We start from the raw sequence: 55,593 nt of genomic DNA on the forward strand, positions 1-55,593 counted from the left end.
TCACGCTGGGCGGCTGCAGGAAGTAGGCCTCGGCAATTTTCAGTACAGGTTTGATCTGCGATTCGATCCCGGCTTCGCGGGCGACCGCGTGGGCGGCCTCCAGCAGTTCCGGAACCTGATCGATGTAGGCGCTGACGAAGCGCGCCAAAGTACCCTGGGCGTCCTGCTCAGGCAGTTGGATCGAGGGGTGCAGATGGGGCAGTTGCAGCTCGAGACGCTGTTTCAATTGGCCGGTCTGGCCTTCATGTTGATGGGCTTGGCTTACCTGCTCGCGTACAGCAGCGATGTTCATGACAACTCCAGGGACATTACGTTTCAAACGGAAGACACTAAATTAGCTCGGTATACAGAATACCTAAGACGCATTTGTTATAAGCGGCGAAAACGTGTGCGCTCTCAGGCATATGGGAGTGCCATTATTGCGCCACACCCTATCAAGCGCGCGGTTTTCAGACCATTCAGTCATTTCGTGAAGTTCATTTCACAGGCTTCATTGCGTGCCATTGGTCGCTGTCTATACTCCCGTTGAACGTGATTCGTTGATGAGGCCCGACTGCTTTTGCAGGGGCTCGGTCGTCGAAGCCAGGCAGTCTTGACCGCCGTTCCCTCTTGCCGCAGGCCACGCCTCCGGGACAACAAGAATTAGAAGGGGAACCCGCAATGATGCGACATCCACATGTCTGGATGGGCCTCCTGTTGTGGTCGGTTTTTGGTCAGGCCAACGCCGCCTGGACCGTGAACATGCACCCGGGGGCGACGGAGGTTTCCAACGCCGTCTTCGACCTGCACATGACCATCTTCTGGATCTGCGTGATCATCGGCGTAGTTGTATTCGGCGCGATGTTCTGGTCCATGGTCGTCCACCGCCGCTCCACTGGCCAGCAGGCCGCGCATTTCCACGAGCATACCTGGGTGGAAATCATGTGGACCGTGGTGCCCTTCCTGATTCTGGTGGTGATGGCCATCCCGGCCACCAAGACCCTGATCGACATCTACGACGCCAGCGAGTCGGACATCGACATCCAGGTCACTGGCTACCAGTGGAAGTGGCACTACAAATACCTGGGCCAGGATGTGGAGTTCTTCAGCAACCTGGCCACCCCCACCGATCAGATTCACAACAAGGCCCCCAAGGACGAGCATTACCTGCTCGAAGTCGACCAGCCGCTGGTGCTGCCGGTGGGCGCCAAGGTGCGCTTCCTGGTGACTGCCGCCGACGTCATCCACTCCTGGTGGGTGCCGGCCTTCGCGGTCAAGCGCGACGCCATCCCCGGCTTTGTCAACGAAGCCTGGACCCGTATCGAAAAGCCCGGCATCTACCGCGGCCAGTGCACCGAGCTGTGCGGCAAGGACCACGGCTTCATGCCGGTGGTGGTGGAGGTCAAGTCCAAGGCCGACTACGACACCTGGCTGGGCGAGCGCAAGGCTGAAGCCGCCAAGCTCAAGGAACTGACCAGCAAGGAGTGGACCCTGGAAGAGCTGGTGGAACGTGGAGACAAGGTCTACCACACCACCTGCGTGGCCTGTCACCAGGCCGAAGGCCAAGGCCTGCCGCCGATGTTCCCGGCGCTCAAGGGCTCGAAGATCGCCACCGGGCCGAAGGAAGGCCACCTGAGCATTGTCTTCCACGGCAAGCCCGGCACCGCCATGGCGGCGTTCGGCAAGCAGCTCTCGGAAGTCGACATTGCCGCCGTTGTCACCTACGAACGCAACGCCTGGGGTAACAACAAGGGCGACATGGTCACGCCGAAGGACGTGCTGGCGCTGAAGCAGGCAGAAGCCAAGTGAACCGGGTTACTCGCGGCAATCAATGGGTTGCAGGAGACAGGACATGAGCACAGTGATCGACGACCACGCCCACGGCCATGAGCACGCCCACGGCCCGGCCAAGGGCCTGATGCGCTGGGTACTGACCACCAACCATAAAGACATCGGCACGATGTACCTGTGGTTCAGCTTCATCATGTTCCTGCTTGGCGGCTCGTTCGCCATGGTGATCCGCGCCGAGCTGTTCCAGCCTGGCCTGCAGATCGTGGAGCCAGCCTTCTTCAACCAGATGACCACCATGCACGGCCTGATCATGGTGTTTGGCGCGGTGATGCCGGCCTTCGTCGGCCTGGCCAACTGGATGATCCCGTTGATGATCGGCGCGCCAGACATGGCCCTGCCGCGCATGAACAACTTCAGCTTCTGGCTCCTGCCGGCAGCCTTCCTGCTGTTGGTCTCGACCCTGTTCAGCCCGGGTGGCGGGCCGAACTTCGGCTGGACCTTCTACGCCCCGCTGTCCACCACCTACGCCCCCGCCAGCGTCACCTTCTTCATCTTCGCCATCCACCTGATGGGTATCAGCTCGATCATGGGCGCGATCAACGTGATTGCCACCATCCTCAACCTGCGTGCGCCTGGCATGACCCTGATGAAGATGCCGCTGTTCGTCTGGACCTGGCTGATTACCGCGTTCCTGCTGATTGCGGTGATGCCGGTGCTGGCCGGTGTGGTGACCATGATGCTGATGGACATTCACTTCGGCACCAGTTTCTTCAGCGCGGCCGGTGGCGGTGACCCGGTGCTGTTCCAGCACGTGTTCTGGTTCTTCGGCCACCCCGAGGTGTACATCATGATCCTGCCGGCGTTCGGCGCGGTCAGCTCGATCATCCCGGCGTTCTCGCGCAAGCCGTTGTTCGGCTACACCTCGATGGTGTATGCCACCGGCGCAATTGCCTTCCTGTCGTTCATCGTCTGGGCCCACCACATGTTCGTGGTCGGCATCCCGGTGGTGGGCGAGCTGTTCTTCATGTACGCCACCATGCTGATTGCCGTGCCCACCGGGGTGAAGGTGTTCAACTGGGTCAGCACCATGTGGGAAGGCTCGCTCACCTTTGAAACGCCGATGCTTTTCGCCATCGCCTTCGTCATCCTGTTCACCATCGGCGGCTTCTCCGGGCTGATGCTGGCCATCGCCCCGGCGGACTTCCAGTACCACGACACCTACTTCGTGGTGGCGCACTTCCACTACGTGCTGGTGCCCGGGGCAATCTTCGGCATCTTCGCCTCGGCGTACTACTGGCTACCGAAATGGACCGGCCACATGTACGACGAAACCCTTGGCAAGCTGCACTTCTGGCTGTCGTTCATCGGCATGAACATGGCCTTTTTCCCCATGCACTTCGTGGGGCTGGCAGGCATGCCGCGACGCATCCCCGACTACAACCTGCAGTTCGCCGACTTCAACATGGTGTCGTCGATCGGAGCCTTCATGTTCGGCGCCACGCAGATCTTCTTCCTGTTCATCGTCATCAAGTGCATCCGCGGCGGGGCGCCGGCACCGGCCAAGCCTTGGGATGGCGCTGAGGGCCTGGAATGGTCGGTCCCCTCGCCTGCTCCCTACCACACCTTCCAGACACCACCGGAAGTGAAATAGGAACCCGCCATGAACGGCCTGTCGCTGAAACGCCTGGTAACGCGCCTGCTGATGCTGACGGTAGTGATGTTCGCCTTCGGCTTCGCCCTGGTGCCGATCTATGACGTGATGTGCAAGGCCTTCGGCATCAACGGCAAGACCGGCGGGCAATACGAGGGCAGCCAGGTCAGCGACCCGTCGCGTTCGGTGCGCGTGCAGTTCATGTCGACCAATGCCAGCGACATGGTCTGGGACTTCTACTCCACGGCTGACCAACTGGAGGTCAACCCGGGGGCGGTGAACCAGATGATCTTCGTCGCGCACAACCCGACCGACCGACCCATGAGCGCGCAGGCGATACCCAGCATCACCCCGGCCGAGGCCGCGGCGTACTTCCACAAGACCGAGTGCTTCTGCTTTACCCAGCAGGTGCTGCAGCCCGGCGAACGCATCGAGATGCCGGTGCGCTTCATCGTCGACCGCGACCTGCCGGCCAGCGTGAAGCACCTGACACTGGCCTACACCTTGTTCGACATCACCGCTCGCCACCCGCCGGTCGCGCATGTTGCGGCCCGGGACGTCCAGGGCGCCCGTTAAGGGAAGGAGAACAGCAATGGCAAGTCATCAGCACTACTACGTACCGGCGCAGAGCAAATGGCCGATCATTGCCACCATCGGTATGTTCATCACGGTGTTCGGCCTGGGCACCTGGTTCAACGACATGAAGGCCGGGCACCCAGACTCTCACGGGCCGCTGATCTTCTTCGTGGGTGCGTTGTTTCTGGCCTACATGCTGTTCGGCTGGTTTGGCGCAGTGGTCAAGGAGAGCCGAGCCGGGTTGTACAGCCCGCAGCTGGACCGCTCGTTCCGCTGGGGCATGAGCTGGTTCATCTTCTCTGAAGTCATGTTCTTCCTGGCCTTCTTCGGTGCACTGTTCTACGTGCGCGTGCTTGCGGGGCCGTGGCTGGGGGGGGAAGGGGCTAAAGGTGTTGCGCACATGCTGTGGCCGACTTTCGAATTCACCTGGCCGCTGCTGCACACGCCCGACCCGAAACTGTTCCCGCCGCCCAAGGAAGTGATCGACCCGTGGCACCTGCCACTGATCAACACGATCTTGCTGGTCAGTTCCAGTGTGACCATCACCATTGCCCACCACGCCCTGCGCCGTGATCACCGTGGCCCGCTGAAATTCTGGATGGCGCTGACCATCCTGCTGGGCGTCAGCTTCATTGCATTGCAAGCCTTCGAGTATCACGAAGCCTATACCAAGCTGGGGCTGACGCTGGGGTCGGGGATCTATGGCGCGACGTTCTTCATGCTCACCGGCTTCCACGGCGCCCACGTTACCTTGGGCACGATCATCCTGATCGTGATGTTCGTGCGCATCTTGCGCGGGCATTTCAACCACGAGAAACACTTCGGCTTCGAGGCAGCCAGCTGGTATTGGCACTTCGTCGACGTGGTGTGGGTGGGGTTGTTCATCTTTGTGTATGTGCTGTAGGGCCAATCGCCGGCAAAAAGAGTGCAGTTTCAGAAGGGGGCATGTGAAACCAGCTGACCGCTGAGCAAACCCCAGGCGACCAGGGCAATGGTCAGGGCCGCCAGGGTCACCCGCACGGTCAGAGCCTTCAGCAGACGAGTCGAGTTTTCGTCGTCCTTGACCAGAAACACCAGGCCACTGAACAGGCTGGCAATCGTGGCCAACAGCATCAGGACAATCGCGGCCTTGAGCATGGCGCTACTCCGGGGGGATGCGGTGATGTGGATAAGTATAGCGAGGCGCCCGTGAGGCCGTTTCGCCCAGGCTGGGTACCGACCCTGGTGGTGCTTGCACTGCTGCCGGGGCTGGTTGCGCTCGGCTGCTGGCAACTCGGCCGCGCCGAGGAAAAGCGCGCGCTGCTGGCCACCTATGCCGAGCGGCGCATCGAGGTGCCGATCACCACCGCCCAGCTCGCATCAAGCGACGACAATGCGTTTCGCCGCGTGCACCTGTACGGCCGCTTCGACGCCGAGCACAGCGTATTGCTGGACAACCGCATGCGCGATGGCCAGGCCGGTGTCGAACTCCTGCAACCCTTCCATGACCAGGCCAGTGGCCAGTGGCTGCTGATCAACCGCGGCTGGCTGCCATGGCCAGACCGCCGCGTGCCGGTGCATTTCGATACCCCTGCACAGGCCCTGGCACTGGACGCTTCGGTGTATGTATCGCCCGGCAGCACGTTCCAGCTGCATCCCGACCCTGAAGGCGGCCAATGGCCGCACCTGCTCACTGCCGTTGATGCCGCGCAGCTATGGCCGGCGCTGGGCCGCGAAGGCTTTGCCCATGAGTTGCGCCTGGAGCCCGGCCCGGCGGCCTATCGCCTGGACTGGCCGGTTGTCGCCATGGGCCCGGAAAAACACCTGGGCTATGCCGTGCAGTGGTTTGCCCTGGCGGGTGCACTGGTTCTGCTTTACCTCTATTTCGGCTGGCACCACAACAAGGAGAAACGCCATGGCCACCGCCACTCCACTGGACGTGCCTGAACGTAGCAAACCCAGAGCCCGCGGGCGTTTGCAGCTTTTGCTGATCCTGCTGGTAGTGCTCGGGCCGATGATTTTGGCCACCAGCATGTACAAGCTGAAGTTTTGGGTGCCAGAGGGCCGCAGTTACCACGGAGCCATGATCGGCAATGGTGAAAGCCGCATCGATATCGGCGTGGCAGGCCAGGACCAGCGTTGGCAGTTGCTGGTCAGTGCGCCCGAAGCCTGTACCGAGGACTGCCAGCGCCTGGTGTACCTGGCCCGGCAAATCCAGGTTGGCCTGGGCCGCGATGCCAGCCGCGCAAGCCATGCGCTGGCCACCGCCCAACCGCTGAGCGCCGACTACCAGGCACTCCTTGGTCGCGAGTACCCGCAGCTGCAACGCTACCCGCTGGATACCCCGCGCTACCGGCAGAAGGTAGGCGAGCCTGGCCCGCAACTGTGGATCGTCGACCCGCACGGCAACCTGGTGCTGCGTTACGACAGCAAGGCCAACGGCAAGCATGTGCTGGATGACCTGCGCCACCTGCTCAAGCTGTCCAACATCGGTTAGGAGCCTGACATGGCCAGACCTGGATTCCGCATTGCTGTGTTCGCCACCCTGCTTGCACTGCTGGTCGTCCTGCTCGGTGCCTATACCCGCCTGACCCATGCCGGCCTCGGCTGCCCCGACTGGCCAGGGTGCTATGGCTTCATCAGCGTGCCCAAGAGCGAGGCCCAGCTCGCCCATGCCGAGCTGCACTTCCCCGATCACCCGGTGGAAGAAGCCAAGGGCTGGGCGGAAATGGTCCATCGCTATTTCGCCGGTACCTTGGCCATGGTGATTGCCCTGCTCGCCTTCCAGGCGCTGCGTCGGCATGCCCGCGATGGCCAGCCTTACCGCTTGCCGGTGCTGTTGCTGGGTGTGGTGCTGGCCCAGGCGGCTTTCGGCATGTGGACGGTCACCCTGAAGCTGTGGCCGCAGGTGGTCACGGCGCATTTGCTGGGCGGCTTCACCACCCTGAGCTTGCTATTCCTGTTGTCACTGCGTCTATCCCGGGCCTTTGCGCCCTTGCCGAAACTGCCACTGAGCCTGCGGCGGATCGCTGCGCTGGCGCTGTTGGTGGTGGTCGGCCAGATCGCCCTGGGCGGCTGGGTCAGTGCCAACTATGCAGCGGTCGCCTGCATCGACCTGCCCACCTGTCACGGCCAGTGGTGGCCAGCGGCGGACTTCAGCAATGGCTTCCACCTGACCCAGCACGTCGGCCCCAATTACCTGGGCGGGCAACTGGACAGTGATGCCCGCACGGCCATCCACATCAGCCACCGCCTGGGCGCGCTACTGGTCACCTGCGTGCTGCTGATGCTCAGTTGGAAGCTGTACCGCTGTGGCCTCCCCGGCCTGGCGCGGCTGGTGCTGCTGGCGCTGGCCCTGCAAGTGGGCCTGGGCATCAGCAACGTGGTATTCCACCTGCCGCTGGCGGTGGCTGTTGCGCACAATGCCGGCGGGGCGATGCTGCTGCTGAGCATGGTGCTGGTGAACTACCGCATTCGAGTGGTCGACAAGGTTCGCGTGGGTGTCGGCCAAGGTTGGCGCCTGCGTCCGGTGGCCGGCGTGGGCATTTCCCATCACATGAGGAACGACTCGTGGCGACGCTTCTGAGCGCACGACGGGCCAGCTGGCGCGATTACCTGGAGCTGACCAAGCCCAAGGTGGTGGTACTGATGCTGATCACGTCGCTGGCCGGCATGTTCCTGGCCACACGAGCGGGGGTCGGCTGGAGCGTGCTGCTGTTCGGCAACCTGGGCATCGGCCTGTGCGCTGGCGCTGCGGCGGTGGTGAACCATGTGGTGGACCGGCGCATCGATGCGCTGATGGCCCGCACTCACAAGCGGCCGCTGGCCCAAGGCCGGGTCGAGCCGCTACCGGCCTTGCTGTTTGCACTGGCGTTGGCGCTGCTGGGCATGGCCCTGCTGCTGGCGTTCACCAACGCCCTCACCGCCTGGCTGACCCTGGCTTCGCTGCTGGGTTATGCGGTGCTCTACACCGGCTTTCTCAAGCGTGCCACGCCACAGAACATCGTCATCGGCGGCCTGGCCGGCGCCGCCCCGCCGTTGCTCGGCTGGGTGGCGGTAAGCGGCCATGTCAGCGCCGAACCCTTGCTGCTGGTGCTGATCATTTTCGCCTGGACCCCGCCGCACTTCTGGGCGCTGGCCATCCACCGCAAGGAAGAGTACGCCAAGGCCGATATCCCGATGCTGCCGGTGACCCATGGCGAGCGCTACACCAAGCTGCATATTTTGCTGTACACCCTGATTCTGCTGGCGGTGAGCCTGCTGCCCTATGCCATCCACATGAGCGGCCCGCTGTACCTGGCTTGTGCCCTGGCCTTGGGGCTGCGCTTCCTGCAATGGGCCTGGGTGTTGTACCGTGGCAGCCGGCCGCACGCGGCGATCGGCACCTTCAAGTACTCTATCGGCTACCTGTTCGCGCTGTTCATCGCGTTGCTCCTCGACCACTACCTGTTGCTGAACCTATGACCCGAACCCAGAAAACCGTCTTCATCCTCGTCGCCCTGGTCGCGTTGATCCTGGGCCTTACCGTCAACAAGGTGCTCATTGGCCGCGACCAGCCCAACCCCGCCGAGCTGATCGACGCCGGCATTATCCTGCTGCCGCAGAGCCGCACCGTGGCCGACGTAACCATGACCAACCAGGACGGGCAGCCGGTACAGCTGGATGACCTGAAAGGCAAATGGTCGCTGTTGTTCTTCGGCTACACCTACTGCCCGGACATCTGCCCGACCACCCTGGCCCAGTTGCGCCAGGTGAAGAGCGAGCTGCCCAAGGAAGCCGTCGACCGGCTGCAGGTGGTGCTGGTGAGTGTGGACCCCAACCGCGATACGCCGAACCAGCTGAAGCAGTACCTGGGCTATTTCGACAAGGACTTTGTCGGGGTGGCGGGGTCGATCGAAGATACCCAGAAGCTGGCCAATGCCTTGAGCATTCCGTTCATTCCGGCGGATACCAGCAAACCGGGGTATACCGTGGATCACAGCGGCAACCTGGCGGTAGTCGGGCCGGATGGGCGTCAGCGCGGGTTCATTCGTGCGCCGTTCAACAACCAGAAGCTGGTGGCGCAGTTGCCCGGGCTTGTGAAGCGGGATTGAGATTTCGGGCCTGCTTTGCAGGCCTTTCGCGGCACAAGGCCGCTCCTAAGGGGTACGCGATCCCCTGTAGAAGCGGCCTTGTGCCGCGAAAGGGCCGCAAAGCGGCCCCAGGGGTTTCAGCTTAAAATGCCGGAACCACAGCGCCTTTGTACTTCTCGATGATGAACTGCTTCACCTCTGGCGAGTGCAGTGCAGCCGCCAGTTTCTTCATGTCTTCCGAATCCTTGTTGTCCGGGCGGGCAACAAGGATGTTCACGTAAGGCGAGTCGCTGCCTTCGATGGCCAGCGCGTCTTTTTCCGGGTTCAGCTTGGCTTCCAGCGCGTAGTTGGTGTTGATCAGGGCAGCATCGACCTGGGTCAGCACGCGCGGGATAGTGGCGGCTTCCAGCTCACGGAACTTCACGTTTTTCGGGTTCTCGGCAACATCCTTCACGGTGGACAGGATGTTCTTGTTGTCCTTGAGCTTGATCACGCCTGCCTTGTCCAGCAGCAGCAGGGCGCGGCCGCCGTTGGTGGCGTCGTTGGGGATGACCACGGTGGCGCCGGAGGACAGCTCGTCCAGCTTCTTGATCTTGGTCGAATACACGCCCAGCGGCTCGATGTGCACGCCGGCCACGCTGACCAGGTTGGTGCCCTTGGCCTTGTTGAACTCATCCAGGTACGGCTGGTGCTGGAAGAAGTTGGCGTCCAGGCGCTTTTCGGCAACCTGTACGTTCGGCTGGATGTAGTCGGTGAATTCCTTGACCTTCAGCTCCACGCCTTCTTTGGCCAACTGCGGTTTGACGAAGTTGAGGATTTCGGCGTGCGGCACCGGGGTGGCGGCAACGGTCAGGGTATCGGCGTGGGCCGAGAAGGCCGCAACAGCGGCAGCGACAGCAAGCAGCTTCTTCATTGATCACTCCTTGTGAGGGCCGCGACGGCCCCCGAACGGGTCGGCCAGGCCGACCCCATTGGGGTTACTTACGGGAAAAATGCACGACCAGTTTGTCGCCCACGCTCTGCAGTACTTGAACCAGTACCAGCAGCAGTACCACGGTCACTACCATCACATCGGTCTGGAAACGCTGGTAACCGAAGCGGATAGCCAGGTCGCCCAGACCACCGGCGCCCACCACACCGGCCATGGCGGTGTACGAAACCAGGGTGATGGCGGTGACGGTAATGGCCGCGAAGATACCCGGACGGGCCTCTGGCAGCAGCGCACTGGTGATGATCTGGCGGGTGGTGGCGCCCATCGACTGGGTAGCCTCGATGATGCCGCGGTCCACTTCACGCAGGGCGGTTTCCACCAGGCGGGCGAAGAACGGCGTGGCACCCACCACCAGCGGCGGGATGGCGCCGGCAACGCCCAGCGAGGTGCCGGTGATCAGTACGGTGAACGGGATCATCACGATCAGCAGGATGATGAACGGCAGCGAGCGCAGGATGTTGACCACCAGCGACAGCAACGCGTACACGCCCTTCTGCTCGAACATCTGCTTTGGCCCGCAGAGGAACAGCAGCACACCCAGTGGGAGGCCCAGCAGCACGGTGAAGAACAGCGAGCCGAACAGCATGATCATGGTGTCGATGGTGGCCAGCCAGATTTCGGCCCAGTCGACGTTGGCAAAGAAATTCAGGGCGTCCATCAACGCAGTACCTCCATATGTACGTCAGCTGCCTTGAAGCGGGCGAAGGCCGCTTCCATGTCACCGCCGATCAGGGCGAGGGTGAGCTGGCCATAGGGGACATCCTTGATGCGGTCGATACGCCCGGCGAGGATGCTGTAGTCCACACCGGTTTCGCGGGCCACGGTGCCCAGCAGCGGCGCGTATGTGGCGTCGCCCTGGAAGGTCAGGCGCACGATGCGGCCAGGTACGTGGGCAAAGTCGTCGCGCTGCTCGCCTTCGTCGACCTGCTCGTCTTCCTGGACAAAGCGCTTGGTGGTGGGGTGCTGCGGGTGCAGGAACACCTCGGCCACCGAGCCTTGCTCGACGATCTGGCCGGCGTCCATCACCGCCACACAGTCGCAGACACGGCGGATCACGTCCATTTCATGGGTGATCAGCACGATGGTCAGCTTCAGCTCACGGTTGATTTCGGCCAGCAGTTGCAGGACCGAGGCCGTGGTTTGCGGGTCGAGGGCACTGGTGGCCTCGTCGCACAGCAGGATCTTCGGGTTGGTGGACAGGGCGCGGGCGATGCCGACGCGCTGCTTCTGGCCGCCGGACAACTGCGCCGGGTACTTTTTGGCGTGGTCTTGCAGGCCGACACGGGCCAGTAGCTCGGTGACGCGCTTGTCGATTTCGCTGCGCGACAGCTCGCCGGCCAGGGTCAGTGGCAGGGCGACGTTGTCGGCGACGGTCTTGGAGGCCAGCAGGTTGAAGTGCTGGAAAATCATCCCGACCTGCTGACGGAAGCCGCGCAGCTGGCTGGCGTTGAACGCGGTGACGTCTTCGCCGTCGACGATGATCTTGCCGCCGGAGGGTTCTTCAAGGCGGTTGATCAGGCGCAGCATGGTGCTTTTGCCGGCGCCGGAATGGCCGATCAGGCCGAACACCTGGCCATCTTCGATGGTCAGGCTGGTCGGATTCAGTGCGGGGATTTCCCTACCGGCAACGCGGTAGGTCTTATGTACCTGTTGGAACTCGATCACGTAGCGAACCTTGTGGGGCGCATTGAAATTTGGGTCAGCGGTTAGCTGGGGTCGCGCATTTTAGCCTTTTCCCATAGCTGTTCTTAGCATTTATTTCGTAATGCACCAATCCTTCGGGCATATCGCGACAACCGGTAATCCTGATTGAACGCTCGGCAACGCCCTCCAGTCACTACTTGGACAAGCCCTGAACGGGCAAGCCTTAAGACTGATGAGGAGAGCCGATCATGCCCAGCAAGAAAACGGACGCGCCCAAGCAGAGTGAAGCCGCCGGCACCCAGACCCCTGACCGGGCCAATACCAATGCCAAGCTGCAGAGCCTGGAGGCCGACCGCAGCGATGCGACCGGGCATGCGCTGCGCACCAACCAAGGCGTACGCATCGCTGACAACCAGAACACCTTGAAGGCAGGTGATCGCGGGCCTTCGCTGCTTGAAGACTTCATCATGCGCGAGAAGATCACCCACTTTGACCATGAGCGGATCCCCGAGCGCATCGTGCACGCCCGCGGTACCGGGGCCCACGGGTTCTTCCAGAGCTATGGCAACCACGCGGAGCTGACCAAGGCCGGCTTCCTGCAGGACCCGGAAAAGATCACCCCGGTTTTCGTGCGCTTTTCCACGGTGCAGGGCCCACGCGGTTCTGGCGACACGGTGCGCGATGTGCGGGGCTTTGCCGTCAAGTTTTACACCGACGAAGGCAATTTCGACCTGGTCGGCAACAACATGCCGGTGTTTTTCATCCAGGATGCCATCAAGTTTCCCGATTTTGTCCACGCGGTAAAGCCAGAGCCACACAATGAGATACCTACCGGCGGCTCGGCGCATGACACCTTCTGGGATTTTGTCTCGCTGGTGCCGGAGTCGGCCCACATGGTCATGTGGGCCATGTCTGATCGCGCCATCCCCCGCAGCCTGCGAATGATGGAAGGCTTTGGCGTGCACACCTTCCGCCTGATCAATGCCGAGGGTGTGGCCAGCTTCGTCAAGTTTCACTGGAAGCCGAGCCAGGGCGTGCATTCGCTGCTGTGGGACGAAGCCCAGAAACTGGCGGGCAAGGACACCGACTTCCAGCGCCGTGACCTGTGGGAAGCCATTGAAACCGGCGACTACCCGGAATGGGAACTGGGCGTGCAGATTGTGCCGGAGGCTGACGAACACAAATTCGACTTCGACCTGCTGGACCCGACCAAGATCATTCCCGAAGAACTGGTACCCGTCACCCCGCTGGGCAAGATGGTGCTGAACCGCAACCCGGACAACTTCTTCGCCGAGGTCGAGCAGGTTGCCTTCTGCCCTGGCCATATCGTGCCGGGTATCGACTTCACCAATGACCCCCTCCTGCAGGGCCGGCTGTTCTCCTATACCGACACGCAACTGAGCCGGCTGGGCGGGCCGAACTTCCACCAGATCCCGATCAACCGCCCTGTGGCGCCCAACCACAACAACCAGCGCGACGCGTTGCACCAGCACACCGTGCACAGGGGCCGTGCCTCGTATGAGCCGAACTCCATCGACGGCGGCTGGCCGAAGGAAACGCCACCCGCAGCACTGGATGGCGGCTTCGAGAGCTTCCAGGAGCGCATCGATGCGCACAAGATTCGCCAGCGCAGCGAGTCGTTCGGCGACCATTTCTCGCAAGCGCGGTTGTTCTTCCAGAGCATGAGCCCGACAGAGCAACAACACATCATCAAGGCCTACAGCTTCGAGCTGGGCAAGGTCGAGCGCGAGGCCATTCGTGCCCGTGAGGTGAACGAAATCCTGGCCAACATCGATCTCAAGCTGGCTGCTGCGGTAGCCGCCAACCTGGGGTTGCCGGCACCCAAGGCGGGCACCGTTCAGGTGAAAGGCAGCAAGCTTGCCGAGTCCCCGGCATTGAGCCAGATGAACCACCCAGGGGTTGTGGGCATCAAGGGGCGCAAGATAGCTGTGCTGCTGGCCGATGGCGTGGATGCCGGCAGTGTCGACCGGCTGGTCAAGGCGCTTGAGGCGCACAGCGCGCGCATCATGCTGCTTGGGCCCACCTCGGCACCGGTCAAGGCTGCCGACGGCAAGGCACTGCCCGTGGATGCCTCGATGGAGGGCATGCCTTCGATCATGTTCGACGGGGTGCTGGTACCGGCCGGGAAGGCCGCGCTGGATGCGCTGGGGGCGAGTGGCCTGGCCAAGCATTTCCTGCTCGAGGCCTACAAGCACCTGAAGGCGATCGGCTTTGCCAAGGAGGGCAAGGTGCTGGTGGACGCGCTGGGCCTGAAGGAGGACAAGGGGCTGTTGCTGGGCGATGACCAGAAGACGCTGGACGCTTTCGTCAAAGCGGTCGAGGGGCACCGGGTGTGGGAGCGTGAAGCTGCTGCGGAGGCTGTACCGGCCTAAGGGGCTGCTTCGCACCCCATCGCGGCACAAGGCCGCTCCTACCGGAGATTGCATGCCCTGGTAGGAGCGGCCTTGTGTCGCGAAAAGGGGCGCGCAGCGCCGCCCGTGTTTTCAGCGCTGATGCGGTACCAGAACCACCTGCGCCGGCAGCGAGCGCTGAATCTCATGCTTCTGCTTCAGCTGGAACCCACTGTCGATCTTGCGCACGCGCTTCTCCAGCAAGTTCTTCAGCCACGGCGCATCGTCAGTGCGCGGCACCTGGAACACCACTTCGCAGTCATAGCTCACCACATCGGCGGCAATGTCATCGAGCTGGCGGCGCATGGCGCGGCTGTCAGTGGTCTTCAAGGCCACCACCGTGCTTGGCGCTGTCGGGTCGATGATGCGTGCCTTGGGCTTGGCTTCGGCGGCTTTCAAGGCAGCCTCTGCCTTCTCCAGCTCGGCCTTGCGTGCCTGGGACAGGGGATCGCCACCGGTCACTGCCGGGGCTTGCGGCATCAGTGCCCGGGCACGGGCCAGGGCGGTAGCGGCCGCATTCACATCACCCTTTTGCAGGACGATCTGGCTGCGTTGCAGGTAGGCTTCGGCCAACTGACGCTGGTATTGCTCCAGGCGCGCGTCGTCAGGCGACTGCGCTTGCAGGGCTGCCAGCTGGTCTTCGGCGGTGGCCAGCTCGTTGCTGGCGATGTCTTGTTGCAACTGCTGCCAGGCATCGGCTTGGGCAGGTGCGGGGGCCTGTTCGACCGGCGCGCTGGAGCAGGCAGCCAGGAGCAGGGAAAACGCGGCAACAAGCAGATAACGGGAGGCGAACGGCTTCATTCCTGCGACTCTCTATTTGCGCAAAAAACGAGCAAGTCTACACCCAGGTGCGCACGCTCGAAAACAGGTCTTACAGACCCTTTACCCGGCAAAAGGTTGCAAGGCGTGCCTTCACACGCCCTGCTGTTCAGCGTTTTGGCAGGGCCAGGCTCAGCAAGAATAGCACCGCCGCGCAGACCACGATCGACGGGCCGGCGGGGGTATCCTTGAACCACGACATGGCCAGGCCACAGCAGACCGCAGTCACGCCCAGCAGGCTGGCGCCCACGGCCATCTGCTCGGGGGAGCGGGCGTGACGCTGCGCCGCAGCCGCGGGGATGATCAGCAGCGAGGTGATCAGCAGCACACCGACGATCTTCATGGCCACCGCAATCACCACCGCAATCAGCAGCATCAGTGCCAGGCGCAGGCCGGCAACGGGCAGGCCTTCGACCGTGGCCAGTTCTTCGTGCACGGTGACTGCCAGCAGCGGCCGCCACAGCGCGGCAAGCAGCACCAGCACCAGCGCACTGCCGCCGAGGATCCAGGCCAGGTCGGTGGTGCTGATGGCCAGCAGGTCACCGAACAGGTAGGCCATCAGGTCGATGCGCACATCGTGCATGAAGCTCAGTACCACCAGGCCAAGCGACAGGGTGCTGGGGGCGAGGATGCCGAGCAGGGTATCGGACGCCAGCGGTTGGCGTTGCTGCAAGGTCACCAGCAAAATCGCCAGCAGCAGGCAGCCGATGGTCACTGCCAGTGCCGGGCTGACGTCCAGGGCAAAGCCCATGGCCACACCGAGCAAAGCGGCATGGGACAGGGTGTCGCCAAAATAGGCCATGCGCCGCCATACCACGAAGGAACCCAGCGGGCCGGCGACCAGCGCCAGGGACAAGCCGGCAAGCAAGGCGTAGAGAAGAAAATCAGCCATGCTTGCAGTGCTCTCCGTGAACATGGGTGCCAGGTGCGACCACCGAGCCGTGCAGGTCGTGGCTGTGGTCGTGGTGGTGGTGGTAGATGGCCAGGCTAGGTGCGGTCTGGCCGAACAGTTCGACGAACGCCGGGTCGCCGCTGACTTGCTCGGGGTGGCCCGAGCAGCACACGTGACGGTTCAGGCACACCACCTGGTCGGTGGCGCTCATCACCAGGTGCAGGTCGTGGGACACCATCAGCACGCCGCAGCCATGGCGGTCGCGCAGGCGGGTGATGAGGTTGTACAGCTCGGTCTGGCCGACCACGTCCACACCCTGCACCGGCTCGTCGAGCACCAGCAACTGGGGTTCGCGCAGAAGGGCGCGGGCCAGCAGCACGCGTTGCATCTCGCCGCCGGAAATGGTCTGGATCGGGCTGTCGATGACCTGTTCGGCGCCCACTTCCTGCAGCGCCGACAAGGCTGCGGCGCGGTCTACGCCGGGCACCAGGCGCAGGAAGCGCAGCACCGACAGCGGCAGCGTGGCATCGACCTGAATCTTTTGCGGCATGTAGCCAATGCGCAGCTTCGGCTTGCGCCATACCTTGCCGCGGTGTGGCTTGAGCAGCCCGAGTACGGCGCGCACCAAGGTTGTCTTGCCCGCCCCGTTGGGGCCGATCAGGGTGACGATCTGGCCTGGAGCGACCGACAGGTCGATGCTGTCGAGCACCGCCTCGCCGCCAAAGGTGACGCCGACCTGCTCAAGGCGGATCAGGGCGTCGCTCATGCCGCGCTCCGGCAGCTGCCGCACAGGCCGACCACTTCGACGGTTTGGGTCTCCACCGTGAAGCCGACGCCTTTGGCGCTGCTGATGATGGCCTCGCTGATGCTGCTCTGCTCCAGCTCGATGGCCACATGGCAGGCCCGGCAAATCAGGAACTGGCCTTGGTGCACGTGTTCGGGGTGGCTGCAGCCGATGAAGGCGTTGAGCGAGGCGATGCGGTGCACCAGGCCGTTTTCCAGCAGGAAGTCCAGCGCGCGGTACACCGTGGGCGGCGCGGCGCGGCGGCCGTCCTGCTCGCTGAGCACGGCGAGGATGTCGTAGGCGCCCAGCGGCTTGTGGCTTTGCCACACCAGCTCCAGCACACGGCGGCGCAGCGCGGTCAGGCGCAGGCCCTGGCGGGTGCACAAGGCGTCAGCTTCAGCCAGTGCGCTATGTACGCAATGGGAATGATCGTGAGGACGGTTGGCCAGCGGCGTGATGGACATGGGCAGCGACGGTTCTGGATGGAGACGTTATTATGTTACCTGTTTCTGACGACTCGAGTATCCACCGTGTCCCGATTCCTAGCTCTGTTTGTCGCTTTCATCGCATTTTCCGCCCAGGCCGATGTGCGTGTGCTCACCAGTATCAAGCCCTTGCAGCAGATTGCCGCTGCCGTGCAGGATGGCGTTGGCAGCCCTGACGTAATGCTGCCGCCAGGTGCTTCGCCGCACCACTATGCCTTGCGCCCGTCCGATGTGCGCCGCGTAGGCGATGCCGACCTGCTGTACTGGATCGGCCCGGACATGGAGAGCTTCCTGCCGCGGGTGCTGGGCAGCCGTAGCAAGCCGACGGTGGCCGTGCAGTCGCTGACGGGCATGAAGCTGCGCCATTTTGGCGAGGACAGCCATTCCCATGAGGAAGAAGACCACGACGACCATGACCACGATCACCGTCCAGGCAGCCTGGATGCACATTTGTGGTTATCGTCGGTCAACGCGCGGGTAATCGCGGCCAGAATGGCGGCTGATCTGGCACAGGTCGACCCCGCTAACGCAGCTCGCTACCAGAGCAACCTGAAGGCCTTCGATGAGCGGCTGGATGCACTGGATGGGCGTATCAAGGCGCGGGTGCACGGTATTGCCGACAGGCCGTACTTCGTGTTTCACGAAGCGTTCGATTACTTCGAGGCTGAATATGGCTTGAAGCACACCGGCGTGTTCAGCGTGGCGTCCGAGGTGCAGCCTGGTGCGCAACATGTGGCAGCCATGCGCAAGCGCCTGCAGGAAGTGGGCAAGACGTGCGTGTTCAGCGAGCCGCCACTGCGACCGCGCCTGGCCGAGACCCTGACTGCCGGGCTGCCGGTGCGCCTGGCCGAGCTGGATGCACTGGGCGGCACCGATCCGGTGGATGGCAAGGGTTACGAGCGCTTGCTGGAGAAGCTGGGTGGTGAGCTGGCGGGGTGCCTGGAACAGCTGTAAGCCTGCACCGGCCCCTTCGCGGGCATGCCCGCGAAGAAGCAGACGGGGTCTAGAGGGCGAACGGCAGGTGCAAGGCCACTTGCTGGCGCTGTGCCAGGCGCACTTCGAACTCGCCCGGGTCGTGAATCATCACATCCATCCCGGCAAACGATTCGGCCGCGATCAGGCGCGACAGCCAGAAGCGCACGCAGCCTACCCGCAACATTTCCGGCCACAGCTCGGCTTCGGCGGCAGTGAACGGCCGCAGCGCCGCATAGGCTGCCAGCAATGCCTGGGCACGCGGTACATCCACCGCGCCCTTCTCATCCAGGCACCAGTCGTTCACGGTGATGGCGATGTCATACAGCATCGGCCCGGAGCAGGCGTTGTAGAAGTCGATCACACCGGTCAGGTGGGTGCCTTCGAACATCACGTTGTCGCGGAACAGGTCGGCATGCAGGTTGGCCCGTGGCAACGCCAGAATCTGCGCCTTGTGCGCGGTGATTTCATCCAGCGCCGGCTGCAGCAGTGCGGCCTGTTCGGCAGTCAGGCGCGGCAACAACTCGGCACCCGAGGCCAGCATCCAGTCCAGGCCACGGTCGGTGCGGCGCTCGATGATGTGCTCGCGGGTGGCCAGGTGAATGTGTGCCAGCAGCTCGCCGACCTGGGCGCAGTGCTGGTTGTTCGGCGCCTTGATGTGCTTGCCCGACAGCCGTGGCTGCAGCAGTGCCGGCTTGCCGCACAACTCGCGCAGGCCATTGCCGTCGCGGTCACGAATGGCATAGGGCACCGGCATGTCGGCGTCGTGCAGGGTGTCGAGCAGTTCGATGAAGAACGGCATGTCCTCGCTGGGCCCGCGCTCGATCAGCGTCAGGACGAACTCCCCCTGTTCGAGGCTGACGAAGAAATTGCTGTTCTCGGTGCCGGCGGCAATGCCCTGGAAGTCGAGCAGACGGCCCAGCTCGTACGGCGCCAGAAAGGTTTCCAGCTCAGGCCGGGTCACGGGGGTGAAGACTGACATGATGAAAAAATGCCCATACGGGCACTTCCGCCGGGAAGTGCCGGGTTGATGTGAACGGTGCGCGTCAGATTACCACTCGAAGATCTTCCAGGACGGAATCAGCATGTCCGGCTGGTCGGATCGAATGAAATTGGCATCAGTGCCATCAGCGCGTACCAGAAAATAAGGCTTGCCGTTTTTCGGCGTGATCTTGATCGCATACAGGAAGCCGTTCTGCCGGTACTCCTGGATGGTTTTGTCGCCTTCCGTGCGAATGGTCACCTCGGGATCGGCCGAGGGGGCGTCGTCCGCCGCCAGGGTGACGACTGGCGTGGTTGCCAACAGGCCGAGCAGTAACAGGCGATTGAGTGTACGCATGATAACCTAGTCCCTTTGTCGTCAATGATTCTGGCTATTCTAGCGCCGGACCCGTCGAAAAGGTTGATTCTGCTCATGAGCCAAGCCCCCCTCGTCCTGGTGGACGGTTCCTCCTACCTGTACCGCGCCTTTCACGCGCTGCCGCCGCTGACCACGTCCAAGGGCATGCCGACCGGTGCGGTGAAGGGTGTGTTGAACATGCTCAAGAGCCTGCGAAAACAGTACCCCGACAGCCTCTTCGCGGTGGTGTTCGACGCCAAGGGCGGCACCTTCCGCGATGCCATGTTTGCCGAGTACAAGGCCAACCGCCCGAGCATGCCTGACGACCTGCGGGTGCAGGTCGAGCCGCTGCATGCCAGCGTGAGGGCACTTGGCTACCCGCTGCTGTGCGTTGAGGGTGTCGAAGCCGACGACGTGATCGGCACCCTGGCGCGCAGCAGCGCCGCCCAGGGCCGCCCGGTGATCATCTCGACGGGCGACAAGGACATGGCCCAACTGGTGGACGGGCACATTACCCTGGTCAACACCATGACCGGTAGCGTGCTGGACGTGGCTGGCGTGCACGAGAAATTTGGCGTCGGCCCGGAACATATCATCGACTTCCTGGCACTGATGGGTGACAAGGTCGACAACATCCCAGGCGTACCCGGCGTTGGCGAAAAAACCGCGGTGGGCCTGCTGACCGGTATCGGCGGTGGCCTCAGCGACCTTTACGCCAACCTGGACAAGGTGCCCGCGCTGGCCATTCGCGGCGCCAAGACCCTGCCGGCCAAGCTGGAGGAGCACCGCGATGCGGCGTTCCTGTCCTACGAACTGGCCACCATCAAGGTCGATGTGCCGCTGGATGTCGAGGTCGAGGGACTGGTGTGTGGCGAGCCCGACCGCGATGCGCTGTTGGCGCTGTACACCGAGATGGAGTTCAAGAGCTGGGTTGCCGAGGTGCAGCGCGACGCGGCAAGGGCTGGTACTGAGGTTGCGCCGGTCGCAGAGCCGACGGCCAAGGTCGAGCCGCAGTACGAAACCATTCTGGACCAGGCCCGTTTCGACGCATGGCTGGAAAAGCTGCGCCAGGCGCCGCTGTTCGCCTTTGATACCGAAACAACCGGCCTGGATGCCCAGAAGGCGCGGCTGGTTGGCCTGTCTTTCGCTGTCGCGCCCCATGAGGCGGCTTATGTGCCGTTGGCGCACGACTATGAAGGTGCGCCGGCCCAGTTGGACCGCGAGGCTGTATTGCTGGCACTGAAACCACTGCTGGAAGACCCGGCCAAGGCCAAGGTCGGGCAGAACGCCAAGTACGACATCAATATCCTCGCCAACGGTTCGCCCGCCATCGAAATGCGCGGCGTGGCCTACGACACCATGCTCGAGTCGTACGTGCTGAATTCCACCGCTACCCGTCACGACATGGACAGCCTGGCGCAAAAGTACCTCGACCACACCACCATTGCCTTCGAGGACATCGCCGGCAAAGGCGCCAAGCAACTGACCTTCAACCAGATCCACCTGGACAAGGCCGGCCCTTACGCTGCCGAAGACGCCGACATCACACTGCGCTTGCACCAGGCGCTGCAGGCGCGCCTGGCGCAGACGCCGGGCGTGCTGCCGGTGCTGATGGAAATCGAAATGCCGCTGGTGCCGGTGCTGGCCAAGATCGAGCGCCAGGGTGCGCTGGTCGATGCCGCCCTGCTGCACGTACAGAGCGGTGAGCTGGGCGTGAAGATGGCCGAGCTGGAACTGCGGGCCTACGAGCTGGCCGGTGAAGAATTCAACCTCGGCTCGCCCAAGCAGCTGGGTTCGATCCTTTACGACAAGCTGGGCATGCCGGTGCTGAGCAAGACCGCCAAGGGCCAGCCATCCACCGCCGAAGCCGTACTCGATGAACTGGCCTTGCTCGGCTACCCACTGCCTGAGGTACTGATGCAGTACCGCAGCCTGAGCAAGCTCAAGAGCACCTACACCGACAAGCTGCCGGGCCAGATCAACCCGCGCACCGGGCGAATCCACACCTCCTATCAGCAGGCAGTGGCAGCCACCGGCCGGTTGTCGTCGAGCGACCCGAACCTGCAGAACATCCCGATCCGTACCGCCGAGGGCCGGCGTATCCGCCAGGCGTTCATTGCCAGCCCGGGCTACAAACTGCTGGCGGCGGACTACTCGCAGATCGAGCTGCGCATCATGGCCCACCTGGCCAAGGACGAAGGCCTGCTGCACGCCTTCCGCAACGACCTCGACGTGCACCGGGCAACGGCGGCGGAAGTGTTTGGTGTTGCCCTGGAAGACGTCACCACCGACCAGCGCCGCAAGGCCAAAGCCATCAACTTCGGCCTGATCTACGGGATGAGCGCTTTTGGCCTGGCCAAGCAGATCGGCGTCGACCGCAAGCAGTCGCAGGACTACATCGACCGTTACTTCGCCCGCTACCCGGGCGTGCTGGCCTACATGGAGCGCACCCGTGCGCAGGCCGCCGAGCAAGGCTTTGTCGAAACCCTGTTCGGCCGCCGCCTGTACCTGCCAGACATCAACGCCAAGAACCCGGCCCTGCGCAAAGGCGCCGAGCGTACGGCGATCAACGCGCCGATGCAGGGCACCGCAGCCGACATCATCAAGCGGGCCATGGTCAATGTGGATAACTGGCTGAGCGAGAGCGGGCTGGATGCCCGGGTGATCCTGCAGGTTCACGACGAACTGGTGCTGGAGGTGCGTGAGGACCTGGTTCAGCAGGTGAAAGATGAAATTCGCCAGTACATGAGCCAGGCCGCGCAGCTGGATGTGCCGCTGCTGGTGGAAGCAGGAATCGGTGCGAATTGGGACGAAGCTCACTGATTGAGCGGGGAAAGCTGTGTAGGATCTGCGACGTAGTGACGCGGATCCTGACACTGCTCAGTGCCGTTGGTGCTGAAGTTTCATGAAACTATCGCAAATAGTTTTCAGGGCTTCGGAACTAAACCGGTGAAGCGGAACTCAGAGTAACTGAATGGCTGGTGAAGCCCTTCGATGCTCCTATGTTGTGTTAAGTGTTGGCAGATATCTGGACCCCGCCCTAGCGGTCCGGACTTGGACCCCGAACTTCCCCCTCCCCATACGAAGTCCGGGGTTTTTTTTGCCCGCACTTTGACAGGCAGCCGCTGCTGCTCCCCATTGTAGGAGTAGCCTCGTGCTGCGAAAGGGCCGGTATGGACAACAGATTTCTACAGCCTGTCATCGCCTCTTCGCAGCACAAGGCTGCTCCTACAGCGATCTGCCCAGGCCCTCAGGCCACTGGCTTGTCTTCCAGTTCCATCCAGCCCGCCAGCACGCGGTAGGCGTCTTCCACGCCCAGGCGCTTGGGTGCCGAGAACAGCTGGATGGTCACGCCATCACCCCAGCCCTTGCGGATTTCCGACTGCACTTTCAGCAAGGTGTTCTTGCCCGCGCCGTGGGTCAGCTTGTCGGCCTTGGTCAGCAGGATGTGCATGGGCATGCGGCTGGCCTTGGCCCAGTCGAGCATCATCTTGTCGAAGTCGGTCATCGGGTGGCGCACGTCCATCATCAGGATCACGCCGCGCAGGCACTCACGGCTGCCCAGGTAGGCTTCCAGGTGTTTCTGCCAGTGCTGCTTGAGCGGGATCGGCACTTTCGCATAACCGTAGCCCGGCAGGTCGACCAAACGCCGTTCATCGTCCAGACTGAAGAAATTCAACAGCTGAGTGCGCCCCGGGGTTTTCGAGGTACGCGCCAGGCTGGCATGGGTCAGGGTGTTGAGGGCGCTGGATTTGCCGGCGTTGGAGCGGCCGGCAAAAGCCACCTCGTAACCCTGGTCTTCCGGACATTGTTCGACCTTGGCAGCGCTGAGGGCGAATGTGGCTTTCTGGCAGAGGCCGAGGATGGGGTTCTTGACTTGCATGGGATATCCGATGTGGGTGTTGCCTGACTCTGAAGGCCCGAGCCTGGCAAGCGGTGTCGTTTCCGTTTGGATGGCGGAAGTATATAATGCCCCAGTTTTTGTGTGCTCATTCTCCCAGCGAAGGGGAACGGGCATGGGGTGTCGAACAATAGCTCGCGCATCAGAACGCAGCGCGGCCCCCAACCCTGAAGGTCGTTCCGCATGGCGAAATGGCTGCTTGCTGTCGGTATGTTCCTGCCGGTTTTCAGCGCACAGGCTACACAGGATCCCGAGGTGTTGTACAACCGCACGTGTGCGGCCTGTCACACCGGGCAGTTGCCACAGGCACCCAGACAAGGTGACCGGGCAGCATGGGAGCCAAGGCTGGCGCAAGGCATGGATGTACTGGTGAAGCACGTGACCCAGGGTTTCAAGGCTATGCCGCCGCGTGGATTGTGCATGGACTGCAGTGCCGAGGACTACCGTTTGGTCATCCTTTGGATGAGCGGCAGTCCCGATACATAACATTTCACCCTTAGCCGTGTTGGATTAGCTGATGAACAAACTAGTCGTGAGTCTGCTGTTGACCCTGGGTGTCGCAGGTGCGGCCACTGCTGCGCAAACTGTCAAGGGCGATGCCGCCGCCGGTCAGGCCAAGACGGCCGTGTGTGGCGCCTGCCACAACCCCGACGGCAATAGCCTGGCACCAAACTTCCCGAAACTGGCCGGCCAGGGCCAGCGTTACCTCGAAAAACAACTGCACGATATCAAGTCGGGCAAGCGTACCGTGCTGGAGATGACCGGCATGCTGACCGCGTTCAGCGACCAGGACCTGGCCGATATCGCCGCCTACTTCTCCAGCCAGAAAGGCAGCGTGGGTGCCGCCGATCCCAAGCTGGTCGAACGTGGCCGTTCGCTGTTCAATGGCGGCGACCTGGAGAAAGGCATGCCTGCCTGCACCGGTTGCCACTCCCCCAACGGCGCAGGTATTGCTTTGGCCGGCTTCCCGCACCTGAGCGGCCAGCACTCGCAGTACGTGACCAAGCAGCTCACGGACTTCCGCGAAGGCAACCGCACCAACGATGGTGATGCCATGACCATGCGCACCATTGCCGGCAAGCTGAGCAACCACGACATCGAGGCGTTGGCCAGCTACATCCAGGGCCTGCATTAACCTTCAGTTAATGTTGTAGGCCAATGATGAAAGGGCGGCCGGGCCGCCCTTTTTTCAGTCCGCAGCCGTTACACTACAGAACTCGATCCCTTCCCGGCCTGTCTCAGTGCAGGTAGGGTCGTGGCGACCTATGACTGCTCAGGAGTAAAGCATGCGTAAACTGATTCTCAGCGCCGCGCTGGTCGCTGCCAGCGTATTTGGTATGACTGCCGTCCAGGCCGCCGAGCCTGTTGCTGGCAAGGAATACCTCGAGCTGAGCAACCCTGTTCCAGTTTCCGTGCCTGGCAAGATCGAAGTGGTCGAGCTGTTCTGGTACGGCTGCCCACACTGTTACCACTTCGAGCCGACCATCAACCCGTGGGCTGAAAAGCTGCCGGCTGACGTCAACTTCAAACGTGTTCCTGCCATGTTCGGTGGCCCATGGGACGCACACGGCCAGATGTTCCTGACCCTCGAAGCCATGGGCGTCGAGCAAAAGGTGCACGCCGCAGTCTTCGATGCTATCCAGAACCAGCGCAAGCAGCTGACCAAGCCGGACGACATGGCCGACTTCCTCGCCACTCAAGGCGTCGACAAGGACAAGTTCCTCGCCACCTTCAACTCCTTCGCCATCAAAGGCCAGGTTCAGAAGGCCAAGGAACTGGCGAAGAAGTACGAAATCACCGGCGTACCGAGCTTGGTCGTCAACGGCAAGTACCGCTTCGACCTGGGTACCGCTGGCGGGCCGGAAGGCGTACTGAACGTCGCCGATCAGCTGATCGCCAAGGAGCGCGCCGCCAAGTAGGCGGCGTAACCCATGCCCCGCTTCAGAACCACGCGTGGCATTGGCCTGCCCCAGCCGCAGGTCAACGAGCATCACCTGCAGGCTTCTGGCCTGCCCGAGGATGGTCGACTGCGGCTGCTCAGCTTCAACATTCAGGTTGGCATCAGCACCGAGCGCTACCGGCATTACCTGACTCGCAGCTGGCAGCACTTGCTGCCGCACAACGGGCGTGCCGGCAACCTGCAGAAAATCGGTGATTTGCTGGGCGACTTCGACCTGGTGGCCTTGCAGGAGGCCGACGGGGGCAGCCTGCGCTCAGGCTATGTAAACCAGGTCGAGCACCTGGCTCACCTGGGGGCCTTCCCCTACTGGTACCAGCAACTCAACCGCAACCTCGGGCGTTTCGCCCAGCACAGCAATGGCGTGCTCAGCCGCCTGAAGCCGCAAGCGCTCGAAGACCACCCATTGCCTGGCCCGGCCGGCCGTGGGGCGATCCTGGTGCGTTTTGGCGAAGGCGAAGATGCGCTGATCGTGGTGATGATGCACCTGGCGCTTGGCGCCAAGACCCGCGCCCTGCAACTGGGCTACATCCGCGAGCTGATTGGCGGTTACCGTCACCAGGTGCTGATGGGCGACATGAACACCCATGCCACCGACCTGCTGGAGCACTCGCCGCTGCGCGACCTGGGCCTGATCGCCCCGCAAGTCGAGGCGACTTTCCCCAGCTGGCGCCCCCAGCGTTGCCTGGACCATATCCTGCTCAGCCCAAGCCTCACGCTTGAGCGTGTCGAGGTGTTGGCGCGGCCAATTTCCGACCACCTTCCCGTCGCTGTCGAGATTCGATTGCCTGATGCATTGACTGTGGATACGCTGCCGGTCTTGAGCTAATTGCCATCACCGTTTGCGGACCCGGGCATGACTGAAGACGCTGAGCGCTGGAAAGAAAAATACCTTAAAAGCATCGAGCAGCAAGAAAAGCTCGAACGCCGCTGGGACGCCCGTCTCGACCTGCTGCGTCGTGGTCTGGTGCGCAGCACCCTGGCTGCCGAAGGCAGTGACAAGGTGGTGGACGCGTGCATGAAGGAAATGCGCGAGGTTATCCGCAGCGACAACATGGACGCCGGCCTCGCCGGGTTGATTCCGCGCCTTGAAAAAGCGGTGCTGGACTCCGAGCAGCGCCGGGAAACCCGCATGAACCAGGTCAGCGATGCGCTGACCGCGCTGGTCGGCCAACTGCAAGGTTTGCCGCTGCCCAGCGATATCTCGCGGCCGTTGAAAAAGCTGGCCAAAAAACTCGATGGTGGCGTTGCCCAGTCCCGCGACCTGCCGCCGCTGCTGGGCGAGCTGAGCGGCTTGCAGGGCCTTGCACTGTCGGCCCTCGGCAAACCGGGGGACGAAACCCGGCCCGGCTTTTTGCAACGCCTGTTCGGTAGCCGCGAGGATGAGCCACAAGGCGAGCCCGCGCCCGCGCCGGCAGCGGTGCCTGCTGCTGAGGCGCCCCCGGCTGCACAGCACAGTATCGAAGCCCCCCAGCCAGACGATGTGGATGCGCTGCAACCGCTCTCAGCCTATACCGCCGAAGCGACGGTAGCGCCCGAACCTGAGCTGGAGATATCCGGCCCGGCGTTGATCGAAACAATTGAAACCCCGGCAGCCCAGCCACTGCCACAGGAAGAAGCGCCCGAGCCGGGAGCGGCCTTCAGCGAACCCTTGGCAGAAGAACAACCGGCACAAACACTTGAAGAAACCTTTGGCGAAGACGGCCCCTATGCGCTGCCCTACGCGGTAGAGCCGCCCTACAGCCAGGTTGCTGCGCACATCGAGAAGACCCTGATCGGCCTGCTCGATGACCTGAGCCTGCCCGAGCGGCACAAGGCCCAGGCGCTGGAAATGCGCGAGCGCGTTGCCCGGGGCCTGAACTGGTACGAGCTGATCCCGGTGCTGGATGACCTCGCCGTGCTCATGCTGGCGATCACCGACAGTGGCCAGCACGAGTTCGAAACCTACCTGCAGCAACTCAATGAGCGCCTCGAAGGCTTCCAGAGCCACCTGCACGAGGCCAGCGCAGGCCATGCGGACAACAGCTCTGCCGCTCGCGAGCTGGATACCCAGTTGCGTGAGCATGTCGATGGGTTGCAAAACAGTGTGCAGGGCGCCGCCGACGTCGATAGCCTCAAGCACATCCTGGACAACCGCCTGGAAGGCCTGCTGGTCACCATGGACGAGCACAAGCACGAGCGGGACCGCCGCGAGCAAGAGCTGGCGGGGCGCCTGCAAGGCTTGTCCGAGCGAGTGGCGAACATGGAGCACGAGGCGCTCGGTTACCGCGAGCACCTGGAAGAGCAACGCCAGAAAGCCCTGCTCGACCCCCTCACCGGCCTGCCCAACCGTGCGGCCTGGAGCGAGCGGGTCGAGCGCGAAATAATCGAATGGCAGGAGAATGGCGGCCATCTGGCCATGGCGATCCTCGACCTGGATCATTTCAAGCGCATCAACGACAGTTATGGGCATCTGGCCGGGGACAAAGTACTGAAGATTGTCGCCGACCAGTTGCGCAAGCGCTTGCGTGGCCGTGACTTCATCGCCCGCTTCGGTGGCGAGGAATTCGTCCTGCTGCTGCCGCAGACATCGCCGGCCGCTGCTGCTCAAGTGGCGGAAACAATGCGGGCCACGGTGGAAGCCTGCCCGTTCCACTTCAAGGGCGAGCGGGTGGTGATCACCACCTCCATTGGCCTGGGTGCGTTCCGCTCCGGCGAGCGCGGCGACCAGGTGCTCAAGCGCGCCGATGCGGCGCTGTACCGGGCCAAGGAGCTGGGGCGCAACCGCGTCGAGCAGAACTAGCCTGCAAACACAGACCCACGGCAAGCGCGGCCATGGGGAGCACGTTATACTGTAGCGCTCATTCGCTGAGGCCACTGACGTGCTTTCCACGCTGAAAAAAACGCTGATTTCCTTTTTGCTGTTATCTGTCGCCGGTTGCTCGACGGGCCTGCGCATCGACCGCAGCCATCCCTCGGCCAACCAGGACAACCGCATCCAGTTCGTTGTCCTGCATTACACCAATGCTTCGCTGGAGCGCTCGCTCGCGTTGCTCACCCATGGTGAGGTCAGCAGCCATTACCTGATCGGCGACGGCCCTGCGACGGTGTATCAACTGGTGGATGAAAACCGCCGTGCCTGGCATGCCGGCGACAGCCAGTGGCAGGGGCGCACCTGGCTGAACTCCTCGTCCATTGGCATCGAGATCGTCAACCCTGGGTTCACCGACACACCCAATGGCCGGGTCTGGCACCCTTACAGCGAAGCGCAGGTCCACTCGCTGATTGCGCTGCTCAAGGACATCGTAAAGCGCAACAACATCGAACCGCGGCACATCATTGGTCACAGTGATATCGCTCCATCACGCAAGCTGGACCCGGGGCCGCTGTTCCCGTGGAAGCGCCTGGCCGATGCCGGGCTGGGTATCTGGCCAGATGCCAACGCAGTGGCACGGCAGCAGGCCTACTTCAGCGTCAACCCGCCGAGCGTTGGTTGGTACCAACAGGAACTGGCGCGGTTTGGCTATCAAATCGAGCAGACCGGGGTGCTGGATGTTGCCACCCGCCATGTGATCACTGCGTTCCAGATGCGCTTCCGCCCGCAGCGCTTCGACGGCATGCCCGATGCGCAGACGGCGGCGATGCTGCAGGTGCTCAACCGCATGCGTTGAGCCCTGTAGGCCCAACCGTTTTGCACCATCACTCAGGCTGGCGCATCCACCCTTTGGGAGCGGGCGTGCCCGCGAAGAATGCGACGCGCGGTATGGCACCGGCTACGCCGGTGTTCGCGGCGGTTCGGCGCTCCGACACGCCCGCTCCCACAGTGATCGCGCAAACCTTTGGATTTTAATACGGCAGTCGCTCCCACAAAAAACAGTGTGGCGTGCAGCGAAGTGCCAGACGGTGAGGGTGATTCTCGATCCAGTTGCTATACCTTAATTATCAACTGGATGCCTTTGATGTCAGCCATCATCACCCTGCTGCGCCAAATTTTTTACCGTCCCTGGATGCTGGCCACGTTGGCAGCGCTGGCCAGCGCGGCCCTGTTGCTCTCTGCCAGCATCGGTATTGCCCTGCAACAAATGAAGCAAAGCGAGAGCGAACAGATGAACGCCCAGGGTGAGCGTTTTCTCGACCGCCTCGAACAAGTGTTTGGCCAGCTGCGTGAAGGGGTAGACCTGTTGCAGGCACAGCCCTTGCGTGGCTGCAGCCCAGCGATGCTGGCGGCCTTGCAGCAGGTGGGGCTGAGTTCGCGGTTCATTTATGAAGCGGCTTACGTGGATGGTGATATCGCCTGCTCCAACCGTGGTGATGAGCGGGCGTTCGAACCTTTGCGGGCACCGGATATCCAGGGGCCGACCTACAGCTACTGGTTGAACACCACCACCGAACCGAACGAGAACCTGGCTGCGCTCATGCTAGGCCGGGGCCAGTTCGTGGTCTCCACCTCGCGCGGGCACCTGACCGATGTGGTCGATCTGCCTCCGGGCGGCAGCCTGGTGGTGGTGCTGGATAACGGTGCCCGCGCCATCCCCGTGCTGGGGCCGCCACAAGTGTGGCCGCCGCCCTCGGCCTGGTCGACAAGCCACAAGTCGCTACTTGAACTCAGCGACCGCCTGATCTACCGCATGCCGACCAAGTCGCCGGATTACCAACTGGTGCTGATTGCCCCGCGGGCCAGCCTGCCATTGAGGATGAACGGCATGCTCTGGCTGCTGTTCCCCGGCAGTGTGTTGGCGGCGTGCTGCATTGGTTGGCTGGTGCTGCAATTGATCCTGCAGCGGCGGTCGATGAGCTCGGAGTTGCAGCATGCCTTGCGCCGCGGGGAGCTGCAGGTGCTGTACCAGCCGATCTTCGAACTCGACAGCCGACGCTGCGTGGGTGCCGAAGCGCTGGTGCGCTGGCGGCGCCCGGACGGCACCCTGACCAGCCCGGACTTGTTCATCCCGCTGGCGGAAAACACCGGGCAGATTCGCCAGATCACCGACTTTGTCCTGCAGCGCGTGCTCGAACAGCTGGGCCAGTTGCTGCGCTCGCACCCTAAACTGTACATATCGGTGAACCTGGCCGCTTGCGATGTGATGGTGCCGCGGATCGGCCGGGTGGCGGCCCGCCTGCTGGCCTTGCATCGGGTGGCGCCCAGCCAGATTGCCTTCGAGGTCACCGAGCGAGGCCTGGTGGATGTGGTGGTGGCCCGTGACAACCTGCAATCGCTGCGCGCTTCGGGGCATCAGGTGCTCATCGACGACTTTGGTACAGGCTATTGCAGCCTGGCCTACCTGCAGACCCTACCCGTGGACTGCCTGAAGATCGACAAGGCGTTCATCGACGCGCTTGGCCACGATGCCGCCAGCAGTGGCGTTGCTCCGCATATCATCCGCATGGCCCATGACCTTCACCTGCGGGTGATAGCAGAGGGCATAGAGTGTGAGGACCAGGCGGTGCTGCTGAACAGTGAAGGGGTCAATTACGGCCAGGGCTGGCTGTTTGCCCGGCCGCTGAACGCCAGGCAGTTTGCCGAGCTGGTAACCCGCGGGCAGCTACCACGACGCGCAGAGCACTGAGTAATCCTGCCCGGCGGTGAGGCCGGTGCAGGCGACTGTCAAACCGGCAGCGCCATATAGAACTGGGTCCCCTGCCCCGGCCGGGAAAACACGCCCATCCGCCCGCCATGCAGCTGCACGATTTCTTTGCACAACGCCAGCCCCAGCCCTGCGCCCCCTTTCTTGCGGCCTACCTGCACGAAGGGCTCGAAGATGCGCCCCTGCTGCCCGTAGGCAATGCCCTCGCCATTGTCCTCGACACTGATGATCACCCGCTCCGCATGCCGTCTTGCATGCAAACGGATACGCCCGCCGTTGGCGGTATGGCGGATGGCGTTGTGCAGCAGGTTGTCCAGCACCCGGTCCAGCTGGGCAGCATCAGCCCGCAGGCGCGGCAGCGGCGGTTCCAGCTCCTTGGTCAACTCGATCTGCTTGTGTGCCGCCTGCTCGGCGAAACGCAGTTGCGCCCGCTCCAGCAGTTCGTCCAGGGCGCAGGGGGCGAGATCGAGTTTCTGCAGCCCGCTCTGGTAGCGGGAGAAGTTGAGCAGGTCGTTGATCAGCTGGGTCAGGCGCTGCATTTCTTCGCCGATGGTTTCCAGCAGGTCGTTTTCGCGCGCCTCGGCAGGGAACTTGACCCGCTCGCGCAACAGGCCGAAGGCCATGTGCATGCCGGTGACCGGGGTGCGTAGCTCGTGGGAGGCACGTAGCACGAACTCGCTGCGCACGCGTTCGAATGCCCGCTGCTCGGTCACATCGTGCAGCACCATCACCGCGCCAAGGATCGGGCCCTGCGGGTGGCTGACCGGGGTCAGGCTGTAGGTGAGCAGGCGCGCTTCTTCATCGACCTCCATGTTCAAGTCGTCCGGCGGCCGGTCCAGGCTGCCGCCGCGCAGCACCTGGCGCAGCTGCTGCTCCAGTTCCGGGCGCTGCAGGGCCTCGGCCAGGCTGCTGCCCACGCGGCTGTGGTTCCAGCCCAGTTGGCGTTGCGCCACCGGGTTGAGGTGCTCCAGGCGGCCTTGGCGGTCGATGATCAGCAGGCCGTCGTCGATGCTGTCGAGCACGGCCTGCAGCCGCTGCTGGCCGGCCAGCAGCTCGTCGACGTTGGTGGCCTGATGCTTGCGCAAGGCATCGGCCATGAGGCCGAAGCGGCGGGTCAGCTGGTTCAGCTCGGTGGCCTGGGTGACTGGCAGGGTGACGTCGAAATTACCTTTGCCCAGTTGGTCGGCCGCGATGGCCAAGGCTTCGATCGGCTGGCCGAACCGCCGGGCGATGTTGTGCGCGGTAATAAAGCCCAGTACCAGCACCACCAGGCCCATCAGGCCAAGCACACCACTGACCAGCAAGGCGCGGTCCCGGGTGCGTTCCTCGCTACGGGTGATCAGGTCCAATGCCTGCCTGTGGGAATCGATCAGGTCGCTGCGCACCTGGTTGAACGCGGCCCCCAGCGGTTGATCCACACCCATGCTGCGAGCGGGTGCGGCGCTGTCGCGATAGGCCTGGAGGAACGTCTGGTAATTGCTGCTGGCCTTGCTGAAACCGGTGCGCTCACCGCCTTGCTCCAGCCCTTGGTTTAGCAGGGCCTGGAAGTTTTCCTGCAACAGCCGCAGGCTTTCCGGGGCGGTGTCTTCATCAAGAATCAGGGTCAGCTGTTCACCCAGGTTCTGGCGCAACTTCAGCCCCACTTCCAAGGCATGGGTGGTCTCGCGCACCAGCTGCTGCTGCACCGTGGCCATCTGCAGCACACTGACCAGGCCCAACAACAACCCAAGCAATGCCACGGTCACGAGCGCCGAGATGCTGAGGAAAAGCCGCGTGCGCAGCTTCATGGGTGGCCACTTCATAGGTTGTACTGCTTGCGTTTGCGGTACAGGGTGGAGGCATCGATGCCCAAGGTCTTGGCGGCTTGGTCGAGGGTGTCGCTGGCCGCCAGCACGGCGCCGATATGGGCGCGCTCCAGCTCATCCAGGCTTAGTGCTGCACCCACGCGCGGGGCATTGCCGGCAGGCTGTTCGCCCATGCCCAGGTGGCTGATTTCCACACGCTCCTGCGGGCAGATGATGCTGGCCCGCTCTACCACGTTACGCAGTTCGCGAATGTTGCCGGGCCAGCGGTAGTTGAGCAGGGCCGAGCGTGCTTCGTCGCTGAAGCCCCGGGCGGGGCGGGAGTATTCCTTGACGAAGCGGGCGAGGAAGCGGTCAGCCAGGGTCAGGATGTCCTCGCTGCGCTCGCGCAGGGGCGGCAAGTGCAAGGTAATGACATTGAGGCGGTACAGCAGGTCTTCGCGGAAGCGGCTTTCGCGCACCATCTCTTCGAGGTTGAGGTTGGTGGCTGCCAGAATGCGTACATCGGCGCGCCGGGTAACCGGGTCACCGACGCGCTCGTATTCCTTGTCCTGAATGAACCGCAGCAACTTGGGCTGCAAGGCCAGCGGAAAATCGCCGATCTCGTCAAGAAAAAGCGTGCCCCCGTCGGCCTGGCTGACCCGTCCAAGGGTACTTTCGCTGGCGCCGGTGAAGGCGCCGCGGGTGTGGCCGAACAGTTCGCTTTCCATCAGCTCGGCGTTCAGCGACGGGCAGTTGATGGTCACGCAGGCTTTGCGTGCACGCTTGCTCCAGCCATGGATTGCCCGGGCCAGCTCGCCTTTACCGGTGCCGGACTCGCCCAGGATGAGGATGTTGGCGTCGGTGGTGGCGACCTGGCGGGCGGTTTCCAGCACCGCCATCATGGCCGGGGTGTGCGAGTCGAGGCCGTCCTTGGGTTTGCGTACTTCACCTTCCAGTGCCTCCAGGCGCGCGGAAAGGTGGCGCACCTCCAGCTGCTTGGCGGTGGCCAGGCGCAGCTGGTCGGGGCTGCAGGGCTTGACCAGGTAGTCGGCGGCGCCGGCCTGGATGGCGTCCACCGCTGTGTCGATCGCCGAGTGCGCGGTGACAATCACCACGCGCATCCAGGGTGCCTGGATGCGCATCTGCGCCAGTACGTCTAGGCCGTTGTCCTCGCCCAGGCGCAAATCGAGGAAGCACAGGTCGAACACCTGGCGCTGCAGCAAGGTTTCGGCCTGGGCGGCGCTGTTGGCCGTGGCCACGCTGTAGCCCTCGTCTTCCAGGCAATAGCGGAAGGTGCGCAGGATCGCGGACTCGTCATCCACCAGCAGAATGCGGCCTTGGTTGTCCTGGGCTGATTCCATTTCCTGTGCTCCTTAGGGATAGATCTTTATTTAGTGTGGGAAAAATCGGGCAAGTTGCATGGTCAATTCTGAAGGATTCTGTCCTTTGCATGCTAGCCAATGGCCAAACGATGCCTGCAGACCGCGATATTCCAATGATTTGGTTAGAGGCACGCGGTGGCACATTGGTTGCGATGATTTTCAGATTTTGCCTACGAAGGAGGCACTGCCATGCCCTTTTACCTGCGTACAGCTGTTTTGGCAGCCACCCTGCTGCCAATATTTACACCGGCCTTCGCCGACCCTGTGCAGGACGCGCGCCTGGAAGGCGCCCTGCAAACCGCGCTGTCATTGAACCGCATGCTCAACCCATTTCGTATCAAGGTAGAAGTGGACGGAAAGCAGGCGCGGCTCTCAGGTGAGGTGGAGAACGAGGTCGAGCGGCAGCTGGCTGAAGATGTGGCCCGGGCCACCCGGGGCATCGAACAGGTGGAGAACCACCTCCAGCTCAATGCCCAACTGGTTGAGCGCCCGCTTGAGCTACGTGCCTACGCCCAGCGCCTGGAGGACGCCACCCTGGCGGCGGTGATCCGTGCCCGGCTGTTGTGGAGCCGCACCACCGAAAAGGCCCCTATAGAAGTACAAAGCAGTGACGGCGTGGTGACGTTGCGCGGCAGGGTCGACAGTGCCGAAGCCAAGGAGCTGGCAGGCGTGGTGGCGCGTACCACCGACGGCGTACACCTGGTCAACAACCTGGTCAGCCTGGATACCGCGGCCATGGCCAAGGCGCGGGAAATGCCAGTGGGCGCGCCAACCGGGCCGCAGCCGAGTGACAGCTGGATCATCGACAAGATCCAGAATAGCTACCGCTTCAGCCGCAATCTCGATGGCCTGAACCTGAAAGTGGCCAGCGAAGCGGGGATGGTGCGGCTGTCGGGCGAGGTAGTCAGCGCTGAGCAGAAAACCATCGCCGTGGAGATCGCCCGGCAGATCATCGGTGTACGCGGCGTGGATGCCGACTTGCTCAAGGTGGCGACCAAGGTGGAAGGCTGATCGTGCAATTCGCACGACCCCACAGGCGCCATCGTGCAGGATACGAGCTAGGGGTCCATGCGCTATCTAGTTAAGTCATTGATCTATAAGGATTTTATTTAATTGGCAAGGCTGGCATGCAGGCTGCAATTACCTGTTCAGGTTTGAACAAAAATTACAGCAGGAGGAGCCGGCATGAACCGCCAATCCGTCAACCGCTCGCAGATCGCTGCACTGCCCCTGCGCCAGATGCTGACACTCAGCATGGCGCTGCTGCTGACCTTGGCCGCTGGCCTCTTTTACTACAGCTGGCAGACCGCGCGCCTGGCTGAGCAGGTAGCAGCGCAGACTGCACTGTTGACGCAGATTCAGGCAACCCGTGCTCATACCCTGGTCAAGGCCGCTGACCCGCTGCCAGCTGGCCAGGCGACTGCCTCCCCGGCCACCTTGGAAAATGTCGTACCACAGGACCGTTGGGTCTTCTGACCTGCCGGCCGGACCGATTCTGAAAAAGAAAGGAGAACCACCATGCTGAGTTGGGCTATCACTTTCCTCATCATCGCCATTGTCGCTGCCGTACTGGGCTTCGGTGGTATCGCCGGCGCTGCGACGGGTATCGCGAAGATCCTGTTTATTGTCTTCCTGGTGCTGTTCGTAGCCTCCTTCTTCTTTGGACGTGGACGAGGTTGAAGATGGGCAGGATGCTTTCAACAGCCCTGGCTGCCGCCCTGCTGATGGGTGGCAGTGCGGCGGCGATGGCGGCCAATGACGGCCAGGTCCGGGTCGACCAGTTGCTCGGCTCGGACCCGGAGTACCGGGAAACCTGGCAAGACACGATCAAGGGCGAGGAACGCCTGCCCGATTGGGTGGTCAATCTGACCGGCAGTGCCCAGGAGCAGATGTCCGCGGTTAGCGAAGATGGCGACAAGTACTTGGTCGGCCCCCTGTGCGAGGCCCAGGATAAGTGCACCTACAAGCGCCTGATCGTTGCCTTCAGCTGGGACAAGGATGATGCCTACGGGATGCTCGTGGAGGTACCTGAAGGATTACCGAGCGACAAGTCGCCTACTCGCCATGCGCAGTACCGTTGGCTGGGCGAACCCGACGACGGCATGAAGGCGATGCTTCGGGAGCAGCTCAAGCGTGACCCGAACTGGTATTGAGCATTTATTGCGGGTACGGATGAAAGGTCACCGACTGTCACGTAATAGAAGCTGAACCTTTCTATAGTTCAGCCTTCTATGATGCGCCGCCCCGAGGAGGGGCAGCACATGACCAAGGGGTCGGGCTGTTCTGATTGCTACAGGATCGGAGTGGCCTAGGGGTACAGGGAGTACCTCCAGCAATGGGCCGGGTCAGGAAAGGCGGAATCGGAAGTATCAGGTCTGCGGTGTCACAGGGATACCTTGGCAGACCTGACTTCCGAGGAGCCCTGTAGGAAACGTCGCTTTCCTTGCGCGTTTTTTCCCCTGAGACACATTTTGTCTCGACCGTACATCAAATTTTTTTCGACCTCCTGGCTGCTTCTACAAGTGGCATTTACGCCATTCGGATTGTCGAACAAGCCATCTTCTTCGCCCTTTGTGTACCGTCAAATCTGCCGAAATCTGGCGGTTTGGTCTTGTTCGGGATTCCGAACGTTATAAATCAAGCACTTGCGAACGCCCTCTTTTCGTGCAAATCGATATGCATAAACGGTATGGGGTATGCGTTTCCGGCATTAGCTTTCGCCCCTTGCCGTCGCAATAGTTGCCGCCTTTTTCGCTGGCCAGAGCGCCCTGTCGCTCGCCTGCGGTGTCCTTACATGAAGTCGCCGGACGGAATCTTCTGCTGTACGTGACCTTGCCAATGGCTTTGTTACGTGTGCATCCGCCAGGTGCCATGACCACTAGAACAAAGGGTAAAGACATGAAGAAGGCAAAACTGAGCCTCGCCTGGCAGATCGTTATCGGTCTGGTGCTGGGTGTTGCAATCGGCGCGCTACTGAATCATTTCAGTGCAGAAAAGGCATGGTGGATCAGCAACGTCCTTCAGCCTGCTGGTGACATCTTCATTCGCCTGATCAAGATGATCGTCGTCCCGATCGTGATTTCGTCGCTGATCGTGGGTATCGCCGGGGTAGGCGATGCGAAGAAACTGGGCAGCATCGGCCTGAAGACCATCATCTACTTCGAAGTGGTGACCACCATCGCCATCGTCGTGGGCCTGGTGCTGGCCAACCTGTTCCACCCGGGTGCCGGTATCGACATGAGCACCCTGGGTACCGTGGACATCTCCAAGTACCAGGCCACTGCGGCTGAGGTGCAGCATGAGCACGCGTTCATCGAAACCCTGCTGAATCTGATCCCGTCGAATATCTTCGCAGCGCTGATGCGTGGCGAAATGCTGCCGATCATCTTCTTCTCGGTAATGTTCGGCCTGGGCCTGTCGAGCCTGCAGGCAGAACTGCGCGACCCACTGGTACGCACCTTCCAGGCCGTCTCGGAAACCATGTTCAAGGTCACCCACATGATCATGAACTACGCCCCGATCGGCGTGTTCGCCCTGATCGCCGTGACCGTGGCCAACTTCGGCTTCAGCTCGCTGCTGCCGCTGGCCAAGCTGGTGCTGCTGGTGTACTTCGCCATCGCCTTCTTCGCCTTCATGGTGCTGGGCCTGGTGGCCCGCGTGTTCGGCTTCTCGGTGATCAAGATCATGCGCATCATGAAAGATGAGCTGATTCTGGCGTACTCCACCTCCAGCTCCGAAACCGTTCTGCCGCGCGTGATCGAGAAAATGGAAAAGTACGGCGCGCCGAAGTCGATCTGCTCGTTCGTGGTACCGACCGGCTACTCCTTCAACCTTGACGGTTCGACCCTGTACCAGAGCATCGCGGCCATCTTCATCGCCCAGCTGTATGGTATCGACCTGTCGTGGAGCCAGCAGCTGCTGCTGGTGCTGACCCTGATGGTCACTTCCAAAGGCATCGCTGGCGTGCCGGGGGTATCGTTCGTGGTCCTGCTGGCTACCCTGGGCAGCGTGGGCATCCCGCTGGAAGGCCTGGCCTTCATCGCCGGTGTCGACCGCATCATGGACATGGCCCGTACCGCGCTGAACGTGGTGGGCAACGCCCTGGCGGCACTGGTCATCGCCCGTTGGGAAGGCATGTACGACGCGGCCAAGGGCGAGAAGTACTACGCCTCGCTGATGGCCGACAAAAAGGAAGCTGTAGTCGCTGGCGAAACCGCCAAGCGCTGAGCCTGACCGCTGTTTGATGAAGAGCCCCGACCTGTCGGGGCTTTTTATTGTCTGTGAGATCTTGGGGCCGCGATACGAGGGCGCAGCCCTCGTCTGCGATCGCCAGTCAGGGGCTGCGATACGCTATCATTCGGGCATTTTTCAGGGGGAACACGCGGATGCTCAACGGCCTTTGGCTTGGCTTTTTCCTGGTGGCGGCGGTGTCCGCCCTGGCCCAATGGCTGGTAGGCGGCAACGCTGGCATCTTCGCGGCAATGGTCGAAAGCATCTTCGCCATGGCCAAGCTGTCGGTCGAGGTGATGGTGCTGCTGTTCGGCACACTGACCCTGTGGCTGGGCTTTCTGAAGATCGCCGAGAAGGCCGGTATCGTCGAATGGTTGGCCAAGGTGCTGGGCCCGCTGTTTGCCCGCCTGATGCCTGAGGTACCGCCCGGCCACCCTGCCTTGGGCCTGATTACCATGAACTTTGCCGCCAACGGCCTGGGCCTGGACAACGCCGCCACGCCGATCGGCCTGAAGGCCATGCGCGCACTGCAGGAGCTGAACCCCAGCAGCACCACCGCGAGCAACGCGCAGATCCTGTTCCTGGTGCTCAATGCCTCGTCGCTGACGCTGCTGCCGGTCACCATCTTCATGTACCGGGCCCAGCAGGGCGCGCCCGACCCGACCATGGTGTTCCTGCCAATCCTGCTGGCGACCAGCGTCTCGACCCTGGTCGGCCTGCTGTCGGTGGCTGTGATGCAGCGTTTGCGTCTGTGGGACCCGGTGGTGCTTGCCTACTTCATCCCCGGCGCTTTGCTGCTGGGCGGTTTCATGGCGTTTCTTGGCACCCTGTCGGCCGCCGCGCTGGCTAGCCTGTCATCGATCCTGGGCAACCTCACGCTGTTTGGCGTGATCATGCTGTTCCTGGTGATTGGTGCCATGAGGCGGGTGAAGGTGTATGAAGCCTTTGTCGAAGGCGCCAAGGAAGGCTTCGACGTGGCCAAGAACCTGCTGCCGTACCTGGTGGCGATGCTGGTGGCGGTGGGTGTGCTGCGCGCCTCTGGCGCCCTGGAGCTGGCCCTGGACGGTATCCGCCATGCGGTGAACTGGATGGGCCTCGATACCCGCTTCGTCGAGGGCCTGCCCACCGCGCTGGTCAAGCCGTTCTCCGGCAGCGCAGCTCGGGCCATGCTGATCGAGACCATGCAGACCCAAGGCGTGGACAGCTTCCCGGCCCTGGTAGCGGCAACGATTCAAGGCAGCACCGAAACCACCTTCTACGTACTGGCCGTGTACTTTGGCGCCGTGGGCATCCAGCGCGTGCGCCATGCGGTGGGTTGCGCACTGCTGGCCGAGTTGTCCGGGGTGATTGCGGCGATCTTCATCTGCTACTGGTTCTTCGCTTGAACCTTCAGTTGAGCCTGGTTGGCCTGGCCAATGGTCCAGCCCACCACCTGCCCCACCAGCTGGTCGCTGGCCTGGCCGAAGCCGGCGACCACCGCTGACACCTGCTTGTCGGCAAGCGGCTGGCGGATTTCGAAGCGCTTGCTGGCCAGGATGCGCTGGTCGCGCCCCTGGACCAGACGCGCGTCGTAGCGGATCACCACCTCCACTGCCCCGCCCGCGCGGTATTCACTCTGAAAGGCCTGCAGCTCGCCAGCCAGCTCGTAGTCGGCCTGCAGGTTGCTGTCGTCGGCGCTCAGGCGCTGCACCTGGCCGTCACGCTGAAAACCATCGAGCAGGCGGTTGCGCAGCAGCACCGGGGCCGCATCGCTCCAGCGCGCCCCCTTGTAACTGCTGACCACATCGCCCTGCGGGATGACGGCAATGCGCGGCCCCGCCAGCACTTCACTGGCCAGCGGCTTGTTCAGGCGCAAGGACCAGTCCAGCGGCACCGCCGTGCGGCTGGGCTGGTTTACCGGCAGGCGATAAAGGTCGAAGGGTTCGGTCTTGGGCAGGATTGAGCAGGCACTGGCCAGGCTAAGCGCGGCCGCGAGGGCCAGCAGGCGCATCGACGGTTTCATGGCTGGAACTCCTTGTTGTTGTCGCGGCCGAGCAGGTAGCCGCTCGGGTCGGCCTCCAGTTGCCGGGAAATGCCTTTGAGCGCGTTGAGGGTTTCGCGCAGCTCACGAATGGCTGGGGTGAGCTGGTTCAGGCCCTGGGCGCCGTCGCCGATGGCCTCGCTGTTGTTTTTCAGCAAGTTGTTGATCGTGGCAGTGCTTTCGGCCAGGGATTGCATGGCCTGTTCGGCACTGCCGATTGCCTGCTTGCCATCGCTGGCCAGCAGGCCGTTGGCATTGCGCATCAGTGCCTGGGTTTCGGCCAACGTGGCACTGGCCTGCTTGCCTACCTGCACCAGTTGCTCGATGGCCTGGGCGATGCTGCCGTGCTGGCCGGCGAAGGCCCCCGTGGTCTTGTCGAGGTTGGCCAGGGTGCTGCTGAGGTGTCCGATGTTGTCTTCGGAGAACATCTGGTTGGCGTTGTGCAGCAGCAGGTTGATGTTGGTGACCAGGTCACTGCTGTCGTTGAGCAGTCGCGAGATCGGCGACGGCGAGGCAATGATCACCGGCAGCTTGCCATCCTTGCCTTTCAGTTCCGGGCTTTGCGGGGTGCCGCCGCTGAGCTGGATGAACGAGTTGCCTGTCACGCCGGCCAGGGTCAGCTTGGCCTGGGTGTCTTCTTTTACCGGGGTGTCACCGCTCAGGCGCACCCGGGCCAGTACCCGGCGCGGGTCGTTCGGGTCCAGCCGCAGGGTAGACACATCGCCCACCTTGATGCCGTTGTACTGCACCGGGCTGCCACGCGACAGGCCGGAAACGGCTTCGTTGAACACCACTTCGTAATCCTTGAAGGCGTCATCGACACTGGACTTGGTCAGCCAAAGGCCGAACAGCATGGCACCCGCCACCACCAGGACGGTGACCAGGCCGATAAGAACGTGATGGGCTCGGGTTTCCATTGCTCAGCGCTCCTGCCCGGCACGGGTGGCGGCCTGCTCGGCGGCGCGCCCGCGTGGGCCGTGAAAGTATTCTTGAATCCAGGCGTCGTTGGTCTGTTCGACCTCGGCCAGCGGGCCGGCCACCAGGACCTTTTTCTGCGACAGCACCGCGATGCGGTCGGTGATGGTGTAAAGGGTGTCGAGGTCGTGTGTGATGAGGAACACCGACAAGCCCAGTGCATCGCGCAGGGTCAGGATCAGCTGGTCGAACGCGGCGGCGCCGATCGGGTCCAGGCCGGCGGTGGGCTCGTCGAGAAACAGGATGTCCGGGTCCAGTGCCAGGGCACGGGCCAGCGCTGCACGCTTGATCATGCCCCCCGACAGCGAAGACGGGTACTTGTCGGCGGCGGAAATGGGCAACCCGGCCAGGGCCAGCTTTACGCCGGCCAGGTGCTCGGCATCGGCGCGGGACAGCCCGGCGTGTTCGATCAACGGCAAGGCCACGTTCTCGGTGACGGTCAGCGAAGAGAACAGCGCGCCCTTCTGGAACAGCACGCCGAAGCGCCGTTCGACCAACGAGCGCTGTTCTTCGCCCAAGCCGGCAAGGTCCTGGTCGAACACTTTGATCAGCCCCTCATTGGGCCGTCGCAGCCCAATGATGCTGCGCAGCAGTACCGATTTGCCGCTGCCCGAACCACCGACCACGGCGAGGATTTCGCCACGGTACAGGTCAAGGTCAAGGTTTTCATGCACAACCTGGGGGCCGAAGCGGTTGCAGATGCCGCGGGCTTCGATCACTTTTTCCCGATCAATCACCAACCCATCTCCATGAAGAACAGCGCGGCCACGGCGTCCAGCACGATGACCACGAAAATCGACTGCACCACCGCCGAGGTAGTGTGTGCGCCCACCGATTCGGCACTGCCGCTGACCTTGAAGCCTTCGAGGCAGCCGATGGCTGCGATCAGAAAGGCGAAAAACGGCGCCTTGGCCAAGCCCACCAGGAAGTGTTGCACGCCTATATCGGTTTGCAGCAGCGACAGGAACATGGCCGGCGAGATATCCAGCGACAGGGCGCATACCACCGCGCCGCCGACAATGCCGCAGATCATCGCGATGAAGGTGAGCAAGGGCAGCGAAATCAGCAGTGCCAGAACCCGTGGTACCACCAGCAGCTCCATTGGGTTCAGGCCCAGGGTGCGGATGGCGTCGATTTCTTCGTTGGCCTTCATCGAGCCGATCTGCGCGGTGAAGGCGCTGGCGGTGCGGCCGGCCATGAGGATGGCGGTGAGCAGCACGGCGAACTCGCGCAGGAACGAGAACGCCACCAGGTCGACGGTGAAAATGGTCGCGCCGAACGCGGCCAGCACCGTGGCACCGAGGAAGGCCACCACCGCGCCTACCAGGAAGGTCAGCAAGGCAACGATAGGGGCCGCGTCCAGCCCGGTCTGCTCGATATGTGCCACAACCGGCGTTAGGCGCCAGCGGTGCGGTGTCAGGGCGCGGCGCAGCAATGTCTCGAGGATGACACCGATGAAGCCGAGCAACTGCAAGGAGTCTTGCCACAGTGTGGCGACGGCGCGGCCGATGCGCTCCAGCAGCATCAGCAGTACGTTGCGCTCGGGTTCCTTGACAGGGATGCAGTAGTCCTGGACCGAGCAGTAGACGTTCTTGAGCAGCGCGCGGCTGGCTTCGGGCAGGTCCTGGGTACAGTGCGCCAGGCGCTCGGAGCCGAGCAGCTCGGTCAGCAGCGAGGCCCCGGCGGTGTCCAGGCGCCCCAGCTGGCTGAGGTCGGCGACGGTGTCGGCCGTGTATTGCGCGCGCAGTTGTTCGCTCTCGCGCTTGAGGCTGGCGTAGTGCGCCAGGGTCCAGTCACCGGTTATGCGCAGGCAGGCCGGTTGGCTGCTGGCGTCCAGGGTGGCGCTGGGGGTGGTCATAGGCTCCATGCAATTGACTCGGCGCTAAGGCTTAGGGGCTGATCATAGCGCAGCGGGCATGGGCTGTTTGGTGATTATGTGCTGTCTCTTGGTTCGGCATCGCGACCTGTAGGAGCAGCCTTGTGCTGCGAAGAGGCCGTGAGCGCCCACAAAAGTGGTTTGCGGTACGGGCCCCTTCGCAGCACAAGGCTGCTCCTACACAGGTAATGCGTAAGCATGGATTTCAACTTCCAGCCGGTGCATCGTCGACCACCTTGAAGCGCAGTACGCCAATCACCTGGCCATCTTCGGTCAGCACCCTCACCTGCCACTTGCCCACCGGGTTTGGCGGGAAGTTCTGTTTGTGGGTCCAGGCCCGGTAGCCTTCCTTGCGCCCGCCGTGGATATCCAGGGCGATGCGGTCGACCTCTTTACCGTCCTTTTGCCACACATGGTAGATCCGCTCGTTCAGGCCGCGTGGCGCGTTGATGGCGGTATAGGCGTACAGGCCGCTGCTGCGTATGCGGCTGGCGGCAATTTCATCCAGCGACTCGCCTGGCTGGCGGTTCAGCACTTCGGTGCTCACCGCCACCTCGGTCATCCACAGGGTTGCCGGCGGTACCCAGGAGCGCAGCAGCCAGCCCCCGGCGCCGACCGACAGGGTGACCAGCACCAGCGCCACGGCGCGGCGCCAGTTGTTGATCGGGAAGCTGCTGGCCAGGCTGGGGAACGACAGGGCCATGGCCGCGATCAAGGCCAGCTTGAAGCTTTGCGCGGTGGTCAGGTGCAGGATGATCGGCAGCGCGGTCAGCAAGGCGGCGAACAGCGTCAGGGTATGCAGCGCCAGGAACAGCCAGCGCCGCGGTGCCAGCCATTTGTAGTACAGCGGATCGATGATCGAAATCAGGCCCGCAGCGCCGAGCAAACCGGTGAACACCAGCTGTCCGCTGTTCCAAGTGGTGGTGATGAAGAAGAACGGCAGCACGAAGAACAGCGTTTCCTGGTGGATCATCTGCGTTGCGTAGCGCAGCAGCGGCTGCGGGATTTCGCGTTTGAAGGTGCGCGCAAACAGGCCGGTAAGGGTGTTTTCCAGCATCAGCCAGACCCAGCTGACCAGCATGAGTACGGCAACCCAGCTGGCCAGGCCGGCCTGGCGGTCGACCAGGATGAAGCTGCCGATACCGGAGAGGAAACCGCCGAGCGCGATGATGCCGGGGTAGCGTTTGAGCAGTTCGATGATGCGCTGGACGATATGGGGGATTTGGGGCATTGGGGGCTACAACAGAAAGGATGAGGTGGCTGTACGGCCCCTTCGCGGGCTTGCCCGCTCCCACAGGGTTCGGCGATAACGCCCGCGAAGGGGCCGGTACTGGCAAAAGGATACCGCCGATTCACCGCTCCCGTGTAGCACCACTCGGCCGTTCAGGCCCATGACGTCGCCAGCGCAGCAACCCTGCCGCCAGTATCAGCCCCACAAGCAAGGCGGCCAGCCCGTAAAGCTCGTCGTAGCCAAGCAACGGCTTCTCGATACGCAGGTAGCCCTCTTCCCTGAGCAGTTCTTTCAGCGCCGCGTTGGCCTGTTTCAGGCTGACCTGGCGCAGCTTGCGCACCGGGTTGGCAAAACGCCCGTCGGTATAGTCGTTCAGCGCGCCCCAGTAATAGTCGGCCAGGGCGCTGTTGCCTTGGGTGCTCCAGCTTTCCTTGGCGACGCTAGCGTCCTTGATGCGGGCGAAGGTGTCCGGGTCCAGGCCTTCCTTGCGCAGGTGCTCGAACAGGGCCTGCATTACCTTTACCGCTTTGTCGATGTCATCGCGCTCAAGGTCGGCGTTGAGGCTGAGCAGGCCGGTGTCGCCAAAGCTCTCACGCTGCACCGAGGGACCGTAGGACAGCCCGTTGCGCAGGCGTAGCTGGTCGTACAGCGCCCAGTCCAGGTAGCGCGACAGCAGGTCGAGGGTGGCCTGGTGGTCGTTGTCCAGCACCGGCTCGATGAACAGCCAGTGCAGTTTGACGCTGTCACCCAGCCAGCCCCGGGTCAGGTCGCGACGTTGTTCGGCCTGGTGGGTGATGCTCTCCAGGTTGCGGCGCTCCTCCGGTTCGGTGGCTGGCAGTTCGCCAAAGGTGCGTTCCAGATAAGCCGGCAGCAGGCGGTCGAGGCCGCCGACCATGATCAGGGTCATGTTGTTGGCCGCGTACCAGCGGTCACGCAAGGCTTGCACCTGCTCCAGGGTCATGTCGTCGATATTGGAGCGCTCCGGGCATTTCAGGCCCAGCTCGGTGGCCAGCTGATCGCTGGCGGGGTGACCGATGTCCTGGCGGTCGAGCCAGCGCTGCAGGTGGCCATAATGGCCGCCATCTTCGCGTTCGATGATGCGCTTGGCGGTGGCCAGGGCCTTGGCATCGATAGGGGTGTCGCGGATGACCGCCAGCAGCAGGTCGAGTACCTTGCGCTGGTTGCGCGCCGGGGCTTCGATCACGAAGGTGGTGTCGGCGCTGCTGGTATAGGCGTTCCACTCGCCGCCCAGGGTTTGCAAGCGCTCTTCCAGGCCGCCCTCGCCTGTTTCGTCGATGCCGCTGAACAGCAGGTGCTCAAGCAGGTGCGGCAGTTCTTTCTGCTCGCAATCGAAGTCGTCCAGGCCTACCCCTACCACCAGGCGGATCGCCACATGGTCACGCTCGTAGCCGTCTTTCAGGATGACCTGCAGGCCGTTGGGCAGCAGGTAGCCCTCAACGCGTGAGCGGTCGAGGGCCAATGAGGGCAGGCTGCAGATCAGCAGGCAAACGAACATCAGGCAACGCATGGGCGAGCGAGAATCCTCTGGTAGGCAAAATCAGGGCAGACGGGCTTCGTCCGGCACGCTGTCGAGCATCAGGCCGCCGGTGTCCGAGCCGCCCAGTACCACATAGGCACTGCTGCAGAACAAAGAGTTCAACCGCTTCATGTCGGCAATCAGCTCCAAGTGTAGCGAACTGGTCTCGATACTTTGCACCACCTTACGCTGCAAGCGGCTGACATGGGCGTGCGCCAAGCGCCGTTCCTGGGCGCGAAAACGGCGTTTTTCACGCAGCAGCAAGCGGGCGCTCTCCGGGTCGGCACTGAGAAACACCGACAGGCCCAGGCGCAGGTTGGCCAGTAATTGCTCCTGCAGGCCGGTGAGCTCCTCCAGGCCTGTCTGGGAAAACTCCCGGCGCTGGCTGGTTTTCTGCTGCTGGACCTTGCGTAGCATGCGCTCGATCAGGTCGCAGGCCAGCTTGAGGTTGATCGCCAGCTCGATGATCTCGGCCCAGCGGCGGTTGTCCGGCTCGCTGAGGTCCTCGCGCGACATTTGCGCCAGGTACAGCTTGATCGCGCTGTACAGGGCCTCGGCGTCTTCGCCCAGGACGCGGACCTGCTGCGGCAGGGCGGTCTGGGTGCCGCGCAGGGCACCGAGCACGGCTTCGAGCAGGCTGTCGACGATATCGCCCAGGCGCAGGGTTTCGCGGCAGGCGTTGGCCAAGGCCAGGCTGGGCGTTTCCAGTGCCGAGGCGTCGAGGTGGCGTGGGCGCACTTGTCCGTTGCCGGCTTCGCGCTCGGGCAGCAGGGTATTGCACAGCCGGCCCATCAGTTTGACTGTGGGTAGCATCAGCAGGCAGCGCAGTGTGTTGTAGAGCAGGTGGAAGCCGATCACCAGCTCTTGCGGACTGAAGCTGAGCGAGTCCATCCACTCCACCAGCGGGTGCAGCACGGGAATGATCAGCAGCAGGCCGAGTAGCTTGTACAGCAGGCTGCCCAACGCCACCCGGCGCCCGGCGGTGTTCTGCATGCTGGTGCTGAGGAAGGCCAGCAAGCCACTGCCGATGTTGGCGCCGACCACCAGGCCGATGGCCACCGGCAGGCTGATGACTTCGGCGCCTGCCAACGTTGCGGTGAGCAGCACGGCGGCCAGGCTGGAATAGGAAACCATGGCGAACATGGCGCCGACCAAGGCGTCCAGCATGATGTCGCCGGTTAGTGAAGCGAACAGCACTTTCACGCCTTGGGCATGGGTGATCGGCGCAGCTGCCTGCACGATCAGCTCCAGTGCCAGAATGATCAGGCCAAGCCCGATACCAACCCGGCCCAGTTGGCCTGCCCGTGTCTGCTTGCGCGAGAGGAAGAAGATTACACCCAGGAAGATCAGCAGCGGTGACAGCCACGACAGGTCGAAGGTCAGTACACGGGCCATCAGCGCGGTACCCACATCGGCACCCAGCATGATCGCCAGGGCCGGGGTCATGGCCATCAGGCCCTGACCGACGAAAGATGTGACCAACATGGCCGTGGCGTTACTGCTCTGCACCATGGCGGTGACCAGAATGCCGGCGATGAACGCCAGCGGTCGCTTGTCCATATTCTGGCTGATGATGCGCCGCAGGTTTGAGCCGAATACCCGGAGGATGCCGGTACGCACGATATGGGTGCCCCAGACCAGAAGCGTCACGGCTGAGAGCAGGTTGAGCAGGGTCAGCATGGCGAAGGCCCCCTGTTGCACTGGCCCACCGGGCCAAGAAAAGATACGTGAGCTTTTGAAGAATTTTCAGTGCTCACTCAAAGCTTTAGTTGTTTTGCGCAGCTGTCGCCAGCTTCGCATGGCTGTCATTTGTTTGAAACCGATCAGACATGAAAAAAGGGCCCTGCGAAGGGCCCTTTCTGTTTTGCACTTCCGGGTTTTATTGACCCGGAATGTCTTTGCGCAGTTTCACTGGGTCTTGCTCTTTGCCCTCTTTGCGGGCTGAGGCGGTGCGCATGCGGATGTTGATGGCTTCCACCGCCAGCGAGAACGCCATGGCGAAGTAGACGTAACCCTTAGGTACGTGCACCTCGAAAGCCTCGGCGATCAGCACGGTACCGACCACGATCAGGAAAGACAGTGCGAGCATCTTCAGCGACGGGTGTTTGTCGATGAAATTGCTGATGGCACCGGCGCACAGCATCATCACCAGCACGGCTACGACGATGGCGGCGATCATCACCGGCACGTGAGAAACCATGCCCACTGCGGTGATTACCGAGTCCAGCGAGAACACGATGTCGATGATGGCGATCTGGATGATGGTATAGAAGAACTTGCCACCCGCGCCTTTGGGCTCATCCGGGCTTTCATCTTCGCCTTCCAGGCCGTGGTAGATCTCTTGCGAGCTTTTCCACAGCAGGAACAGGCCACCGAAGAACAGGATCAGGTCCCGTCCGGAGATGCCCTGGCCGAACACCACGAACAGGTCGGCAGTGAGGCGCATGACCCAAGTGATCGACAGCAGCAGCAGGATACGGGTGACCATGGCCAGGGCCAGGCCGAAGATCCGGGTGCGCGGCTGCATGTGCTTGGGCATGCGGCTGACCAGGATCGAGATCATGATGATGTTGTCGATCCCGAGGACGATCTCAAGCGCGGTGAGGGTAAAAAAGGCAACCCAGATTTCCGGGCTGGTCAGCCATTCCATGTAATTTCCTTCGAGCGGTAATGGCAACGCGCCCCAGTCAGGGCGCGTTGCGTAGGTTATACGTATGTATTAAAGACTACTGAACAGCGGGAAAATCCCCATCAGCAGCGCGGCGAGCATTATGCACAGGCACACCAGCACTGCCCACTTGAGCGTGAAGCGCTGATGATCGCCGAACTCGATGCCGGCCAGGGCCACCAGCAGGTAGGTGGAGGGTACCAGTGGGCTGAGCAGGTGTACCGGTTGCCCGACGATCGACGCACGGGCCATTTCTACCGGGGTGATGCCGTAGTGGCTGGCGGCTTCGGCCAGCACCGGCAATACGCCGTAGTAGAAGGCATCGTTGGACATGAAGAAGGTGAACGGCATGCTCACGATCGCGGTGATTACCGCCAGGTACGGGCCCAGCGCTTCGGGGATGACGGCCAGCAGGCTCTTGGACATGGCGTCGACCATGCCGGTACCCGACAGGATGCCGGTGAAGATGCCAGCAGCGAAGATCAGCCCGGTCACGGCCAGAACGCTGCCGGCGTGGGCGGCGATGCGGTCCTTCTGCTGCTGCAGGCACGGGTAGTTGACGATCATGGCGATGCTGAAGGCGATCATGAACAGCACGGGCAGTGGCAGCACGCCGGCGATCAGCGCGGCCATCAGGGCGGCGGTAAGGGCACCGTTGAAGTACAGCAGCTTGGGCCGGCGTGCTTCCGGGAATTGCGAAACGGTGATTTCGCTGTGGTCGATGTCGTCGGTCGGCAGGTGCAGTTCGCCCAGGCGGGCACGTTCACGCTTGCCGTACATGTAGGCAATGGCCAGGATCGCCACCACGCCGAACAGCATGGCCGGGATCATCGGCACGAAGATGTCCGAAGGGTCCACATGCAGGGCACTGGCGGCGCGGGCGGTCGGGCCACCCCAAGGGGTCATGTTCATCACGCCGCCGGCGAGGATGATAAGGCCGGCCATGATCCGCGGGCTCATGCCCAGGCGGCTGTACATCGGCAGCATGGCGGCGCAGCAGATCATGTAGGTGGTGGCGCCGTCACCGTCGAGCGAGACCACCAGGGCCAGCACGGCGGTACCGACCGAGACTTTGAGCGGGTCGCCCTTGACCAGTTTGAGGATCTTGCGCACGGCCGGGTCGAACAGGCCGGAGTCGATCATCAGGGCGAAGTAGAGGATGGCGAACATCAGCATCACGCCGGTAGGTGCGAGCTTGCTGATGCCTTCGAGCATCATGGGGCCGATCTTGGCGGAGAAACCGCCGAACAGGGCGAACAGGATTGGTACCAGGATCAGTGCGATCAAGGCCGACAGGCGCTTGGTCATGATCAGGTACATGAAGGTGATGACCATGGCAAAGCCGAGGAAGGTCAGCATGGCAATACTCCAGGCGTGGCGCGGCGAAAGGAAAGTCGATTCGGGCGGATCAGCGCGTCAGGCGCTGCGCAGGGAGCATGCGAAGGGGGACTGCAGGAAGGCGGGCACAGGAATACATCAGAATCACCATTGTTGTTGTTGATTGGGCCGGGCGCGGTGTTTACCGGGTGCCCTGGCTGACCGGTCTAGTGCCGGTAGTGGCGGCTATCCTATGAGGGCAAGCTTTCAGCCAGCTTTCGCTGAGGCAAAGGCGACGAGAGGTAGGTGATGCAGAATGTGACCGAAGGGGGCTGCCATTGCGGCGCCTTGCGTTACCGGTTGGAGGGTGACCTGACAGACATTGCCCACTGCCACTGCACGATTTGTCGCCGGGTAAGCGGTGGGCTGGTGGTGACCTGGCTCACCTTGCCCCGTTCGGGGTTTGTGTGGCTGGCGGGTGAACCGCACTGCTATGCGGCACCGGCCAGTTGCAGCCGGTACTTCTGCGGGCAGTGTGGGGCGCACGTCGCGCTGGTGACCACGCACAGCCCTGAGACGATCGACGTGACGGTGGCGACGCTGGATCACCCGGAGCGGGTGCGGGCCAACCGGCATATCTGGGTGGGCAGCCGGTTGCCCTGGTTGCATCTGGATGAGGATTTGCCGTCGGAGGCGCAGGAGAGCCTGTAGGCTTTGTACTGCCTGTGCTGGCTTCTTCGCGGGTAAACCCGCTCCCACAGGCTACGCATACCCCTGTAGGAGCGGGTTTATCCGCGAAGAGGTCGGCACCGGCAACATCACAATTGCAGGCCACCCGCAGCTTTGTGCAGCGCCCGCAAATGCTCACCGATCTGCTTCACATTGGCCTCGACCGCGGCAATTTCCTTGGCCCGTGATGGTTCCAGCAGCGCCCTCACCTCTTTGTCCAGGCTGGTGCTCAAGCGCAGCAGCTGCGCCTGGCGTTCGCTGCTGACCTGCTCGAGGTGCTTGCGCTCTTCGGGTTGTGGCAGCCCGTAGCCCTTGGAATCGAGCAACTCTGCCGGGCGGCTGAGGAAACCGCTGTTGGCGAGCATCTGCTTGAGGGTGGCGTCAGCTTTGTTGATGCTGCCATCTTTCAGCGCCGCGGCATTCAGGTAACGTTGCTTGACCTCGTCCTGTGCCAGTAGCAGTTGCCGGCGCAAGCTGGCCTGTTCAAGCAGCAGCAACGCAGCGCTGGTGCGCAGGTCGGCCTTGGCGAACCAGGGGCGGCGCTGTTCGGCATCCTGGGCCAGCCAGTCTTCAACCAGGGTTTGCTTGATCGGCAGCTGTTTCCTCAGTACCTCGAACATGGCCTGGTAGCGGTCGCGGTAGGAGTCGAAGCGGTAGCCCAGGCGCAACGCCTCGCGTGGGTCGTCGAGTACGCTGGTGTCGGCCAGCCCCCTGCCCTTGAGCACGGCCAGCAAACCGTTGGGCATGATGCTGTCGAGGTCGTTCAGGCGTGGGTTGGCGGTGCCGCTGCGCAGCAGTTTCAGTGACTCCACCGCACAGTTGTTGGACAGGAACCAATAGTTGCCGTCATAGCTCCAGTGCATCTCGGCGGCCTGACGCACCAGGTTCTCGACTTCATCGCGGCTGAGCTTCAGGGGTACCGAGGCCAGGCTACGCAGTTCGGTCTTGGTGTACTCATCGATCACCTGGCCCAGCGGCAGTACGAACAATCGCGAGGGGTAGACACCGACCAGGCCATCCCAGCTGGACAGCTGCACGTCGTTGACGAAGGCGCGGTACGACAGCACCAGGCTCTGGTCGAGGTCCAGGCGGCAGTCCGGCCCGCGTGGGCGGCCGGGCTTGCAGATCACCAGGCGCAGCATGCTGTGGCCCCACCGGCTGACCAGGTTCTGGTTGGCTTCGGCCAGCAGGTAATCCACTTCATACACCCGCTCGGGGTCGATTTCACCCAGCGGCTGGCGGGCGAAGTCGCTGCCCGCGTTGATGAACGGCAGGCCCTTGGCGCAAGTGTCCTGTTGGGGTGCCCAGCCGAAGTGTTCGCGCAGGTATTGGTTGAGCGCCGGGCGGCGGCAGCCGTAGCTCGGGTCGAGGAGGAAGTACTCCATGTTGACCGCGATGTACTCCTTGGGGCTGCTCAGCTCATAGCTGTCGGGGCTGCGCACGAATTGGCCATTCTGCTGTTCGCGCTCCCCGCGTCGGCCCACGTATTGCTGCCAGCCGGCCAGGTCGAGCAGGCGCGGGTCGTCGCTGAGGGTGAAGCGGCGCTCGGCCTGACCGCGGCATTCTTCGGGCAGGCCAATCTTGCCCAGCGTGCCTTGCTGGCGCTTGCAGCGGGCAATCAGCGAATTTTCCGCACCGGTCCACAGGCGGGCACGGTCGTAGATATGGGTGAGCTCGTGCAACACGGTGGCCAGCAGTTCTTCACGTACGGTGCCGTGTGGGCGGTTGGTGCGCTCGGTGGCTGCGCTGCCGTCGGTGAGGCTGGGCAGCAAGCGACGGTTGAGCTCAAGGGTGGACACCAGCGATGCCTGGCCGTAGGCATCGGCCGGCATGGTGTCGCTCCAGCTCACCCGCACGCGGCGGTCCAGCTGCTGCTTGAAGCGAGGGGGCAGCTTGCCCATGGCCTCGTCAAGCAAGGCCTGGGTGGCTTGGGTTTGTTCTGGGTCGAGGCCGGATGCCTGCAGCTGGAGCTGCAGGTCGGCCAATGCGGGCGTACCCAGCAGCGTCAGGGCGCAGCCGAGCAGCCAGGTACGCATGCGGTTCACAGCGCGAGGATGGCTTCGGCCAGTACCTGGTCGCTGGCGCCGCGTGCTTCTGGTACACGCTCGCGCAGGGTGCTGAAGGCGGCTTCAAGCTGGACACCCCGAATGTCGCCATTGCTGGCGACGAAGCTGGCGGCGTCATCGTGGGCTTCGCGTACCACTTTGGAGTCGCGAATTGAGGTGGTGGTGTCTGAGGTGAAGTCGATCGAGCGGCCAAAGGCACGCACGATGATGTTGCTGGTGGCCACCAAGGTCTGTGCATGGGCCAGGTCGGCCAGCAGCAGCATGCCGAGGGTAGCGGCAATCAGCGGTTTACGCATGGAGCATCTCCGAAAAAATACAGGGAGTCAGATGTAGCTATTGGACGAGAATTGCCTGCGCCAGTTCCAGATCGCCGACGGCGTGCTGTGAACAATTGTGGCGTAATGATTCCAGCGCGGCCTCCAGCCGCACACCGCGGATCTGGCCGTCACTGGCAACGAAGGCGGCAGCATCGTCGCGTGCCTGGCGGACCAGTTTGCGATCAAACGGTGCGCTGGTGACCTGGCTGGTGACATAGCCAGTGATGACCAGGCTTTGCGTGGTGGTATCCATGGCATGGGCACTGGCCATACCTGCAACGGAGAACAGCAGCGGCAACAGATAACGCATGGGCTCTACAACGGCTGGGAACGTGGGCGACAAAGGCGGGTGCAGCTGTGCGTGTGGAAACCCGCACAGCTGAACGGCTCAGCCGGGGTCAGAGCGCCAGGATGGCCTGGGCCAGTTGTGCATCGCTTGCTTGCAGGGCCGGCATCTGCGAGCGGATGTGCAGGAAAGCGCTTTCCAGCTTGGCACCGCGGATGTCGCCCTGGCTGCCAACGAAGCTGGCGGCGTCGTCACGGGCGGCCTGGACAATCTTGTCGTCACGGAACGATGAGGAGATATCGGAGGTGGCATCGGTGGACGCGGCCACTGCGCCAACGACGGCATCGGTGGTGACAACGAAGCTGGTGGCGTGTGCGGTGCCGGCCAGGCTCAGCATCAGGGCGGCGCCAATCAGGTGTTTACGGGACATGATGGTGGACTCCTGGACTAGGATCGAGTGGTTCTGCTTATCGGACGCTCACACAGCTCGTCGCGGTACGTTTAACAGCGGGTTTCAACAGACTGTTAAGCCAAGCGTATCACGCGCCGTTGTTTGTGGAGGTTAATGAACGGCACGCCAATTAACTGTACCTGTATGTTTTTGGTTTATTTCAAACTGTACTGGTAAGCCTACGAGCGGCTCTAGCGTGCGGCCTGGAAATAAAAAACCCGTCGCAGTTACCTGCAACGGGTTTGGGAATTAGCGGTGCCGGCCGAAGCCGGCAAGCCGGTGCTTAGCGCCAGAAAGGCTTGCTCAGCTCTTCGTAACGCTGCGACTCGCTGATGCCGGCGTCGGCCAGCAGACGGCTGTCCAGGCGAGCCAGTTGACGGCGGCTGGCCATGCGGCGCTGCCACAGCAGCAGGGTGGACAGTGCGCGCAGCGGCATCGAGGCGTTGGATTGCTGGGCGTTGCTTTCAAAAACCAGACCGGAACTGAGGGTACGTTCCATGATGCTTCATCCTTCCGCTTATGGCGGGATTAGGTAGTGATTTAACTGATGCCAATGATCCTCCCCTGCTGTCCATAACAGTAGATACAGTTATGCAGTAAGACGATGGCTCAGTTAACTGTGTAACCCTACTGTTGCACTCCAAATAGGCGCAACTGTACTGGTCTGCACTTTGTTGGTGCATTTTCATGCTAGACAGGGGATTGCTCAGGCGAGACGCAGCGATACGACCAGTACAGTAGTACAGTTTGTTTCGCTGTTGAGGGTGGGGTGTTCTAGCACAGGGATTTGACTGTTATGGCTCTTTCGCGGGCTTGCCCGCTCCCACAGGTGATGTGCTGCGCATAGGGCTGCGCCTGACCTGTGGGGGCGGGCAAGCCCGCGAAGAGGCCGGAACAGCAGAAGCAGGGCCGCCGTTCCGTCCGGTGTGGGGGTCAGCTAGCCAGCATACGGCCAGTTTCTTCCAGGTTCTCGTGCCAGCTCAGCGCTTCACGCAGGATGTGCGGGGTATGGCCACCGCGCTGGCAGGCGCGATCGAAGTAGTCGTTCAGCGCTGCGCGGTAGTCTGGGTGCACACAGTTGTCGATGATCGCCCGTGCCCGCTCGCGTGGCGCCAGGCCACGCAGGTCGGCCAGGCCTTGCTCGGTGACCAGGATGTCCACGTCGTGCTCGGTGTGGTCGACATGGCTGACCATCGGCACCACGCTGGAAATCGCGCCGCCTTTGGCAATCGACTTGGTGACGAATACTGCCAGGTGGGCGTTGCGGGCGAAGTCGCCCGAGCCGCCAATGCCGTTCATCATCCGGGTACCGCACACGTGGGTGGAGTTGACGTTGCCGTAGATATCGAACTCCAGGGCGGTGTTGATACCAATGATGCCCAAGCGACGTACCACTTCCGGGTGGTTGGAGATTTCTTGCGGGCGCAGCACCAGCTTGTCCTTGTACCGCTCCAGGTTGCCGAAAACGTCGGCATTGCGGCGGCCGGACAAGGTGATCGAGCTGCCCGACGCGAAGCTCAGCTTGCCGGCGTCGATCAGGTCGAAGGTGGAGTCCTGCAGTACTTCGGAGTACATGGTCAGGTCTTCGAACGGCGACTCGATCAGGCCGCACATCACCGCGTTGGCGATGCTGCCGATACCGGCTTGCAGCGGGCCGAGCTTGTTGGTCATGCGGCCGGCTTCAACTTCATTCTTGAGGAAGTTGATCAGGTGGTCGGCGATGCCCTGGGTTTCGTCATCCGGCGGCAGTACGGTGGACGGTGAGTCCGGCTGGTTGCTGATGACAATGCCGACAATCTTGGCCGGGTCGATCGGGATGGCGGTGCTGCCGATGCGGTCGTCGACCTTGACCAGCGGGATTGGCGTGCGGGTCGGGCGGTAGGTCGGGATATAGATGTCGTGCAGGCCTTCGAGGTTGGG

55 protein-coding genes (2 of these 55 running past the window's edge) are annotated in these 55,593 nt (G+C 62.7%); 26 read left to right on the top strand and 29 right to left on the bottom strand.

Features of this window, described 5'->3' with window-relative positions; translation table 11 throughout:
- Positions 1-292, bottom strand: the start of a protein-coding gene (locus MRBLPB4O_RS00275; RefSeq protein ID WP_341797208.1) for a hypothetical protein. Its footprint begins 350 nt before the window's first position; only the first 292 of its 642 coding nucleotides appear in the window; the start codon lies at positions 290-292; its stop codon lies beyond the left edge, outside the window.
- Positions 293-660: 368 nt separating this feature from the next.
- Between MRBLPB4O_RS00275 and coxB the strand changes: the two genes are divergently transcribed.
- From coxB to MRBLPB4O_RS00295, 4 genes are read left to right on the top strand one after another with little or no spacing between them, the layout of a single operon-like run.
- Positions 661-1,788 (top strand): cytochrome c oxidase subunit II, encoded by a 1,128-nt coding sequence (gene coxB / locus MRBLPB4O_RS00280; protein ID WP_016497402.1) that lies wholly within the window; start codon positions 661-663, stop codon positions 1,786-1,788.
- Positions 1,789-1,831: 43 nt separating this feature from the next.
- Complete coding sequence (gene ctaD / locus MRBLPB4O_RS00285) at positions 1,832-3,421, top strand: cytochrome c oxidase subunit I (RefSeq protein WP_341797209.1); 1,590 nt, start codon at positions 1,832-1,834, stop codon at positions 3,419-3,421.
- A 9-nt stretch (positions 3,422-3,430) separates the two neighbouring features.
- Entirely contained in the window at positions 3,431-3,997 is a 567-nt protein-coding gene (locus MRBLPB4O_RS00290) for a cytochrome c oxidase assembly protein (protein ID WP_341797210.1), read from the top strand.
- A gap of 16 nt (positions 3,998-4,013) precedes the next feature.
- Positions 4,014-4,901, top strand: a complete 888-nt coding sequence (locus tag MRBLPB4O_RS00295) for a cytochrome c oxidase subunit 3 (protein ID WP_341797211.1) — start codon at positions 4,014-4,016, stop codon at positions 4,899-4,901.
- Between the two features lie 29 nt (positions 4,902-4,930).
- Here MRBLPB4O_RS00295 and MRBLPB4O_RS00300 read toward each other — a convergent pair whose 3' ends face one another.
- Complete coding sequence (locus MRBLPB4O_RS00300; RefSeq protein WP_016484259.1) at positions 4,931-5,134, bottom strand: twin transmembrane helix small protein; 204 nt, start codon at positions 5,132-5,134, stop codon at positions 4,931-4,933.
- Positions 5,135-5,185: 51 nt separating this feature from the next.
- On the opposite strand from MRBLPB4O_RS00300, the gene MRBLPB4O_RS00305 reads away from it, so the two are divergent.
- Genes MRBLPB4O_RS00305 through MRBLPB4O_RS00325 form a run of 5 tightly spaced genes read left to right on the top strand, consistent with a single transcriptional unit; the run spans position 5,186 to position 9,069 of the window.
- Positions 5,186-5,923 (top strand): SURF1 family protein, encoded by a 738-nt coding sequence (locus tag MRBLPB4O_RS00305; protein WP_341797212.1) that lies wholly within the window; start codon positions 5,186-5,188, stop codon positions 5,921-5,923.
- Entirely contained in the window at positions 5,892-6,473 is a 582-nt protein-coding gene (locus tag MRBLPB4O_RS00310) for a hypothetical protein (protein WP_341797213.1), read from the top strand. The genes MRBLPB4O_RS00305 and MRBLPB4O_RS00310 overlap by 32 nt, the downstream gene beginning before the upstream one ends.
- Before the next feature lie 9 nt (positions 6,474-6,482).
- Positions 6,483-7,562 carry a COX15/CtaA family protein gene (locus MRBLPB4O_RS00315; RefSeq protein WP_341797214.1) on the top strand — a complete coding sequence of 360 codons (1,080 nt, stop codon included), beginning with the start codon at positions 6,483-6,485 and terminating at the stop codon, positions 7,560-7,562.
- Positions 7,547-8,440, top strand: a complete 894-nt coding sequence (gene cyoE, locus MRBLPB4O_RS00320; RefSeq protein ID WP_234226116.1) for a heme o synthase — start codon at positions 7,547-7,549, stop codon at positions 8,438-8,440. Before MRBLPB4O_RS00315 ends, cyoE begins: the two co-directional genes overlap by 16 nt.
- The gene (locus MRBLPB4O_RS00325; RefSeq protein ID WP_341797215.1) at positions 8,437-9,069 is read left to right on the top strand and encodes an SCO family protein; all 633 of its coding nucleotides are present in this window, start codon (positions 8,437-8,439) and stop codon (positions 9,067-9,069) included. The genes cyoE and MRBLPB4O_RS00325 overlap by 4 nt, the downstream gene beginning before the upstream one ends.
- A gap of 121 nt (positions 9,070-9,190) precedes the next feature.
- Here the strand turns inward: MRBLPB4O_RS00325 and MRBLPB4O_RS00330 are convergent, their stop codons facing one another.
- From MRBLPB4O_RS00330 to MRBLPB4O_RS00340, 3 genes are all read right to left on the bottom strand, one after another.
- On the bottom strand, positions 9,191-9,961 hold the full coding sequence (locus MRBLPB4O_RS00330; protein WP_016497410.1) for a MetQ/NlpA family ABC transporter substrate-binding protein: 771 nt from the start codon (positions 9,959-9,961) through the stop codon (positions 9,191-9,193).
- 64 nt (positions 9,962-10,025) lie between these two features.
- On the bottom strand, positions 10,026-10,697 hold the full coding sequence (locus tag MRBLPB4O_RS00335; RefSeq protein ID WP_012269918.1) for a methionine ABC transporter permease: 672 nt from the start codon (positions 10,695-10,697) through the stop codon (positions 10,026-10,028).
- Entirely contained in the window at positions 10,697-11,704 is a 1,008-nt protein-coding gene (locus MRBLPB4O_RS00340; RefSeq protein ID WP_341797216.1) for a methionine ABC transporter ATP-binding protein, read from the bottom strand. Before MRBLPB4O_RS00340 ends, MRBLPB4O_RS00335 begins: the two co-directional genes overlap by 1 nt.
- Positions 11,705-11,931: 227 nt before the next feature.
- Between MRBLPB4O_RS00340 and katE the strand changes: the two genes are divergently transcribed.
- Entirely contained in the window at positions 11,932-14,076 is a 2,145-nt protein-coding gene (katE, locus tag MRBLPB4O_RS00345) for a catalase HPII (RefSeq protein ID WP_341797217.1), read from the top strand.
- A gap of 111 nt (positions 14,077-14,187) precedes the next feature.
- Here katE and MRBLPB4O_RS00350 read toward each other — a convergent pair whose 3' ends face one another.
- The 4 genes from MRBLPB4O_RS00350 to zur all read right to left on the bottom strand — a co-directional run bounded on the left by MRBLPB4O_RS00350 (position 14,188) and on the right by zur (position 17,053).
- Positions 14,188-14,895, bottom strand: a complete 708-nt coding sequence (locus MRBLPB4O_RS00350) for a PA5502 family lipoprotein (RefSeq protein WP_341797218.1) — start codon at positions 14,893-14,895, stop codon at positions 14,188-14,190.
- A 127-nt stretch (positions 14,896-15,022) separates the two neighbouring features.
- Positions 15,023-15,805 carry a zinc ABC transporter permease subunit ZnuB gene (gene znuB / locus MRBLPB4O_RS00355; protein WP_016497414.1) on the bottom strand — a complete coding sequence of 261 codons (783 nt, stop codon included), beginning with the start codon at positions 15,803-15,805 and terminating at the stop codon, positions 15,023-15,025.
- Complete coding sequence (gene znuC, locus MRBLPB4O_RS00360) at positions 15,798-16,571, bottom strand: zinc ABC transporter ATP-binding protein ZnuC (RefSeq protein ID WP_012269923.1); 774 nt, start codon at positions 16,569-16,571, stop codon at positions 15,798-15,800. The genes znuB and znuC overlap by 8 nt, the downstream gene beginning before the upstream one ends.
- Positions 16,568-17,053, bottom strand: a complete 486-nt coding sequence (gene zur / locus MRBLPB4O_RS00365) for a zinc uptake transcriptional repressor Zur (protein ID WP_241800268.1) — start codon at positions 17,051-17,053, stop codon at positions 16,568-16,570. The genes znuC and zur overlap by 4 nt, the downstream gene beginning before the upstream one ends.
- An 18-nt stretch (positions 17,054-17,071) precedes the next feature.
- Here zur and MRBLPB4O_RS00370 point away from each other — a divergent pair, with 18 nt between their 5' ends.
- A complete protein-coding gene (locus MRBLPB4O_RS00370) occupies positions 17,072-18,028 on the top strand; it encodes a zinc ABC transporter substrate-binding protein (RefSeq protein ID WP_341797219.1) in 957 nt (318 codons plus the stop codon).
- A gap of 49 nt (positions 18,029-18,077) precedes the next feature.
- On the opposite strand, the gene MRBLPB4O_RS00375 is transcribed toward MRBLPB4O_RS00370, so the two are convergent.
- Entirely contained in the window at positions 18,078-19,028 is a 951-nt protein-coding gene (locus tag MRBLPB4O_RS00375; RefSeq protein WP_341797220.1) for a homoserine kinase, read from the bottom strand.
- A gap of 69 nt (positions 19,029-19,097) precedes the next feature.
- Entirely contained in the window at positions 19,098-19,385 is a 288-nt protein-coding gene (locus MRBLPB4O_RS00380; protein ID WP_003252997.1) for a DUF2782 domain-containing protein, read from the bottom strand.
- A gap of 75 nt (positions 19,386-19,460) precedes the next feature.
- Here MRBLPB4O_RS00380 and polA point away from each other — a divergent pair, with 75 nt between their 5' ends.
- Positions 19,461-22,208: a DNA polymerase I gene (gene polA, locus MRBLPB4O_RS00385; protein ID WP_341797221.1), complete on the top strand. Its 2,748-nt coding sequence runs from the start codon at positions 19,461-19,463 to the stop codon at positions 22,206-22,208.
- Between the two features lie 427 nt (positions 22,209-22,635).
- Here polA and yihA read toward each other — a convergent pair whose 3' ends face one another.
- Positions 22,636-23,268: a ribosome biogenesis GTP-binding protein YihA/YsxC gene (gene yihA / locus MRBLPB4O_RS00390; protein ID WP_016497419.1), complete on the bottom strand. Its 633-nt coding sequence runs from the start codon at positions 23,266-23,268 to the stop codon at positions 22,636-22,638.
- 201 nt (positions 23,269-23,469) lie between these two features.
- Between yihA and MRBLPB4O_RS00395 the strand changes: the two genes are divergently transcribed.
- The 7 genes from MRBLPB4O_RS00395 to MRBLPB4O_RS00425 all read left to right on the top strand — a co-directional run bounded on the left by MRBLPB4O_RS00395 (position 23,470) and on the right by MRBLPB4O_RS00425 (position 30,786).
- The gene (locus tag MRBLPB4O_RS00395; protein ID WP_016484276.1) at positions 23,470-23,772 is read left to right on the top strand and encodes a c-type cytochrome; all 303 of its coding nucleotides are present in this window, start codon (positions 23,470-23,472) and stop codon (positions 23,770-23,772) included.
- Positions 23,773-23,803: 31 nt separating this feature from the next.
- Positions 23,804-24,421, top strand: a complete 618-nt coding sequence (locus MRBLPB4O_RS00400) for a c-type cytochrome (protein WP_016497420.1) — start codon at positions 23,804-23,806, stop codon at positions 24,419-24,421.
- A 151-nt stretch (positions 24,422-24,572) separates the two neighbouring features.
- Entirely contained in the window at positions 24,573-25,205 is a 633-nt protein-coding gene (gene dsbA / locus MRBLPB4O_RS00405; protein WP_063424554.1) for a thiol:disulfide interchange protein DsbA, read from the top strand.
- 12 nt (positions 25,206-25,217) lie between these two features.
- Positions 25,218-26,072: an endonuclease/exonuclease/phosphatase family protein gene (locus MRBLPB4O_RS00410; RefSeq protein ID WP_258654476.1), complete on the top strand. Its 855-nt coding sequence runs from the start codon at positions 25,218-25,220 to the stop codon at positions 26,070-26,072.
- A gap of 27 nt (positions 26,073-26,099) precedes the next feature.
- Positions 26,100-28,025, top strand: a complete 1,926-nt coding sequence (locus MRBLPB4O_RS00415; protein WP_341797222.1) for a diguanylate cyclase — start codon at positions 26,100-26,102, stop codon at positions 28,023-28,025.
- A 79-nt stretch (positions 28,026-28,104) separates the two neighbouring features.
- Entirely contained in the window at positions 28,105-28,893 is a 789-nt protein-coding gene (locus MRBLPB4O_RS00420) for an N-acetylmuramoyl-L-alanine amidase (protein ID WP_341797223.1), read from the top strand.
- 288 nt (positions 28,894-29,181) lie between these two features.
- Positions 29,182-30,786 carry an EAL domain-containing protein gene (locus MRBLPB4O_RS00425; RefSeq protein WP_016497425.1) on the top strand — a complete coding sequence of 535 codons (1,605 nt, stop codon included), beginning with the start codon at positions 29,182-29,184 and terminating at the stop codon, positions 30,784-30,786.
- Positions 30,787-30,824: 38 nt separating this feature from the next.
- Here MRBLPB4O_RS00425 and MRBLPB4O_RS00430 read toward each other — a convergent pair whose 3' ends face one another.
- Together MRBLPB4O_RS00430 and algB are read right to left on the bottom strand one after the other, a co-directional pair.
- Positions 30,825-32,606, bottom strand: coding sequence for a KinB sensor domain-containing domain (locus tag MRBLPB4O_RS00430; protein ID WP_016497426.1), 1,782 nt, complete (start codon positions 32,604-32,606; stop codon positions 30,825-30,827).
- A complete protein-coding gene (gene algB, locus MRBLPB4O_RS00435; protein WP_341797224.1) occupies positions 32,603-33,949 on the bottom strand; it encodes a sigma-54-dependent response regulator transcription factor AlgB in 1,347 nt (448 codons plus the stop codon). Before algB ends, MRBLPB4O_RS00430 begins: the two co-directional genes overlap by 4 nt.
- Before the next feature lie 210 nt (positions 33,950-34,159).
- Here algB and MRBLPB4O_RS00440 point away from each other — a divergent pair, with 210 nt between their 5' ends.
- The 6 genes from MRBLPB4O_RS00440 to MRBLPB4O_RS00465 all read left to right on the top strand — a co-directional run bounded on the left by MRBLPB4O_RS00440 (position 34,160) and on the right by MRBLPB4O_RS00465 (position 39,585).
- The gene (locus tag MRBLPB4O_RS00440) at positions 34,160-34,981 is read left to right on the top strand and encodes a BON domain-containing protein (protein ID WP_341797225.1); all 822 of its coding nucleotides are present in this window, start codon (positions 34,160-34,162) and stop codon (positions 34,979-34,981) included.
- 174 nt (positions 34,982-35,155) lie between these two features.
- The gene (locus MRBLPB4O_RS00445; protein ID WP_341797226.1) at positions 35,156-35,446 is read left to right on the top strand and encodes a hypothetical protein; all 291 of its coding nucleotides are present in this window, start codon (positions 35,156-35,158) and stop codon (positions 35,444-35,446) included.
- Between the two features lie 42 nt (positions 35,447-35,488).
- Positions 35,489-35,650: a DUF1328 domain-containing protein gene (locus MRBLPB4O_RS00450; RefSeq protein ID WP_003252966.1), complete on the top strand. Its 162-nt coding sequence runs from the start codon at positions 35,489-35,491 to the stop codon at positions 35,648-35,650.
- A gap of 2 nt (positions 35,651-35,652) precedes the next feature.
- Entirely contained in the window at positions 35,653-36,123 is a 471-nt protein-coding gene (locus MRBLPB4O_RS00455) for an inhibitor of vertebrate lysozyme family protein (RefSeq protein WP_341797227.1), read from the top strand.
- 745 nt (positions 36,124-36,868) lie between these two features.
- Positions 36,869-38,197, top strand: a complete 1,329-nt coding sequence (gene gltP / locus MRBLPB4O_RS00460) for a glutamate/aspartate:proton symporter GltP (RefSeq protein WP_016497431.1) — start codon at positions 36,869-36,871, stop codon at positions 38,195-38,197.
- 158 nt (positions 38,198-38,355) lie between these two features.
- Positions 38,356-39,585 carry a spore maturation protein gene (locus tag MRBLPB4O_RS00465; RefSeq protein ID WP_063424563.1) on the top strand — a complete coding sequence of 410 codons (1,230 nt, stop codon included), beginning with the start codon at positions 38,356-38,358 and terminating at the stop codon, positions 39,583-39,585.
- On the opposite strand, the gene MRBLPB4O_RS00470 is transcribed toward MRBLPB4O_RS00465, so the two are convergent.
- From MRBLPB4O_RS00470 to MRBLPB4O_RS00510, 9 genes are all read right to left on the bottom strand, one after another.
- On the bottom strand, positions 39,567-40,202 hold the full coding sequence (locus tag MRBLPB4O_RS00470) for an ABC-type transport auxiliary lipoprotein family protein (RefSeq protein WP_341797229.1): 636 nt from the start codon (positions 40,200-40,202) through the stop codon (positions 39,567-39,569). The genes MRBLPB4O_RS00465 and MRBLPB4O_RS00470 overlap by 19 nt on opposite strands.
- A complete protein-coding gene (locus MRBLPB4O_RS00475; protein ID WP_341797230.1) occupies positions 40,199-41,137 on the bottom strand; it encodes an MlaD family protein in 939 nt (312 codons plus the stop codon). Before MRBLPB4O_RS00475 ends, MRBLPB4O_RS00470 begins: the two co-directional genes overlap by 4 nt.
- A gap of 3 nt (positions 41,138-41,140) precedes the next feature.
- Positions 41,141-41,932: an ATP-binding cassette domain-containing protein gene (locus tag MRBLPB4O_RS00480; RefSeq protein ID WP_341797231.1), complete on the bottom strand. Its 792-nt coding sequence runs from the start codon at positions 41,930-41,932 to the stop codon at positions 41,141-41,143.
- Positions 41,929-43,062, bottom strand: coding sequence for an MlaE family lipid ABC transporter permease subunit (locus MRBLPB4O_RS00485; protein ID WP_341797232.1), 1,134 nt, complete (start codon positions 43,060-43,062; stop codon positions 41,929-41,931). The genes MRBLPB4O_RS00480 and MRBLPB4O_RS00485 overlap by 4 nt, the downstream gene beginning before the upstream one ends.
- Positions 43,063-43,276: 214 nt before the next feature.
- Complete coding sequence (locus MRBLPB4O_RS00490) at positions 43,277-44,302, bottom strand: DUF5924 family protein (protein WP_341797233.1); 1,026 nt, start codon at positions 44,300-44,302, stop codon at positions 43,277-43,279.
- A 121-nt stretch (positions 44,303-44,423) separates the two neighbouring features.
- Positions 44,424-45,830 (bottom strand): pitrilysin family protein, encoded by a 1,407-nt coding sequence (locus MRBLPB4O_RS00495; RefSeq protein WP_341797234.1) that lies wholly within the window; start codon positions 45,828-45,830, stop codon positions 44,424-44,426.
- A gap of 30 nt (positions 45,831-45,860) precedes the next feature.
- Positions 45,861-47,519, bottom strand: coding sequence for a Na/Pi cotransporter family protein (locus MRBLPB4O_RS00500; protein ID WP_341797235.1), 1,659 nt, complete (start codon positions 47,517-47,519; stop codon positions 45,861-45,863).
- A gap of 199 nt (positions 47,520-47,718) precedes the next feature.
- Positions 47,719-48,489 carry a TerC family protein gene (locus tag MRBLPB4O_RS00505; RefSeq protein WP_341797236.1) on the bottom strand — a complete coding sequence of 257 codons (771 nt, stop codon included), beginning with the start codon at positions 48,487-48,489 and terminating at the stop codon, positions 47,719-47,721.
- 69 nt (positions 48,490-48,558) lie between these two features.
- Positions 48,559-49,866 (bottom strand): CitMHS family transporter, encoded by a 1,308-nt coding sequence (locus MRBLPB4O_RS00510; RefSeq protein ID WP_341797237.1) that lies wholly within the window; start codon positions 49,864-49,866, stop codon positions 48,559-48,561.
- A gap of 267 nt (positions 49,867-50,133) precedes the next feature.
- Here MRBLPB4O_RS00510 and MRBLPB4O_RS00515 point away from each other — a divergent pair, with 267 nt between their 5' ends.
- On the top strand, positions 50,134-50,535 hold the full coding sequence (locus MRBLPB4O_RS00515; protein ID WP_341797238.1) for a GFA family protein: 402 nt from the start codon (positions 50,134-50,136) through the stop codon (positions 50,533-50,535).
- Between the two features lie 107 nt (positions 50,536-50,642).
- Here the strand turns inward: MRBLPB4O_RS00515 and MRBLPB4O_RS00520 are convergent, their stop codons facing one another.
- The 6 genes from MRBLPB4O_RS00520 to MRBLPB4O_RS00545 form a co-directional block, all read right to left on the bottom strand.
- Positions 50,643-52,598, bottom strand: coding sequence for a DUF4105 domain-containing protein (locus MRBLPB4O_RS00520; protein WP_341797239.1), 1,956 nt, complete (start codon positions 52,596-52,598; stop codon positions 50,643-50,645).
- Complete coding sequence (locus MRBLPB4O_RS00525; RefSeq protein ID WP_019473446.1) at positions 52,595-52,915, bottom strand: DUF2388 domain-containing protein; 321 nt, start codon at positions 52,913-52,915, stop codon at positions 52,595-52,597. The genes MRBLPB4O_RS00520 and MRBLPB4O_RS00525 overlap by 4 nt, the downstream gene beginning before the upstream one ends.
- 37 nt (positions 52,916-52,952) lie before the next feature.
- Entirely contained in the window at positions 52,953-53,246 is a 294-nt protein-coding gene (locus MRBLPB4O_RS00530; RefSeq protein WP_019473445.1) for a DUF2388 domain-containing protein, read from the bottom strand.
- Between the two features lie 88 nt (positions 53,247-53,334).
- Positions 53,335-53,652 carry a DUF2388 domain-containing protein gene (locus MRBLPB4O_RS00535; RefSeq protein WP_019473444.1) on the bottom strand — a complete coding sequence of 106 codons (318 nt, stop codon included), beginning with the start codon at positions 53,650-53,652 and terminating at the stop codon, positions 53,335-53,337.
- A 304-nt stretch (positions 53,653-53,956) separates the two neighbouring features.
- Entirely contained in the window at positions 53,957-54,172 is a 216-nt protein-coding gene (locus tag MRBLPB4O_RS00540) for a DUF1127 domain-containing protein (protein ID WP_012269957.1), read from the bottom strand.
- Positions 54,173-54,606: 434 nt separating this feature from the next.
- Positions 54,607-55,593: the 3' portion of an acetyl-CoA hydrolase/transferase family protein gene (locus MRBLPB4O_RS00545; protein ID WP_049273105.1), read on the bottom strand. It continues 507 nt past the right edge of the window; 987 of the gene's 1,494 nt are visible here — the last part of the coding sequence; the start codon falls outside the window, past its right edge; the stop codon is at positions 54,607-54,609.

Origin of the sequence: Pseudomonas sp. LPB4.O, assembly GCF_038383825.1 — a bacterium.
Lineage (GTDB): Bacteria > Pseudomonadota > Gammaproteobacteria > Pseudomonadales > Pseudomonadaceae > Aquipseudomonas > Aquipseudomonas putida.

Excerpts from the sequence above, each read along its gene's own strand:
- MRBLPB4O_RS00445 (WP_341797226.1), top strand. The coding sequence starts at position 35,156 with ATGAACCGCCAATCCGTCAACCGCTCGCAGATCGCTGCACTGCCCCTG.
- MRBLPB4O_RS00485 (WP_341797232.1), bottom strand. The coding sequence starts at position 43,062 with ATGGAGCCTATGACCACCCCCAGCGCCACCCTGGACGCCAGCAGCCAA.
- MRBLPB4O_RS00465 (WP_063424563.1), top strand. The coding sequence starts at position 38,356 with ATGCTCAACGGCCTTTGGCTTGGCTTTTTCCTGGTGGCGGCGGTGTCC.
- katE (WP_341797217.1), top strand. The coding sequence starts at position 11,932 with ATGCCCAGCAAGAAAACGGACGCGCCCAAGCAGAGTGAAGCCGCCGGC.
- gltP (WP_016497431.1), top strand. The coding sequence starts at position 36,869 with ATGAAGAAGGCAAAACTGAGCCTCGCCTGGCAGATCGTTATCGGTCTG.
- MRBLPB4O_RS00510 (WP_341797237.1), bottom strand. The coding sequence starts at position 49,866 with ATGCTGACCTTCCTCGGCTTTGCCATGGTCATCACCTTCATGTACCTG.
- MRBLPB4O_RS00430 (WP_016497426.1), bottom strand. The coding sequence starts at position 32,606 with ATGAAGTGGCCACCCATGAAGCTGCGCACGCGGCTTTTCCTCAGCATC.
- MRBLPB4O_RS00425 (WP_016497425.1), top strand. The coding sequence starts at position 29,182 with ATGTCAGCCATCATCACCCTGCTGCGCCAAATTTTTTACCGTCCCTGG.
- MRBLPB4O_RS00505 (WP_341797236.1), bottom strand. The coding sequence starts at position 48,489 with ATGGAATGGCTGACCAGCCCGGAAATCTGGGTTGCCTTTTTTACCCTC.
- MRBLPB4O_RS00400 (WP_016497420.1), top strand. The coding sequence starts at position 23,804 with ATGAACAAACTAGTCGTGAGTCTGCTGTTGACCCTGGGTGTCGCAGGT.
- MRBLPB4O_RS00330 (WP_016497410.1), bottom strand. The coding sequence starts at position 9,961 with ATGAAGAAGCTGCTTGCTGTCGCTGCCGCTGTTGCGGCCTTCTCGGCC.
- MRBLPB4O_RS00440 (WP_341797225.1), top strand. The coding sequence starts at position 34,160 with ATGCCCTTTTACCTGCGTACAGCTGTTTTGGCAGCCACCCTGCTGCCA.
- MRBLPB4O_RS00380 (WP_003252997.1), bottom strand. The coding sequence starts at position 19,385 with ATGCGTACACTCAATCGCCTGTTACTGCTCGGCCTGTTGGCAACCACG.
- MRBLPB4O_RS00325 (WP_341797215.1), top strand. The coding sequence starts at position 8,437 with ATGACCCGAACCCAGAAAACCGTCTTCATCCTCGTCGCCCTGGTCGCG.
- MRBLPB4O_RS00315 (WP_341797214.1), top strand. The coding sequence starts at position 6,483 with ATGGCCAGACCTGGATTCCGCATTGCTGTGTTCGCCACCCTGCTTGCA.
- MRBLPB4O_RS00375 (WP_341797220.1), bottom strand. The coding sequence starts at position 19,028 with ATGTCAGTCTTCACCCCCGTGACCCGGCCTGAGCTGGAAACCTTTCTG.
- MRBLPB4O_RS00300 (WP_016484259.1), bottom strand. The coding sequence starts at position 5,134 with ATGCTCAAGGCCGCGATTGTCCTGATGCTGTTGGCCACGATTGCCAGC.
- MRBLPB4O_RS00475 (WP_341797230.1), bottom strand. The coding sequence starts at position 41,137 with ATGGAAACCCGAGCCCATCACGTTCTTATCGGCCTGGTCACCGTCCTG.
- MRBLPB4O_RS00500 (WP_341797235.1), bottom strand. The coding sequence starts at position 47,519 with ATGCTGACCCTGCTCAACCTGCTCTCAGCCGTGACGCTTCTGGTCTGG.
- MRBLPB4O_RS00415 (WP_341797222.1), top strand. The coding sequence starts at position 26,100 with ATGACTGAAGACGCTGAGCGCTGGAAAGAAAAATACCTTAAAAGCATC.
- coxB (WP_016497402.1), top strand. The coding sequence starts at position 661 with ATGATGCGACATCCACATGTCTGGATGGGCCTCCTGTTGTGGTCGGTT.
- MRBLPB4O_RS00350 (WP_341797218.1), bottom strand. The coding sequence starts at position 14,895 with ATGAAGCCGTTCGCCTCCCGTTATCTGCTTGTTGCCGCGTTTTCCCTG.
- yihA (WP_016497419.1), bottom strand. The coding sequence starts at position 23,268 with ATGCAAGTCAAGAACCCCATCCTCGGCCTCTGCCAGAAAGCCACATTC.
- MRBLPB4O_RS00290 (WP_341797210.1), top strand. The coding sequence starts at position 3,431 with ATGAACGGCCTGTCGCTGAAACGCCTGGTAACGCGCCTGCTGATGCTG.
- polA (WP_341797221.1), top strand. The coding sequence starts at position 19,461 with ATGAGCCAAGCCCCCCTCGTCCTGGTGGACGGTTCCTCCTACCTGTAC.
- MRBLPB4O_RS00455 (WP_341797227.1), top strand. The coding sequence starts at position 35,653 with ATGGGCAGGATGCTTTCAACAGCCCTGGCTGCCGCCCTGCTGATGGGT.
- MRBLPB4O_RS00470 (WP_341797229.1), bottom strand. The coding sequence starts at position 40,202 with ATGAAACCGTCGATGCGCCTGCTGGCCCTCGCGGCCGCGCTTAGCCTG.
- MRBLPB4O_RS00310 (WP_341797213.1), top strand. The coding sequence starts at position 5,892 with ATGGCCACCGCCACTCCACTGGACGTGCCTGAACGTAGCAAACCCAGA.
- ctaD (WP_341797209.1), top strand. The coding sequence starts at position 1,832 with ATGAGCACAGTGATCGACGACCACGCCCACGGCCATGAGCACGCCCAC.
- MRBLPB4O_RS00370 (WP_341797219.1), top strand. The coding sequence starts at position 17,072 with ATGGAGACGTTATTATGTTACCTGTTTCTGACGACTCGAGTATCCACC.
- MRBLPB4O_RS00540 (WP_012269957.1), bottom strand. The coding sequence starts at position 54,172 with ATGGAACGTACCCTCAGTTCCGGTCTGGTTTTTGAAAGCAACGCCCAG.
- MRBLPB4O_RS00495 (WP_341797234.1), bottom strand. The coding sequence starts at position 45,830 with ATGCGTTGCCTGATGTTCGTTTGCCTGCTGATCTGCAGCCTGCCCTCA.
- MRBLPB4O_RS00395 (WP_016484276.1), top strand. The coding sequence starts at position 23,470 with ATGGCGAAATGGCTGCTTGCTGTCGGTATGTTCCTGCCGGTTTTCAGC.
- MRBLPB4O_RS00335 (WP_012269918.1), bottom strand. The coding sequence starts at position 10,697 with ATGGACGCCCTGAATTTCTTTGCCAACGTCGACTGGGCCGAAATCTGG.
- MRBLPB4O_RS00450 (WP_003252966.1), top strand. The coding sequence starts at position 35,489 with ATGCTGAGTTGGGCTATCACTTTCCTCATCATCGCCATTGTCGCTGCC.
- dsbA (WP_063424554.1), top strand. The coding sequence starts at position 24,573 with ATGCGTAAACTGATTCTCAGCGCCGCGCTGGTCGCTGCCAGCGTATTT.
- MRBLPB4O_RS00525 (WP_019473446.1), bottom strand. The coding sequence starts at position 52,915 with ATGCGTAAACCGCTGATTGCCGCTACCCTCGGCATGCTGCTGCTGGCC.
- zur (WP_241800268.1), bottom strand. The coding sequence starts at position 17,053 with ATGTCCATCACGCCGCTGGCCAACCGTCCTCACGATCATTCCCATTGC.
- MRBLPB4O_RS00535 (WP_019473444.1), bottom strand. The coding sequence starts at position 53,652 with ATGTCCCGTAAACACCTGATTGGCGCCGCCCTGATGCTGAGCCTGGCC.
- MRBLPB4O_RS00295 (WP_341797211.1), top strand. The coding sequence starts at position 4,014 with ATGGCAAGTCATCAGCACTACTACGTACCGGCGCAGAGCAAATGGCCG.
- MRBLPB4O_RS00490 (WP_341797233.1), bottom strand. The coding sequence starts at position 44,302 with ATGCCCCAAATCCCCCATATCGTCCAGCGCATCATCGAACTGCTCAAA.
- MRBLPB4O_RS00410 (WP_258654476.1), top strand. The coding sequence starts at position 25,218 with ATGCCCCGCTTCAGAACCACGCGTGGCATTGGCCTGCCCCAGCCGCAG.
- algB (WP_341797224.1), bottom strand. The coding sequence starts at position 33,949 with ATGGAATCAGCCCAGGACAACCAAGGCCGCATTCTGCTGGTGGATGAC.
- znuC (WP_012269923.1), bottom strand. The coding sequence starts at position 16,571 with ATGAGCGACGCCCTGATCCGCCTTGAGCAGGTCGGCGTCACCTTTGGC.
- MRBLPB4O_RS00515 (WP_341797238.1), top strand. The coding sequence starts at position 50,134 with ATGCAGAATGTGACCGAAGGGGGCTGCCATTGCGGCGCCTTGCGTTAC.
- MRBLPB4O_RS00530 (WP_019473445.1), bottom strand. The coding sequence starts at position 53,246 with ATGCGTTATCTGTTGCCGCTGCTGTTCTCCGTTGCAGGTATGGCCAGT.
- znuB (WP_016497414.1), bottom strand. The coding sequence starts at position 15,805 with ATGGCTGATTTTCTTCTCTACGCCTTGCTTGCCGGCTTGTCCCTGGCG.